At 73.3% G+C, this 56,318-nt stretch carries 53 protein-coding genes and 1 pseudogene (1 of these 54 running past the window's edge); 27 read left to right on the plus strand and 27 right to left on the minus strand.

All coding sequences use genetic code 11. From position 1 onward, the window contains the following. The 7 genes and pseudogenes from ACFUC1_RS03400 to ACFUC1_RS03430 all read left to right on the plus strand — a co-directional run. Positions 1-297 (plus strand): annotated as a pseudogene (locus tag ACFUC1_RS03400) (DNA topoisomerase IV); the annotation flags it as partial. After that, positions 294-1,280: a sucrase ferredoxin gene (locus ACFUC1_RS03405; RefSeq protein ID WP_379116629.1), complete on the plus strand. Its 987-nt coding sequence runs from the start codon at positions 294-296 to the stop codon at positions 1,278-1,280. The pseudogene ACFUC1_RS03400 and the gene ACFUC1_RS03405, both read left to right, overlap by 4 nt. A 206-nt stretch (positions 1,281-1,486) precedes the next feature. Further along, positions 1,487-2,758, plus strand: a complete 1,272-nt coding sequence (locus tag ACFUC1_RS03410) for an ABC transporter substrate-binding protein (RefSeq protein ID WP_379116739.1) — start codon at positions 1,487-1,489, stop codon at positions 2,756-2,758. Between the two features lie 217 nt (positions 2,759-2,975). Beyond that, positions 2,976-4,040 (plus strand): carbohydrate ABC transporter permease, encoded by a 1,065-nt coding sequence (locus ACFUC1_RS03415; RefSeq protein WP_379116631.1) that lies wholly within the window; start codon positions 2,976-2,978, stop codon positions 4,038-4,040. A 1-nt stretch (position 4,041) separates the two neighbouring features. Beyond that, positions 4,042-4,950: a carbohydrate ABC transporter permease gene (locus tag ACFUC1_RS03420; protein ID WP_379116633.1), complete on the plus strand. Its 909-nt coding sequence runs from the start codon at positions 4,042-4,044 to the stop codon at positions 4,948-4,950. Between the two features lie 21 nt (positions 4,951-4,971). Next, positions 4,972-5,196, plus strand: a complete 225-nt coding sequence (locus ACFUC1_RS03425; protein WP_316008457.1) for a hypothetical protein — start codon at positions 4,972-4,974, stop codon at positions 5,194-5,196. 20 nt (positions 5,197-5,216) lie between these two features. After that, on the plus strand, positions 5,217-6,263 hold the full coding sequence (locus ACFUC1_RS03430) for a LacI family DNA-binding transcriptional regulator (RefSeq protein ID WP_379116635.1): 1,047 nt from the start codon (positions 5,217-5,219) through the stop codon (positions 6,261-6,263). Between the two features lie 13 nt (positions 6,264-6,276). Here ACFUC1_RS03430 and ACFUC1_RS03435 read toward each other — a convergent pair whose 3' ends face one another. Next, complete coding sequence (locus ACFUC1_RS03435; protein WP_379116637.1) at positions 6,277-8,433, minus strand: type IIA DNA topoisomerase subunit B; 2,157 nt, start codon at positions 8,431-8,433, stop codon at positions 6,277-6,279. 372 nt (positions 8,434-8,805) lie between these two features. Here ACFUC1_RS03435 and ACFUC1_RS03440 point away from each other — a divergent pair, with 372 nt between their 5' ends. Further along, positions 8,806-9,027: a hypothetical protein gene (locus ACFUC1_RS03440; RefSeq protein WP_379116639.1), complete on the plus strand. Its 222-nt coding sequence runs from the start codon at positions 8,806-8,808 to the stop codon at positions 9,025-9,027. Positions 9,028-9,046: 19 nt separating this feature from the next. Further along, positions 9,047-9,532: a DUF456 domain-containing protein gene (locus ACFUC1_RS03445; RefSeq protein WP_379116641.1), complete on the plus strand. Its 486-nt coding sequence runs from the start codon at positions 9,047-9,049 to the stop codon at positions 9,530-9,532. 136 nt (positions 9,533-9,668) lie between these two features. Here ACFUC1_RS03445 and ACFUC1_RS03450 read toward each other — a convergent pair whose 3' ends face one another. From ACFUC1_RS03450 to ACFUC1_RS03460, 3 genes are all read right to left on the minus strand, one after another. Further along, the gene (locus tag ACFUC1_RS03450) at positions 9,669-10,070 is read right to left on the minus strand and encodes a DUF3040 domain-containing protein (RefSeq protein ID WP_379116643.1); all 402 of its coding nucleotides are present in this window, start codon (positions 10,068-10,070) and stop codon (positions 9,669-9,671) included. 103 nt (positions 10,071-10,173) lie between these two features. After that, positions 10,174-11,436 carry a DNA polymerase IV gene (gene dinB, locus ACFUC1_RS03455; protein ID WP_379116645.1) on the minus strand — a complete coding sequence of 421 codons (1,263 nt, stop codon included), beginning with the start codon at positions 11,434-11,436 and terminating at the stop codon, positions 10,174-10,176. Positions 11,437-11,565: 129 nt separating this feature from the next. Then, positions 11,566-12,339 (minus strand): methyltransferase domain-containing protein, encoded by a 774-nt coding sequence (locus ACFUC1_RS03460; protein WP_379116647.1) that lies wholly within the window; start codon positions 12,337-12,339, stop codon positions 11,566-11,568. A gap of 255 nt (positions 12,340-12,594) precedes the next feature. On the opposite strand from ACFUC1_RS03460, the gene ACFUC1_RS03465 reads away from it, so the two are divergent. Next, complete coding sequence (locus ACFUC1_RS03465) at positions 12,595-13,773, plus strand: HNH endonuclease family protein (protein ID WP_379116649.1); 1,179 nt, start codon at positions 12,595-12,597, stop codon at positions 13,771-13,773. Between the two features lie 25 nt (positions 13,774-13,798). On the opposite strand, the gene ACFUC1_RS03470 is transcribed toward ACFUC1_RS03465, so the two are convergent. Genes ACFUC1_RS03470 through ACFUC1_RS03480 form a run of 3 tightly spaced genes read right to left on the minus strand, consistent with a single transcriptional unit; the run spans position 13,799 to position 18,621 of the window. Beyond that, positions 13,799-17,824, minus strand: coding sequence for a DNA polymerase III subunit alpha (locus ACFUC1_RS03470; RefSeq protein ID WP_379116651.1), 4,026 nt, complete (start codon positions 17,822-17,824; stop codon positions 13,799-13,801). Next, positions 17,821-18,294 (minus strand): SAV_6107 family HEPN domain-containing protein, encoded by a 474-nt coding sequence (locus tag ACFUC1_RS03475; RefSeq protein WP_379116653.1) that lies wholly within the window; start codon positions 18,292-18,294, stop codon positions 17,821-17,823. The genes ACFUC1_RS03470 and ACFUC1_RS03475 overlap by 4 nt, the downstream gene beginning before the upstream one ends. Positions 18,295-18,306: 12 nt before the next feature. Then, positions 18,307-18,621 carry a DUF6504 family protein gene (locus tag ACFUC1_RS03480; RefSeq protein ID WP_379116654.1) on the minus strand — a complete coding sequence of 105 codons (315 nt, stop codon included), beginning with the start codon at positions 18,619-18,621 and terminating at the stop codon, positions 18,307-18,309. Between the two features lie 311 nt (positions 18,622-18,932). Here ACFUC1_RS03480 and ACFUC1_RS03485 point away from each other — a divergent pair, with 311 nt between their 5' ends. From ACFUC1_RS03485 to ACFUC1_RS03495, 3 genes are all read left to right on the plus strand, one after another. Beyond that, positions 18,933-19,493 carry a YbaK/EbsC family protein gene (locus ACFUC1_RS03485; protein ID WP_379116656.1) on the plus strand — a complete coding sequence of 187 codons (561 nt, stop codon included), beginning with the start codon at positions 18,933-18,935 and terminating at the stop codon, positions 19,491-19,493. Between the two features lie 184 nt (positions 19,494-19,677). Beyond that, a complete protein-coding gene (locus ACFUC1_RS03490; protein ID WP_379116658.1) occupies positions 19,678-20,292 on the plus strand; it encodes a hypothetical protein in 615 nt (204 codons plus the stop codon). Positions 20,293-20,521: 229 nt separating this feature from the next. Further along, positions 20,522-21,316: a DUF6994 family protein gene (locus ACFUC1_RS03495; protein WP_379116660.1), complete on the plus strand. Its 795-nt coding sequence runs from the start codon at positions 20,522-20,524 to the stop codon at positions 21,314-21,316. A gap of 168 nt (positions 21,317-21,484) precedes the next feature. On the opposite strand, the gene ACFUC1_RS03500 is transcribed toward ACFUC1_RS03495, so the two are convergent. From ACFUC1_RS03500 to ACFUC1_RS03510, 3 genes are all read right to left on the minus strand, one after another. Further along, positions 21,485-22,369, minus strand: a complete 885-nt coding sequence (locus ACFUC1_RS03500) for a nuclease-related domain-containing protein (protein WP_379116663.1) — start codon at positions 22,367-22,369, stop codon at positions 21,485-21,487. Between the two features lie 371 nt (positions 22,370-22,740). Further along, positions 22,741-23,388: an endonuclease/exonuclease/phosphatase family protein gene (locus tag ACFUC1_RS03505; protein ID WP_379116666.1), complete on the minus strand. Its 648-nt coding sequence runs from the start codon at positions 23,386-23,388 to the stop codon at positions 22,741-22,743. Positions 23,389-23,720: 332 nt separating this feature from the next. Then, entirely contained in the window at positions 23,721-24,110 is a 390-nt protein-coding gene (locus ACFUC1_RS03510) for a VOC family protein (protein ID WP_379116668.1), read from the minus strand. 118 nt (positions 24,111-24,228) lie between these two features. On the opposite strand from ACFUC1_RS03510, the gene ACFUC1_RS03515 reads away from it, so the two are divergent. Continuing rightward, positions 24,229-25,041, plus strand: coding sequence for an HAD-IIA family hydrolase (locus tag ACFUC1_RS03515; RefSeq protein ID WP_379116670.1), 813 nt, complete (start codon positions 24,229-24,231; stop codon positions 25,039-25,041). Between the two features lie 91 nt (positions 25,042-25,132). On the opposite strand, the gene ACFUC1_RS03520 is transcribed toward ACFUC1_RS03515, so the two are convergent. After that, positions 25,133-25,471 (minus strand): ArsR/SmtB family transcription factor, encoded by a 339-nt coding sequence (locus ACFUC1_RS03520; RefSeq protein WP_379116672.1) that lies wholly within the window; start codon positions 25,469-25,471, stop codon positions 25,133-25,135. A 143-nt stretch (positions 25,472-25,614) separates the two neighbouring features. Between ACFUC1_RS03520 and ACFUC1_RS03525 the strand changes: the two genes are divergently transcribed. Next, positions 25,615-26,847 carry an MFS transporter gene (locus tag ACFUC1_RS03525; RefSeq protein ID WP_379116674.1) on the plus strand — a complete coding sequence of 411 codons (1,233 nt, stop codon included), beginning with the start codon at positions 25,615-25,617 and terminating at the stop codon, positions 26,845-26,847. Between the two features lie 80 nt (positions 26,848-26,927). On the opposite strand, the gene metF is transcribed toward ACFUC1_RS03525, so the two are convergent. Further along, the gene (gene metF / locus ACFUC1_RS03530) at positions 26,928-27,839 is read right to left on the minus strand and encodes a methylenetetrahydrofolate reductase [NAD(P)H] (protein ID WP_379116676.1); all 912 of its coding nucleotides are present in this window, start codon (positions 27,837-27,839) and stop codon (positions 26,928-26,930) included. Between the two features lie 89 nt (positions 27,840-27,928). On the opposite strand from metF, the gene ACFUC1_RS03535 reads away from it, so the two are divergent. Continuing rightward, complete coding sequence (locus tag ACFUC1_RS03535) at positions 27,929-29,017, plus strand: polyprenyl synthetase family protein (RefSeq protein ID WP_379116678.1); 1,089 nt, start codon at positions 27,929-27,931, stop codon at positions 29,015-29,017. A gap of 185 nt (positions 29,018-29,202) precedes the next feature. Here the strand turns inward: ACFUC1_RS03535 and ACFUC1_RS03540 are convergent, their stop codons facing one another. Next, entirely contained in the window at positions 29,203-29,607 is a 405-nt protein-coding gene (locus tag ACFUC1_RS03540) for an Rv2175c family DNA-binding protein (RefSeq protein ID WP_379116681.1), read from the minus strand. A gap of 167 nt (positions 29,608-29,774) precedes the next feature. On the opposite strand from ACFUC1_RS03540, the gene ACFUC1_RS03545 reads away from it, so the two are divergent. The 3 genes from ACFUC1_RS03545 to ACFUC1_RS03555 all read left to right on the plus strand — a co-directional run bounded on the left by ACFUC1_RS03545 (position 29,775) and on the right by ACFUC1_RS03555 (position 34,275). Next, on the plus strand, positions 29,775-31,109 hold the full coding sequence (locus tag ACFUC1_RS03545) for a LysM peptidoglycan-binding domain-containing protein (protein ID WP_379116683.1): 1,335 nt from the start codon (positions 29,775-29,777) through the stop codon (positions 31,107-31,109). A gap of 168 nt (positions 31,110-31,277) precedes the next feature. Continuing rightward, a complete protein-coding gene (gene pknB, locus ACFUC1_RS03550; protein WP_379116685.1) occupies positions 31,278-33,278 on the plus strand; it encodes a Stk1 family PASTA domain-containing Ser/Thr kinase in 2,001 nt (666 codons plus the stop codon). Positions 33,279-33,396: 118 nt separating this feature from the next. Further along, entirely contained in the window at positions 33,397-34,275 is an 879-nt protein-coding gene (locus ACFUC1_RS03555; protein ID WP_379116741.1) for a DMT family transporter, read from the plus strand. A 91-nt stretch (positions 34,276-34,366) separates the two neighbouring features. Here the strand turns inward: ACFUC1_RS03555 and ACFUC1_RS03560 are convergent, their stop codons facing one another. The 5 genes from ACFUC1_RS03560 to ACFUC1_RS03580 form a co-directional block, all read right to left on the minus strand. After that, positions 34,367-35,428 (minus strand): threonine aldolase family protein, encoded by a 1,062-nt coding sequence (locus ACFUC1_RS03560; RefSeq protein ID WP_379116687.1) that lies wholly within the window; start codon positions 35,426-35,428, stop codon positions 34,367-34,369. A gap of 43 nt (positions 35,429-35,471) precedes the next feature. Then, positions 35,472-36,821, minus strand: a complete 1,350-nt coding sequence (locus tag ACFUC1_RS03565; RefSeq protein ID WP_379116689.1) for a class II 3-deoxy-7-phosphoheptulonate synthase — start codon at positions 36,819-36,821, stop codon at positions 35,472-35,474. Positions 36,822-36,905: 84 nt separating this feature from the next. Further along, positions 36,906-37,583, minus strand: coding sequence for a response regulator (locus tag ACFUC1_RS03570; RefSeq protein ID WP_379116691.1), 678 nt, complete (start codon positions 37,581-37,583; stop codon positions 36,906-36,908). After that, positions 37,580-38,755 carry a MacS family sensor histidine kinase gene (macS, locus tag ACFUC1_RS03575; protein ID WP_379116693.1) on the minus strand — a complete coding sequence of 392 codons (1,176 nt, stop codon included), beginning with the start codon at positions 38,753-38,755 and terminating at the stop codon, positions 37,580-37,582. The genes ACFUC1_RS03570 and macS overlap by 4 nt, the downstream gene beginning before the upstream one ends. 14 nt (positions 38,756-38,769) lie before the next feature. Continuing rightward, complete coding sequence (locus ACFUC1_RS03580; protein ID WP_379116695.1) at positions 38,770-39,711, minus strand: lysophospholipid acyltransferase family protein; 942 nt, start codon at positions 39,709-39,711, stop codon at positions 38,770-38,772. Positions 39,712-39,906: 195 nt separating this feature from the next. Between ACFUC1_RS03580 and ACFUC1_RS03585 the strand changes: the two genes are divergently transcribed. After that, positions 39,907-40,494: a hypothetical protein gene (locus ACFUC1_RS03585; protein ID WP_379116698.1), complete on the plus strand. Its 588-nt coding sequence runs from the start codon at positions 39,907-39,909 to the stop codon at positions 40,492-40,494. A gap of 125 nt (positions 40,495-40,619) precedes the next feature. Next, positions 40,620-41,432, plus strand: a complete 813-nt coding sequence (locus tag ACFUC1_RS03590; protein ID WP_379116700.1) for a hypothetical protein — start codon at positions 40,620-40,622, stop codon at positions 41,430-41,432. Positions 41,433-41,453: 21 nt separating this feature from the next. Here ACFUC1_RS03590 and ACFUC1_RS03595 read toward each other — a convergent pair whose 3' ends face one another. Genes ACFUC1_RS03595 through ACFUC1_RS03620 form a run of 6 tightly spaced genes read right to left on the minus strand, consistent with a single transcriptional unit; the run spans position 41,454 to position 45,679 of the window. After that, positions 41,454-42,140, minus strand: a complete 687-nt coding sequence (locus tag ACFUC1_RS03595; protein ID WP_379116743.1) for an endonuclease/exonuclease/phosphatase family protein — start codon at positions 42,138-42,140, stop codon at positions 41,454-41,456. A 5-nt stretch (positions 42,141-42,145) separates the two neighbouring features. Further along, the gene (locus ACFUC1_RS03600) at positions 42,146-43,117 is read right to left on the minus strand and encodes an ROK family glucokinase (RefSeq protein ID WP_379116701.1); all 972 of its coding nucleotides are present in this window, start codon (positions 43,115-43,117) and stop codon (positions 42,146-42,148) included. Further along, positions 43,114-43,647 (minus strand): hypothetical protein, encoded by a 534-nt coding sequence (locus tag ACFUC1_RS03605; RefSeq protein ID WP_379116704.1) that lies wholly within the window; start codon positions 43,645-43,647, stop codon positions 43,114-43,116. Before ACFUC1_RS03605 ends, ACFUC1_RS03600 begins: the two co-directional genes overlap by 4 nt. Then, positions 43,640-44,854, minus strand: coding sequence for an ArsA family ATPase (locus ACFUC1_RS03610; RefSeq protein WP_379116706.1), 1,215 nt, complete (start codon positions 44,852-44,854; stop codon positions 43,640-43,642). Before ACFUC1_RS03610 ends, ACFUC1_RS03605 begins: the two co-directional genes overlap by 8 nt. 17 nt (positions 44,855-44,871) lie before the next feature. Further along, positions 44,872-45,318 carry an SRPBCC family protein gene (locus ACFUC1_RS03615; RefSeq protein WP_316008423.1) on the minus strand — a complete coding sequence of 149 codons (447 nt, stop codon included), beginning with the start codon at positions 45,316-45,318 and terminating at the stop codon, positions 44,872-44,874. A 10-nt stretch (positions 45,319-45,328) separates the two neighbouring features. Further along, positions 45,329-45,679, minus strand: coding sequence for a hypothetical protein (locus tag ACFUC1_RS03620; protein ID WP_379116708.1), 351 nt, complete (start codon positions 45,677-45,679; stop codon positions 45,329-45,331). 155 nt (positions 45,680-45,834) lie between these two features. Between ACFUC1_RS03620 and ACFUC1_RS03625 the strand changes: the two genes are divergently transcribed. Together ACFUC1_RS03625 and ACFUC1_RS03630 are read left to right on the plus strand one after the other, a co-directional pair. Further along, complete coding sequence (locus ACFUC1_RS03625) at positions 45,835-47,637, plus strand: AMP-dependent synthetase/ligase (RefSeq protein WP_379116710.1); 1,803 nt, start codon at positions 45,835-45,837, stop codon at positions 47,635-47,637. Between the two features lie 27 nt (positions 47,638-47,664). Then, entirely contained in the window at positions 47,665-49,131 is a 1,467-nt protein-coding gene (locus ACFUC1_RS03630) for a hypothetical protein (protein ID WP_379116712.1), read from the plus strand. On the opposite strand, the gene ACFUC1_RS03635 is transcribed toward ACFUC1_RS03630, so the two are convergent. Genes ACFUC1_RS03635 through ACFUC1_RS03645 form a run of 3 tightly spaced genes read right to left on the minus strand, consistent with a single transcriptional unit; the run spans position 49,017 to position 51,192 of the window. After that, the gene (locus ACFUC1_RS03635; protein ID WP_379116714.1) at positions 49,017-49,517 is read right to left on the minus strand and encodes an NUDIX hydrolase; all 501 of its coding nucleotides are present in this window, start codon (positions 49,515-49,517) and stop codon (positions 49,017-49,019) included. The two genes, ACFUC1_RS03630 and ACFUC1_RS03635, sit on opposite strands and share 115 nt — an antisense overlap. Further along, entirely contained in the window at positions 49,514-50,827 is a 1,314-nt protein-coding gene (locus tag ACFUC1_RS03640) for a hypothetical protein (RefSeq protein WP_379116716.1), read from the minus strand. Before ACFUC1_RS03640 ends, ACFUC1_RS03635 begins: the two co-directional genes overlap by 4 nt. A gap of 38 nt (positions 50,828-50,865) precedes the next feature. Continuing rightward, on the minus strand, positions 50,866-51,192 hold the full coding sequence (locus ACFUC1_RS03645) for a hypothetical protein (RefSeq protein ID WP_379116718.1): 327 nt from the start codon (positions 51,190-51,192) through the stop codon (positions 50,866-50,868). A 118-nt stretch (positions 51,193-51,310) separates the two neighbouring features. Here ACFUC1_RS03645 and ACFUC1_RS03650 point away from each other — a divergent pair, with 118 nt between their 5' ends. The 4 genes from ACFUC1_RS03650 to ACFUC1_RS03665 all read left to right on the plus strand — a co-directional run. Continuing rightward, the gene (locus ACFUC1_RS03650) at positions 51,311-53,029 is read left to right on the plus strand and encodes a DEDD exonuclease domain-containing protein (RefSeq protein WP_379116720.1); all 1,719 of its coding nucleotides are present in this window, start codon (positions 51,311-51,313) and stop codon (positions 53,027-53,029) included. Between the two features lie 34 nt (positions 53,030-53,063). Next, a complete protein-coding gene (locus ACFUC1_RS03655) occupies positions 53,064-53,348 on the plus strand; it encodes an Lrp/AsnC ligand binding domain-containing protein (protein ID WP_310156095.1) in 285 nt (94 codons plus the stop codon). A gap of 111 nt (positions 53,349-53,459) precedes the next feature. Further along, positions 53,460-55,910, plus strand: a complete 2,451-nt coding sequence (locus tag ACFUC1_RS03660) for an SCO7613 C-terminal domain-containing membrane protein (RefSeq protein WP_379116722.1) — start codon at positions 53,460-53,462, stop codon at positions 55,908-55,910. Between the two features lie 91 nt (positions 55,911-56,001). Further along, positions 56,002-56,318, plus strand: the start of a protein-coding gene (locus tag ACFUC1_RS03665; RefSeq protein ID WP_379116724.1) for a pyridoxal phosphate-dependent decarboxylase family protein. It continues 1,060 nt past the right edge of the window; the window shows 317 of its 1,377 coding nt (coding positions 1-317); the start codon lies at positions 56,002-56,004; its stop codon lies beyond the right edge, outside the window.

Raw genomic sequence — 56,318 nt, forward strand, 5'->3', positions numbered from 1 at the left:
GTCGTCGTCACCTCCTCCGGGTCCTCGGGCGCGCTGCCCGGCACCGAGCCCGGCTCGCTCAAGGTGACCCCGTATGCCGAGTACCCGCCCAAGGGCCGCGCCACCGGCGGGGTGCGCTGCCACCGGTTCCTCAAGGGCGAGGACACCCTCGTCCTCGCGTGGGCGGGCGAGACCCCGGCCCGGGCCGCCGCCGCCAACGGCGTCGCCATCGAGCTCCCCGAGGCCACCGGCCGCCGCGACGGCTCCGGCACCCCCGCCGCGAGCCCGATCGCGCGGATCGCGAGCCCGCCCCGGTGAGCGACTCCCCTGCCGAGCCCGGCGTGGCTGCCGGAGCCGCACGGCCCGCCGGCCACGGCCACTCCGCGCCCGACGCGTGCTCGGTGGGGTTCGACCGGGCCGACGTCGCCGCCTACGGCACGGCGGCACGGGCTGCCTTCTTCGTCGCCCTCGAGCAGCCCGGCCCGTGGGGCCGTGACGCCGCGACGCAGTCGCACCTGCCGGCCGAGCTCGGCGCGCGGCTGTCGTCCGCCTGCAGCGACCGTGGCGGCCGGCTCTCGCTGCTGCGCCGCCCCGGGCGGCACGCCGACGAGCACCACGGCGGGGGGCACGCGGCATACCTCGCGTGGAGCGGACCGGACGCCTGGCTGCTGCACGCCGTGGTCGAGGACCCGGCCACCCTGCTCTCCGTCGACCTCGACGCGCTGGCCCGTGGGGACCGCGACGCCGTCGTGGCGTCGCTGCCGGGGGTGGCCCCGGCCGACCCCGTGCTGCTCGTGTGCACCAACGGGCGCCGGGACGTCTGCTGCGCGGTGCGCGGCCGCCCGGTCGCCGTCGAGGCCGCCGCCGCACGCCCGGGGCGCGTCTGGGAGGCGTCGCACACCGGCGGCCACCGCTTCGCTCCCACCGGCGTCCTGCTGCCGCACGGCGCGACCCTCGCCCGGCTGGACACCGCCCTGGCCACGGCCGTCCTCGACGAGGCGGACCACGGCCGGCTCCCGGCCACCGCCCTCGGGCCGCGGCACGACCGTGGCCGCAGCGGCCTCGACCCCGACGCCCAGGCAGCCGAGTCCCACGTCCGCGCCGAGCACGGCGTCACCGACCTCGGTGCACTCGTCACCGAGCCGGTCGCGGGCGGGCCGGCGGGCCGGTATGCCGTGCGGCACCGGGACGGGCGCGCGTGGGTCGTCGAGGTGGAGCGGCGGGAGGCCGGGACCCTGCCGGAGTCCTGCGCCAAGCTGCCGGTCGCCGTCGTGCAGCGGCTGCCCCGCACCGTCGGCTGAGCCACCGCGCACCGCCGGGCCGGATGTGACACGCGTCACCTCTGGCGGTGACGGCCGAGTTACGCAATCGTTACCGGAACGTGCGCGCCGAACGATTGCGGGCCGCGGGCGTAAACGTTTACATGGGGTCGGTTCACCTCAGCGCTGAGGGGGCGTGTCCGCCTCAGCACGACGCGAGAAATGGAGGCGGGCACATGGCCCTCCGAATGCACACACGGCGCACCCTCACGGTGCTGGCCGGAGCCGCGTCCGTGGCGCTCGTCGCCGCGGCGTGTGGTGGTGGGAGCAGTGGCGGCAACAGCGCTGCGTCCTCGGGCGCGGACAGCCGCGGTCCCATCACCTATGTCCAGGGCAAGGACAACAGCAACTTGCTCGGCCCGATGGCCGAGAAGTGGAACTCCACGCACCCGAACGAGAAGGTGACGGTCAAGGAGCAGTCCGACCAGGCCGACCAGCAGCACGACGACCTCGTGCAGCACTTCCAGGCCAAGGACCCCGGCTACGACGTCGTCTCGGTCGACGTCGTCTGGACCGCGGAGTTCGCCGCCAAGGGCTGGCTGACGCCGCTCAAGGACAAGTTCGCCCTGCCGACTGACGGCTTCCTCGCGCCGACCGTCAAGGCCGCGACCTACAACAACACGCTGTACGCCGCCCCGACGTCCTCCGACGGCGCGATGCTGTACTACCGCAGCGACCTCGTCCCCACCCCGCCGAAGACCATCGACGAGATGTGGTCGATGTGCTCGATCGCCAAGAAGAACGGCATCGACTGCTTCGCCGGCCAGTTCGCCAAGTACGAGGGCCTGACCTGCAACGCCACCGAGTGGATGAACGCCTACGGTGCCAAGGTTGTCGACTCCGCCGGCAAGCCGACGGTCGACTCCCCCGAGGCGGCCAAGGGCCTGCAGGTGCTCGCCGACCACTACAAGAACGGTGACATCCCCAAGCAGGCGATCACCTACCAGGAGGAGCAGAGCCGGCAGTCCTTCGAGGACGGCAAGCTGCTGTTCCTGCGCAACTGGCCGTACGTCTACAACCTGGCCAGCACCGACGCCTCGTCCAAGGTCAAGGGCAAGTTCAAGGTCGCCCCGCTCCCGGGCGTCAGCGGCCCCGGCACCTCGACGCTCGGTGGCCACATGGCGGCCATCAGCGCCTTCTCGAAGCACAAGGCCACCGCGCTGGACTTCCTGAAGTTCCTCACCTCGCCGGAGCAGCAGAAGACGAACATGGAGAAGGGGTCCCTCGCCCCGGTCATCGAGTCCATCTACACGGACCCGGCGCTCGTCTCCAAGTACCCGTACCTGCCGGTGCTGAAGGAGTCCATCTCCAACGCCGTGTCCCGCCCGGTGACGCCGTTCTACCCCGCCGTCACGCAGGCCATCCAGGAGAACAGCTTCGCCGCGATCCAGGGCCAGAAGACGCCGCAGCAGGCGGTCAAGGACATGCAGGACGCCATGAAGGCCGCGTCCGGCGGCTGACCTGACGGTCCCAGCATTCCCAGTGGTGTGGGGGTGGTCCCCACCGGGGCCACCCCCACACCCGTTCGGCGGCACGACCGCCACGCACGACTGGCGGGACCACCGCCACCCACCGCCGGCGGCAGCACCGCCAGGCAGCACCACCTGAACACTCGAGCATGACGTCCGCCACCCGCCCTCCCCCGAGGGCGCGGCGCCGCCGGGGCAAGGAGCAGGCATGAGCGCAGTCGCAGAGTCGACGAAGAAGTCGACCCCCACGAGGGACAGGGCGCCCAAGGAGAAGGGGCTCCACGCGGGCCAGGGTCGTCAGGGGCTGCTGCTCGTGACCCCCACCCTCATCTTCCTGGCCGTCATCATCATCTACCCGCTGCTGCGGGCAGTGCAGCTGTCGTTCCAGAAGGACGCCGGCCTCGATCCCGCCACCGGCCTGTTCGTCGAGGGCGGCAGCGCCGGGATCTCCAACTACACCCACTGGCTGCTGCAGCAGTGCGGCAACGTCGACTGCCCCCCGGGAACCCTCGGCGCGCAGTTCTACGGCGCCTTCTGGGTGACGATGTTCTTCACCGTGACCAGCGTCGTCATCGAGGTCATCCTCGGCATGTGGTTCGCGATGATCATGAACCGCGAGTTCCGCGGCCGCGGCCTGGTCCGCGCCGCGATCCTCGTCCCGTGGGCGATCCCCACGGCGGTCACCGCCAAGCTCTGGTTCTTCATCTTCGCCTACGAGGGCATCGCCAACAAGCTGCTGGGGTTCGTCGGGATCTCGCCCCAGCTGTGGACCAGCGACCCGTTGGCCGCGAAGTTCGCGATCGTCATCGCCGACGTCTGGAAGACCACGCCCTTCATGGCGCTGCTCATCCTCGCCGGCCTGCAGCTCATCCCGGGTGACGTCTACGAGGCCGCCGAGATCGACGGCGCCACCAAGTGGCAGACGTTCCTGCGCATCACGCTGCCCCTGGTCAAGACGCCGCTCATGGTCGCCGTGCTGTTCCGCACCCTCGACGTGCTGCGCATCTACGACCTCCCAGCCATCCTCACGCAGGGCGCCGGCGGGACGACCTCGTTGTCGATGCTCGTCATCAGGCAGATCCGCTCCGGGTTCCACAGCGCGTCCGCCCTGTCGACCATCGTCTTCCTCCTCGTCGCGTTCGTCGCCTTCCTCTTCATCAAGTTCGGTGGCGCCGACGTGATCCAGCGCCCGCCGCAGGCGAAGAAGCCGAAGAAGGAAGAACCCCAGACCGGCAACCCCGTCGCCGCCAACGCCACCTCCACGGGAGCCTGACATGACTGCCACCACCGCCACCACGGCTCCTCCGGCCACCGGCTCCAGCCAGTCGCAGGAGATCCACTTCCGCAGTGACCGCGGCGCCAAGATCCGCATGTACATCGGGCTGGTCGTCCTGGTGATCTGGGGCCTGGCCCCGTTCTACTGGATGGTCGTCACGGCCTTCCGCGACGTCGGCTACACCTTCGACAGCTCACCGTGGCCGACGCACGTCACCCTCGACAACTTCAAGACGGCCTTCTCGACCGCCCGTGGCAACCACTTCGGCGCCGCGCTCGTCCACTCGATCATCATCGGCATCGTGACCACCGCGGTCGCCATGCTCGTCGGGGTCTTCGCCTCGTACGCCCTGGCGCGGCTCAACTTCCCCGGCAAGTACGTCGTGCTCGGCATCATCCTGGGGTCGTCCATGTTCCCCGGCGTCGCACTGGTCTCGCCGCTCTTCCAGCTGTTCTCCAGCCTCGGCTGGCTGAGCGGCGTCAACTACCAGGCGCTGATCATCCCGAACATCTCCTTCGCGCTACCGCTGACGATCTACACGTTGACAGCGTTCTTGTCGGAGATGCCGTGGGAGCTCGAGGAGTCGGCGCGGATCGACGGCTGCACGCCGGGCCAGGCGTTCCGCAAGATCATGCTGCCCCTCGCCGCTCCCGGCCTCTTCACGACCGCGATCCTGGCGTTCATCGCGAGCTGGAACGAGTACCTGCTGGCCCAGCAGTTCTCCACCCCGTCCACGCAGACCGTGACCGTCGCCATCGCCCAGTTCACCGGCGCGCAGCCGCACCAGGAGCCGTACACCGCGGTCATGGCCGCTGGAACCATCGTCACCGTGCCGCTCATCATCATGGTGCTGGTGTTCCAGCGGGCAATCGTCTCCGGCCTCACGGCGGGAGGTGTCAAGGGCTAGGCGCAGCCTGGCCCGGACGGCATGGGACTGTTCAACCCGGGCAGCGGCACCGGGGACGCACGCGCGAAGGCGCAGCGCCTCGACACCCTGCTCGGAATCCTGGGTTTCTTCACGTTCATGGCGGCGGTGCAGACCGTCGTGCTCGAGGTCCGCGGGGAGGCGGCGGGTGGTTCCGCCGCCCTCCTCGCGGTGCTCCTGCTGGCCTGCTGGCTCGTCTGGCGAGCCCGCCGCAACACGGGAGCCTGAACCACAGCGGGGAGGGGTGGATGAGCACCATCGGGGACGTGGCCCGCGCCGCCGGCGTGTCGGTGGCGACCGTCTCGCGCGCCCTGCGGGGCCTGGACCGGGTGAGCCCGCAGACGCGGGACCGCGTGCTGAAGGCGGCGGCCGAGCTCAACTACATGGCCTCCCCCGCGGCGACGAGCCTGGTGTCCGGGCGGACGCGGGGCATCGCGGTCGTCACGCCGTACTTCGACCGCTGGTTCTTCGCCACGGTCGTCAGCGGCATCGAGAAGGAGCTGCGGGACAAGGGCTACCACGTCCTGCTCTGCGACCTCGAGGGCCACACGTTCGACACCCGCCTGCCCATCACCCAGAGCATGTTCTGGAAGCGGGCGGACGGCATCATCCTGCTCAACGTGCCCCCCGACGCCAGCGAGCTGGCGCTGATCGACCGGCTCGGCCTGCCGGTGGTCACCGTGGGCAACCGGCAGCCGGGGTGGCCTTCGGTGCGGATCGACGACCGGGCGGCGATGGCCCTCGCGACGCGGCACGTCATCGGCCTGGGTCACCGCGACATCGCGTATGCCGGGACCGTGCCGGGGTCGATCACGCACCTCCAGACGCCCTACGACCGGCGGGAGGCGTTCACCGCGGTCATGCGTGAGCACGGGCTGACCTGCCCGCCCGACTGGGTGCTGGAGTGCGACTGGACGGCCGCCGGTGCGATGGAGCACGCCGACCGGCTCTTCGCCAGCGGCCACCTGCCCACGGCTGTCGTGGCGGCGTCGGACGAGATGGCCTTCGGGGTGATGGCCTCCGCCCGCCGGCACGGGCTCGACGTGCCCGGTGACGTGTCGGTCATCGGCATCGACGACCACGTGTACTCCGACATCATGGGGCTCACCACGGTCCGCCAGGACGTGCTCGCCCAGGGGCGCCGGGCCGGGCGCATCATGCTCGACGCGCTCCACGGGCACGTCGACCCCGACCTCGACGAGGTCCTCGGCATCACCCTGGTCGACCGTGGCTCGACGGCGCCGGTCGGATCCCGAGTGGCGAAACGCCTGACGACGGCCGGGACGAGGTCCTGACCGCACGCTGCTCTCAGGCGTCGATGCGCTCGCGACCGAGGTCTGCGGCGGACTCCACGATGAAGTCCTTGCGCGGCGCCACGTCGTTGCCCATGAGCAGCTCGAACACGCGCTCGGCCGCCTCGGCGTCCTCGAGCCGGACGCGGCGCAGGGTGCGGTGGCGCGGGTCCATGGTGGTCTCCGCGAGCTGGTCGGCGTCCATCTCGCCGAGACCCTTGTACCGCTGGAGCGGCTGCTTGATCGTCCGGCCCCGCTTGTTGAGGTTCGCGACCGTCGCGCGCATCTCGCCCTCGGAGTAGGTGTAGATGAGCTCGTTCTTCTTCGAGCCCGGGTTGACGACCTCGATCCGGTGCAGCGGCGGCACCGCGGCATACACCCGGCCGGCCTCCACCAGCGGTCGCATGTAGCGGAAGAAGAGGGTGAGCAGCAGGGTCCTGATGTGGGCGCCGTCGACGTCGGCGTCGGTCATGATGATGACCTTGCCGTAGCGGGCCGCGTCGAGGTCGAAGCTGCGACCCGAGCCGGCACCGATGACCTGGATGATGGCGGCGCACTCGGCGTTCTTGAGCATGTCCGAGACGGACGCCTTCTGGACGTTCAGGATCTTGCCGCGGATGGGCAGCAGGGCCTGGTAGTCGCTGGAGCGGGCGAGCTTGGCCGTGCCGAGGGCGCTGTCGCCCTCGACGATGAACAGCTCGGACTTCTCCACGTCGGTGGAGCGGCAGTCGGCCAGCTTGGCCGGCAGGCTGCTCGTCTCGAGGGCGTTCTTGCGGCGCTGGGTCTCCTTGTGCAGCCGCGCGCTGATGCGCGACTTCATCTCCGAGACGACCTTCTCCAGCAGCAGCGAGGCCTGGGCCTTGTCACCGCGCTTGGGCGAGGTGAGCCGGGCCGTGAGCTCCTGCTCGACGACCTTGGCGACGATGGCCCGGACGGCGTTGGTGCCCAGCACCTCCTTGGTCTGGCCCTCGAACTGCGGCTCGGCGAGGCGCACCGTGACGACCGCGGTGAGGCCGGCGAGGACGTCGTCCTTCTCCGGCTTGTCGTTGCCGACCTTGAGCCGGCGGCTGTTGACCTCGAGCTGCTTGCGGAAGACCTTGAGCAGCGCCTGCTCGAAGCCGGCCATGTGCGTGCCGCCCTTGGGCGTCGCGATGATGTTGACGAAGGACGAGACCTTCGAGTCGTAGCCGGTGCCCCAGCGCACCGCGATGTCGACGCCGCACTCGCGCTCGACCTCGGTGGGGGTCATGTGGCCCTTGGAGTCGAGCACGGGCACGGTCTCGGTGAAGGTGCCGGTGCCCTGCAGCCGCCACACGTCGGTGACCGCGGTGTCGGGGGCGAGGAACTCGGCGAACTCGGAGATGCCCCCGTCGTGCAGGAACACCTCCTCGTGCGGGCCGTTCTCCCCCGGGGTCCCGGGCACGCGGCGCTCGTCGCGGATGACGATCGCCAGGCCGGGCACGAGGAAGGACGTCTGGCGCGCCCGGGCCACGAGCTGGTCGTAGTCGAAGGCCGCGTCCTTGAGGAAGATCTGCCGGTCGGCCCAGTAGCGGACGCGGGTGCCGGTGACGCCTCGCTTCGCCTTGCCGACCACCGCGAGCTCGGAGGACCGCTCGTAGGGCGTGAACTCGTGGTCGGGGCTCTTGTCGTCGCTCGCGACGTCCGGGAAGTAGCCGGGCTCGCCGCGCCGGAAGCTCATGGCGTAGGTCTTGCCGCCGCGGTCGACCTCCACGTCGAGGCGCGAGGACAGCGCGTTGACGACGGAGGCGCCGACGCCGTGCAGGCCGCCGGACGCCGTGTAGGAGCCGCCGCCGAACTTGCCACCGGCGTGCAGCTTGGTGAAGACCACCTCGACGCCGGTCAGCCCGGTGCGGGGCTCGATGTCGACGGGGATGCCGCGGGCGTTGTCGCGCACCTCGACCGACCCGTCGCGGTGCAGCACGACCTCGATCCGCTCGCCGTAGCCGGCCAAGGCCTCGTCGACGGCGTTGTCGATGATCTCCCAGAGGCAGTGCATGAGGCCGCGGCCGTCGGTCGAGCCGATGTACATGCCCGGCCGCTTGCGGACGGCCTCGAGGCCCTCGAGGACCTGCAGGTGGTGGGCGCTGTAGTCGCTCGACGACTTGGTCGTCGCGGCCTTCTTGGCGGTGGTCTCGGTGGTGGCGGTGGCCACGGTCTGTGCTGCTCCTGTGCTGGGTCGGCCCCGGTGGGAGGTGCCCCGTCGTGCGGGTGCCCGGGTGGGGCACCACGCTATCCCGGCGCACCGACGAGGCCGCGCAGGCACGCGGCATACGACATCGGGCGTAGCCCCCGCGAGCCCCTCGCGCCCCACCCGGGCCGGTTCCTCCCATCCACCGGACGCCCGAGCACCGAATCCACTGATGTGACATGCATGACGTGCATCACGACCCAATGCGGGCCGGGAAGAACAGCGCATGCTTGACTGTTGCTACCGGCGCCGGACCGGGACGGCCTCCGCGGAGGTCGAACCCCGGACCGGAGTAGGACGTCTCATCGGAGACACGACTTATGGAGGAAGGCTGACGTGACCACTGCACTGGCACCCACTCTGAGTGCGGCCGACCGCTGCGACCGCTGCGGAGCCCAGGCCTACGTGCGCGCTCGCCTTCACGCTGGCGGTGAGCTGCTGTTCTGCGCCCACCACGGACGCGAGCACCTGCCCAAGCTGCGCGAGTACGCCGACATCGTCGACGAGACGGACCGCCTCAACGAGACCCCCGCCATCGCGCCGGACGACGAGCGGTAGCCGCCTCTAGGCTTCCGGGATGGAAGCCTCCACCTGGGTCCCCGCCCTCCTGATCCTGATCGGGATGGTGGGGATCGTCATTCCCGTGCTTCCCGGGCTGTTCCTGTGCCTGGCCGCGGTGTTCCTCTGGGCGCTCGACGCCCGGTCCGAGCTGGGCTGGACGGTCTTCGGGGTGTGCGCGGTGCTGTGGGGGGCCGGGGTGGGGCTGCAGTACGCCGTGCCCGGCCGGCGGATGAGGGCCGCCGGCGTGCGCAGCTCGACCCTCGTGCTGGCCGTGCTCGTCGCTGTGGTGGGGTTCTTCGTCATCCCGGTCGTGGGCGCGTTCGTCGGATTCGTGCTCGGGATCTACCTCGTCGAGCTGAGCCACTCGCGGGACCGGGCCCTGGCCTGGGTGTCGACGAAGGCGGCGCTGCGCGCGGTGTTCCTGTCGATGGGGATCGAGCTGCTCGCGGCGGTGGCGATCGCCGTGACCTGGGTCGTGGGGGTGCTGCTCGCCCGCGCCTGACCCCGCTCGTCTGTGCACACACGCGCGTGTTACTGCGCGCTGATCCGCTCCGTGCGCAGGCACACGCTGGTCTGTGCGCAGACCTCCGGGCGCGCCACGTACGTGGCGTAGCTGGAGGTTTCGGGTCGGGTGGGCGTCAGTAGTCGTCGCGCCGGCGGTCCCAGCGCTGCTCCATCCGCTCCATGAACGACCCGCCGCGCGGCGACCGGGTGCGCGGCGCGGGGGTGGCGCGGCGGATGGTGCCGTCGGACTGCACGCTGCCGAGGCGGGCGCGACGGCGCTGCGGCGTGAGGGCGAAGGCGGCCGAGGCGACCATCACCGCGAAGCCGACGGCGCCGAGGACCCAGAGCTGGGTGTTGACCCCGACGAGCACGACCCCGAGACCGATGACGACACCGACGACACCGACCGCGATCCGGCGCCGCTGGGCGGCGCGGGCCCCGGCGCCCTGCATCTGCGAGGCGAACTTGGGGTCCTCGGCGTACAGCGCTTGCTCCATCTGCTCGAGAAGCTGCTGCTCGTGCTCTGACAGGGGCACCGTGACCTCCTACGTTCGGTGTTCACCACCGCCAACGCACAGCCCCACCGGATGGTTCACCGAGGGCGAATCGGCGCCGGTCAGGGCTGCTGTGCTGACGTCTTCAGGATAAGTCCCCACGGGGGGATGCACTACCTGATCGGTGACCTCCGTCACGGATGAGGCTGGCGGGACGGACGCTGCCGGCGCCGAACCGCGCGCTGGCCCGGTCGACCGCCCGATCGGCCTCGCGCCAGCCCGCGTCCGGCTCGTCGAGCAGGCCCTGGATCGGGGCGCCCTCGGTGTCGACGAGGCCCTCCATCCGCACCCCGACGAGGCGGATCCGGGCGCGCTGCAGCCCGAGCCCGTCGAAGAGGGAGCGGGCGGTCGCGTAGATGTCACGGCTGACGTCGGTGGGGTCGCGCAGGGTGCGGCTGCGGGTGATGGTCGTGAAGTCGGCGAAGCGCACCTTGATGCTCACCGTCCGCCCCATCATCCCGGCGGAGCGCACGCGCGCCGCGGTGCGGTCGCTGAGCTTGAGCAGCTCGCGGTGGATGTATGCCGGGTCGTCGACGTCGTGCTCGAACGTCTCGTCCGAGCCGATGGACTTCTCCCGCCGGACCGGCTCCACGTGGCGCGGGTCGCGGCCCCACGACAGGTCGTGCAGGTGCGGGCCGAGGCCGTCGCCCAGGGCGCGGCGGAGGGTCTCCAGCGGCGTGTGGGCGATGTCGGCGACGGTGTGCAGGCCGAGCCGGACCAGTGCCTCCTCCGTCTTGTCCCCCACGCCCCAGAGGGCGCCGACGGGCAGCTGCTGGACGAACCCGACGACCTCGTCCCGGGGCACGACGACCATGCCGTCGGGCTTGGCCAGCCCCGAGGCCAGCTTCGCGACGAACTTGGTCGGGGCGACCCCGACCGAGCAGGTGATGCCCTGCTCGTCGTGGACGGTGTCGCGGATGAGCTGGCCGATCCGGGCGGGGTTGCCCAGCCGTCGCACCGACCCGGACACGTCGAGGAACGCCTCGTCGAGAGACAGCGGCTCGACGACCGGGGTGATGGTGTCGAAGGTCGCCATGACCGCCGCCGAGATCCGGGAGTAGAGGGCGTGGTCGGGGGCGATGACGGTCGCCTGCGGACACAGGCGCCGGGCGCGCGACATCGGCATGGCCGAGGCCACCCCGAACCGGCGGGCCTCGTAGGTCGCCGATAGCACCACGCCGCGGTTGCCGCCGCCGATGATGACCGGGGTGCCGACGAGCTCGGGCCGGCTCAGCAGGGACGCCGAGGCGTAGAAGGCGTCCATGTCGACGTGCAGGACCGTGCAGCCGGTGTCGTCCGGCGGCCCGGCAGCCCCGCGCTGCGGCAGGGCGTACTGCCGCCGGCTCACGGGCGGGCCCCTGCGCTGACCGGCCTTCCGGCGGTGACCGTCCCCCCTGCGGTGACCGGCCCGCCGGCGGGGGCGGGGGCTGCGGGGTGCGACGCGGGCGCCGGCGGATGCGCTGGCACGGACAGACCGCTAGCGGTGGGCGAGGACGTGCACGGCTGAGCCGAGCTGTCCGAGGAAGGCGAACTGCGGGGAGTCGGTGACGGCCTGCTCGAGGCGCAGCAGCGCCACCCGGTCGGCGTCGGTGTCGACCAGCGCCGAGGGGACGAGGTCGCTGAACGTGCGCACGCCGTGCACCGCGTCGACGACCAGCCCTGCCTGCTCGACCATGGCCCGCAGCGCATCGGCATCGAAGCGCCGGGGCAGGGGGTCCTGGCTTCCCCAGCGCCCGTCCGCGCTGGTGAGGGCCTGCTCGGCCTGGGCGAACTGCCCCGCGAGGGCGCGCGCGAGCACGACGGCGAGCCGCTGGGCGGCGACGAGGCTGAGCGAGCCGCCGGGCGCGAGGACGGCAGCGAGGGCGGCGAGGGTGGCCTGCGGGTCGTCGACGACCTCGAGGGTGCCGTGGCAGCAGACGAGGTCGACCGGGTCGGAGCCCACGACGGCGGTGAGGCTGTCGGCGTCGCCCTGGACCGCGTGCACCCGCGCCGCGACCCCGCGCTCGCCGCTGCGGCGCGAGAGGGACGCCAGGGCGTCCGGGCTCGGGTCCACCACCGTGACGTCGTGGCCCAGCTCGGCGATGGGGACCGCGAGGCCGCCGGTGCCGCCGCCGAGGTCGAGCACCCGCAGGGGCCGGCCGACCTCCGCGGCGCGGCGCTCGACGACGTCGTGGACCGCGGCCCAGACCGCCGAGGTGCGCAGCGAGGTCTCGACGCCACCACGGCGGGTGCGCCACTGCTCGTCGGCCACGCGGTCCTCCTCCACAGACATCGGGACGGGGCAGTGCGGCGGCCTGGGGCGCCACGGGTCTGCCTCGACGGCCAGCCTAGTCGGCGGGGCTGACGGCGGTCGGCACGTCCGGGCCGGCGGCCCTCCTCGACGAACGTCCGTTGCCGGGCATCGTCCGTCCGGTCCGTGTCGTCCGGAACCTCCCACTCCGGGCGCGTCCGCGCGGTTAGCGTGCACGCGCTCCCGCCGTCCGATCCCCCGAGGACCCGCCACACCGTGCCACCGCTCCCCCGCCACCCCAGCGACTCCGGCCTCCCGGCCGGCGAGCCGACTCCGAACCGCCGCACCCGTCCGGGCCCCCGCCGTCCGGGCCGCCGTCCGGGCCCTGCCGCCCTCCGCGTCCGGGGCGCCCTCGCCGTGGCGGCCGCGGTTGCCGCGCTCGTCGCCGGCTGCGGGCCGGCGGCGACCTCGACGGCTCCCTCGGTCCCGGCGGGGTCGACGGGCAGCTCGACGGCGACCGGGTCCGGCGGGGTTGCGGGCAACGCGGCGAGCGCCACGAGCCTCGCGCCGGCGCCGGCCATGGCCCCGTCCACCAGCTCGCCGAGCAGCGCCGGACCGCCGGCACGCTCCGGGACGGCGCTGGCGCTGCTGGGCACGCTGGTCGTCAAGGGACGCGGGCCGATGACCGGGTACTCGCGGGACCAGTTCGGCGCCGCGTGGACCGACACCGACCGCAACGGGTGCGACCAGCGCAACGACGTGCTGCGGCGCGACCTGCGCGGGATCCGGCTCGAGGCCGGCACGCACGGCTGCGTCGTCCTGTCCGGGACGCTGCTCGACCCGTACACCGGGCGCACGATCGCGTTCACCCGCGGCTCCGGCACGTCGGCGGCGGTGCAGATCGACCACGTCGTCCCCCTCGCCGACGCCTGGGTCAAGGGAGCTGTGCGCTGGGACGTCGGCACCCGGACCGCCTTCGCCAACGACCCCCTCAACCTGCTCGCCGTGAGCGGCCCGGTCAACGACGCCAAGGGCGCCGGGGACGCCGCGACCTGGCTGCCGCCGGCCAAGGGGTACCGGTGCGCGTACGCCGCGCGGCAGGTCGCCGTGAAGGCGAGGTATGCCGTCACCGTCACCGCAGCCGAGCGTGACGCGCTGGCGCGCGTCCTCGGCACCTGCCCCGCGACCCCGGTGCCCACAGCGGCACCCGTCCCCCTCGGGGGCTGGCCGGTCGCCACGGCCGGCTCGTCCCCGGCACCGAGTCCGACCTCGTCGACCAGCACCAGCTCGTCCGCCACCACGCCGTCGGGCACGTCCACCTCGGCGGTGGTGCAGGGGGTGCACGCGGGTGCCTTCTGCTCCCCCGAGGGCGCCCTCGGTCGCACGAGCGCGGGGACGCTCATGCGGTGCAGCACGACGGCGACCGACCCCCGCGCCCGCTGGCGCAGGGCCTGACCTCTCCCGCCGTCGTGCGCCGGCGTCAGTGGCCGGAGCTGCCCGGGCTGGAGTGCCACAGCTTGCGCGGCGGGTCGAGCCGGTCGGCACCCGGGCCGCCGGGGACCGCGGTACCGCGCGCGAGCCGGTGCGAGCCCCGGACGTCCTCGCCCGGCGGCTTGGTGTCGGCGTAAGGAGACTGCCGGAACCCCGAGGCGTGGACGAGCACCCGCCGCCCGCCCCGCAACGCCTCCTGGTGGGCGGCCTCCTCCGCCTGCGCCTGCTCGGCGGCCGCGCGCTCGGACTCCTCCATCGCGGCATACACCGCCTCCACCCCGCCACGCTGCCATGCCTCCCACAGCGGCGGGAGCTCCCACGCGCCGGTCGCCCGCAGCGAGATGCCCCGCGGACCGGTGCGTCGCACCACGCCGCGCACGAGCAGCATCCACGAGTGGAAGACCGTTGCGGCGTAAGGGCCCTGGACGTCCTCGAAGAACGTCGCGTCGACCGGCCCGGTCGAGTCGTCGAGGGTGAGGAAGACGACGCGCCGGCCCGAGCGGATCGGTGGGGTCTGGGTGGCGACCTTGACCCCGCAGGCCCAGACCGTCGACCGGCTGCGGGCGGAGAGCAGGTCGCGGCTGCGGGTGACGCCGAGCGCGTCGAGCATCGGCGCGTAGAACTCGACGACGTGCGCGCTCGCGTCGAGGCCGAGGATGTCGAGCTCGGCCCGGACCCGCTCGGGTCCGCTCAGCTCGGGCAGCCCGGTGCCGGTGGTGAGCTCGGGGCGGTCGCCGAGGTCGAGGACGAGCTGGGTGGGCTGGAGGTCGGCCGCGGTCACCGGTGCGGCCGCCTGCGACTGCGCCGCGGCACGGCCCCGCACCTGGTCCCCTGCGAGCACGTCGGGCAGCGTCGACGCCTCACCGCGCGACCGGCCGCGGGGTGCGACCCGGCGGCTCGAGCGGCCGACGGCACGGGTCCAGCGGTCGAGCTCGGCGAGGTGGAGCAGCAGGTCGCGCCGGGTGGTGCGGCCGCGCCGCCCCAGGCCCGCCGTCGTCGGGCCGGACGTCAGGCCCGGCACCCCGCCGGAGACCGCACCGATGCCGTAGAGCCGGTCGAACGCACCCGCGAGGACGAGCCGCTCGGCGACCGGCCGCGACACCCGTGCGCGGTGCCAGAAGTCGGACAGCCCGGCATACGGCTGGCCGGCGACGATGCGCGCCACCTCGGCGTCGCTGATCCCGCGGACGTCGGCGAGCGAGAGGCGGATGCCGTAGTCGCTGGCGTCGGGCAGGTCACCGGTGAACACGTCGGCCGCGGTCCTGTCACCGGGGCCGCCGGGGAGCACCGGGCGCCCGCCGAGGGGGTCGAGCCGCTCGACCCGCTCGACCCGGTAGGTGCCGGTGGAGGCGTTGACGTCCAGGCCCAGCACGGTGATGCCGAGCGAGCGGGCGTCGTCGAGGATGAGCCGCTTGGGGTACATGCCCGGGTCGTGGGTGAGCACCCCCGCGAGGAAGGCCGCCGGGTGGTGGGTCTTGAGCCACGCCGAGTGGTAGGTCGGCAGGGCGAACGCGGCGGCGTGGGCCTTGCAGAAGCCGAACGACGCGAACGCCTTGAGCACCTCCCAGATGCGGTCGGTGTCCTCGCGGGTGTACCCACGGGCCAGCGCCGCGGGACGCCACCACGCCTCGATCTCGACCTGGCCGCCGGGGGTGCCGAGCGCGCGCCGGACCTCGTCGGCCTGCGCCAGTGAGACGCCGGTCGTCTCGGCGACGATCATGAGCACCTGCTCGTGGAAGACCACGACGCCCTCGGTCTCCTCCAGCGCCGCGATGAGGGTGGGGTGCAGGTACGAGGCGGCCTTCCAGCCGTGCCGGGCCTCGAGGAACGGCGTGATCATGTCGGACTTCACCGGTCCGGGGCGGAACAGCGAGATGTCGATGACGAGGTCCTCGAACCGCTGCGGCCCGAACTTGCCGATGAGCTCGCGCTGCCCCGGGCTCTCGATCTGGAAGCAGCCGAGGGTGTGGCTGGTGCGGATCAGCCGGAAGGTCGCCTCGTCGTCGAGCGGCACCTGCGACTGGTCGTCGAGGTCGACCGTGACGCCGTCGACCCGCTCCACCTCGGCCACGGCGTGCGCCATCGCGGACTGCATCCGGATGCCGAGCACGTCGAGCTTGAGCAGCCCCATCGTCTCGACGTCGTCCTTGTCGTACTGGCTCATCGGGAACCCCAGCCAGCTCGCCTCGACCGGCGTGCGGTCGAGCAGGCTGCCGTCGGACAGCACGACGCCGCACGGGTGCAGTGCGATGTGGCGCGGCAGCCCGTCGAGCCGCTCGACGAGGTCGAACAGCGCGCGCAGGCGGGGGCTGTCGAGCCCGCGGGAACGCAGCTCGGGCAGCTCGGCGATGGCGTTGCGGACGTCGCGGGCGCGGATGTGCGGGAACGCCTTGGCGATCTCGTCGACCTCCACCGGGGCCATGCCGAGCGCCGCGCCGACGTCGCGGATCGCGTGCCGGACCTTGTAGGTGTCCATCATCGACACGCAGGTCACCCGGTCGCCGCCGAACCGCTCGAGGACCTTCTCGTAGACCTCGGTGCGCCGGGCCGACTCGACGTCGATGTCGATGTCGGGCAGCTCGGCGCGCAGCGGGCTGCAGAACCGCTCCATGATGAGGCCGTAGCGGATCGGGTCGACCCCGCTGATCCCGAGCAGGTAGTTGACCAGCGACCCCGCCCCCGACCCGCGCGCCGCGACCCGGACCCCCATGTCTCGGATGAGGTCGACCACCTCGGCGACGGTGAGGAAGTACGAGGCGTACCCGAGCTCGGCGATGACCTTGAGCTCGTCGACGAGCCGGGTCTCGACGGCGGACAGCTCGCGCTCGCCCAGCCCGGGGTACCGCCAGGCGAGCTTGTCGCGGCAGCGCTGCTCGAGCCGGACCTGCGGGCTCTCCCCCGCCTCGATGCCCAGGACCTCCGGCTCGGGCAGGTGGACCGACCCGATGCCCAGGTCGTGCCGGGCGCTCTGGGCGCACGCCAGCCCCAGGGCGAGGGTGCGCTCGAGCAGCGCGTCGGCCCGGGTCCGGTCGCCGCCGGTGACCGCGAGCGCCACCTCGCGCATGGTGTCGGTGCTCGCGAGGTGGGCGGCGTCGGTGACCCGGTCGAGGTGGCGGGTGTCGAGGGCGACGAGCCGGCGGGCCGCGTCGAGGACGTCGACGACCGCGGACTCGGCCGGGTCGACGTGGCGGACCGCCGCGGTGAGGACCGCGGGCAGCCCCGCCTCGTCGGCGAGCCCGAGCATCCGCGCGGCGTGGACGCGCGAGGCCGGGGTGCCGGACGGGCCGCCGTGACAGACCACTTCGACCACGAGCGCGCCGGGCGGCAGCCGGTGCTGCCACCGGGCGAGCAGCGCCCGGGCCCGGTCGGGCCGCCCGGCGAGGACCGCCCGGCCCACGTCGGAGTCCGGGCCGAGCAGGACGACGAGCGGGCTCGGGTGGCCGTCCGGGGCGGCGCACCGCGCGGCGACGGTGTCGAGCGAGGTCACCGGCCTCCCCCGCTCGCCGCGCAGGTGGGTGTCGGTGACGAGCCGGCACAGCGCGGCATACCCCACGCCCCCGGGCAGCCCGCTCCCCCGCCCGCGGGCGAGCACGGTGACGCGCGGGTGGCGCGGGTCGACGACGGCGCCGCCGCGCACCGGGGTGCGTGGCCGGGCCGCCGGCGGCAGGTATGCCGCGTGCCCGCCACCGCCGGCGGCGTCGGCGAGGACGCGGTCGGCGAGGGTCCGGTCGACGGGTCGGGGTCCACCCCGGGCCGGGTCGTCGGGACCGCCGGCGCGCGCGCCGGGACGGTCCGGGTCGGGACCGACCGCGAGGTCGACCCCGAGCACCGGGGAGATGCCGGCGGCGGTGGCCGCCCGGACGAACCGGACCGCGCCGTAGAGCCCGTCGCGGTCGGTGAGCGCGAGCACCGGCTGGCGGTGCTGGGCGGCCCGCTCGACGATCGCCTCGGGCGTGGCGGTGCCGTAGCGCATCGAGAACCCCGAGGCGACGTGGAGGTGGACGAAGTCGGTCACGGCGACCCCCCGCCCCGGACCGGCGCCGCGGAAGCACCGGGCGCCGCGGACACTGCGGACGCCGCGACGGTGGGCACGAGCACGTCGCGGTCGACGGCGGTGACCGGCAGGCCGAGGGTGCGGCACACGAGCTCGAGGAACGTCTCGGACTGGCGCAGCAGGTCGTCGGCCTCGCGGGCGGTGTGCGGGCCGGGCCGGGCCGCGACCAGCTCGAAGAAGCCGGCCCACTCGGCGAGCTCGGGCGCGACCGACGGCACCAGCTCCCAGAGGCTGCGCGGACCGGCCGGGCCCCCGGGACGGGTGCGGGCGGCGACCACGGCGGCGGCGCGCAGGGCTGCGAGCTGGGCCTGGCGGTGGCGCTGGACGATGTCGCGGGTGTGGCAGGCCTCGAGCAGCGAGTGCCGGGAGCGGTCGAGCAGGTCGAGGGCGCTCGCCGCCGCGCTCGGGACCGGGGTCGGTGTGGGAGTCATCGGCAGCCGTCCTCAGTCCGCAACCCGCAGCAGGCGCCAGCCGGGGCCGGCCGGGTCGTCACCGAGGTCGTAGACGCCGGTCCCGGCGGAGCGACCCGCGCTCGCCTCGACCCGCCACACCCGGCGCTCGCGGGCGTCGGTGAGCACGTCGGCGCCCTCCCGGGCGTCGCGCCACCACGGCCGGCGCTCCTGCCAGGAGTCCAGGACGGTGCGCACGACGTAGAGCCGGCCGCGCCACACGAACGCGTCCGGGTGCGTGGCCACCGTGGTGCCACCCCCGTCGGTGCTCTCGCGGACCTCGATCGGCTCTTCGTACCGGCGCACCACGGCATGGCTCCTTCGCTGAGGGCAGGATGGGATGAGGTGGGGCCCTGGCCCCGACCGGCGGGGTCGAGGCGCCGGCCACGGGGCCAGGGCCGGCCGTGGCCCGGTGGCGACGGGCGGCTCGGCACGGGGCCGAGGAACCGCGGGTCGCCGGTCGTCCGGACCCGGCATTCGAACATCTGTTCGATATCCAGAACGGTACACCTGGCCTCGGACAAGCCGTCAAGGGGAACGCCGGAGCCCGTCCCGGCCCCGCGGTGAGACAGGCGTCGGCAAGGCTGGTGGCCCGCTCCCCCCGGCCCTACTCTTCGAGCATGCCGCCCGACGCGCCCCTGTCCCCGGCGCCCAGCCCGACCGCCAGCCGGGCCACCGGCGCGGCCCCGGACCTGAGCGGCCACCCCGGCGTGCAGCGCGTGCTGGCGGCGCTCGCGGTGCACCACGTGGTCCCCGAGGTCGTCACCCTCCCGGACGCCGTCCGCACCGCGGCCGCGGCCGCGAGCGCCCTCGGGATCACCCCGGCCGAGATCGCCAACTCGCTGGTGTTCCGGGCGACGTGCGCCTCGGGCAGGACCTCCCCCGTCCTCGTGCTCACGTCGGGGGCGCACCGTGTCGACCTGGTGAAGGTCGCCGACCTCGTCGACGACGTCGAGCACCTCGAGCGTGCCGACGCCGACTTCGTCCGGGAGAGCACCGGCTTCGCGATCGGCGGGGTCGCCCCGGTGGGCCACCTCCAGCCCGTCCCGACGTACGTCGACGTCTCGCTGAGCCGGTACCGGCACGTCTGGGCCGCGGCCGGCCACAGCCACACCGTCTTCCGCACCACCTACGAGGAGCTGCTCCGCGTCACCGCCGGACGCGCCATCGAGGTCGCCTGACGTTAGTGCCAAACCCACGGCACACCGCCGCGAGCGATTCGGCCAGGGCCTTCGGACTGGGCGCTACGGCCGCTCACTAGGCCGGGCCGTGCCCACCAACATTCTGAGCCACTCCAGCATGTCATCGTGAGGGAACTCGCATAGCGCTCGGCGCTACAGGGCGCCGGAGACGAACGGAGGAACCGTGGACCTCACCCAGACGCGCACGAGCCTGCACGCGGTGGCAGAGCTCTTGCTCGCCGGCCCGCAGTACGACGCCTGCGGGGACATCAGGCTGCGCGTCGTCCCGGGCGGCATTGCGACCGTGGCCGAGCCTGACCTGCGGCTGGTCGGCTCCGAGCTGCGCGGCCCGAGTGGTCGGCACCCCTTGACGGGCACGTATGCCGCGGCCGCGGCGGCTATCGGGGTAGCGCCGCGGTCGCTGAGTGACGTCTACTCCGACACTGTCGACGTGGTGGCCGGTGATGCCATGGTGACCGACGATGACCACGTTGCCCTGCTCCTCGACGCGTTCGCCCGGGGCGACGCGGCCCTGCGCGCGTTCGCCGCCTCGGAGGAGCCGGTGCTCTGGCCGGAGCACTTCGACATCGCCATCTCGTGGGAGGAGGTCAACTACGGGGTCTCACCCGGCGACACGGTCATCCCGGAGCCCTACGCATACGTCGGCCCGTGGACCCGTCGGCAAGGAAACTTCTGGAACCACTCATTCGGTGCGGCCCGGGCGATGGCTGAGCTCGATGACGTGGCGGCCTTCTTCACCGAGGGAGCTGAGCGGGCCGCCGCAGACCTCCCGGCATAGGCCGCGGTGCCCGTCGCGATCCGATCGAGCGCTGCGCCGAGAAGTGCTGCGGCCCCCACGTTCGGGCGGCAAGACGCACTCATCCGCCAATGAGAGCGATGGTGCGTCATACCGCCGCGATTTGGCGCCGAAGCCGCCCTTCCCGTGTACTACGGATCGCCCCTCAGCCACATCACGCGCCTTCCGCTTCGCGCGACCTCAATCCCGGGAGACGTCTACCGTCTGCTGCATGACCAGGGACGGAGCCCACCACGCGATCGACATCACCTTCAATTTCGAGCTAGACGCAAGGGGCGGTGACCCCGATCAAACCAGTCCCACGCTGCGCCGTTACCACCAACTTCTGTGGAGCAAGCCCCTGCCGGACGGGAGCGAGTTCACCCTCGACGCGACGACGCGGCACTCATACCTGCATCATGCATCGGCGCTGGGCGAGTTCTTCCTGTCCAGCGACTCGATCGTCCACTCGTATCGCGGCGCGTACGGGAACCGCGTTGGTGCACTCATGGCACAGGTCCCACCGGGGCACGCGGCCCAACTCCACGACCAGGGCTCGACCATCGGCGGGTACATCTTGTTCCCGGGAGACGTTCGGGACCGTAAGCCAACGATTAACGGCGCCCGCGGTATGAACGCCAAGATCTGCGACCGGATCGACCTCACCCTGGAGTGCATCCGGCGCCACTACGCGGGAGGGGACAGCCCCCTAGCGGAGACGTTGGGCAGATACCAAGACTTCTTCGCCCTGTTCGGCGACTTCCACCACTACGTCGCCTTCTTTCTGCTCGAAGATCTGCTCGAAACGAACAGCGATGAGATTCGTTGGTATCTGCCCTTCGACGACTTCAAGAGGTCCCCCCTCCCGCTGACCCTTCGTGAGTACGAGTCCTACCGCCAGGCCGCACTCCGTTTCGTTCGCGGCCCCAACCGGCGGATCGATGAATGGGCAACAGCCAACCTCAGCAGCCCTGTGCCTGATCGGGCGTTGCCGACGCCGATGGGATCGACTCGCACCCAGGCGTGAACGGGGACTGCTCAGACCCTTCCGCAAGCTGAACGCCAGTCCGGAATCCGGAGGACTGTCGTGGGTCGTCTTCAGCAACCGGACGCACGCCCCCAGCCGGAAGGCGCCCGCTTGCTGGGCCTCGCCTCGGCCTCGTGGGTGAGTCCTTCCGCCGCGACCAGGCATACCTCAGGCGGTAGGCAGGGCGTTGGCCAGGCGTCGGTGGATGTCGGCGATGGCTTCAGCGGATAGTGGCCCTTCCGCCTGGAGTTGGGGATACAGCTTCTTGGGCCAAAGGGCATGCACGTCGCGCGTGGTGAAGCTGCCTCCGATCAATGGCCAGTCCGCTTCGACGAAACAGAGCACGCCGCGGATTGGGACGTCCTCGGCGAGCGCTGTTCGGACCACATCGACCTGTTTCAGCACGCCGTCTACTAGCTTGGTGCAGTCGCGTGATCCGACGAGCAACCGTTCGACGCGGGGGCGCAGGATGCCACCTTCGACCTTGGGGTGAGGTCGGCCCCGGTACTTCTTGGCGTCGATGACGTAGACGCCGTTGGCCGCTACGGCGATGTGGTCGATGTTCGCCTTGGACCTCGGAATCCGTCGGTCGTGCAGCAGCTTGATGGTGTTGCAGGCCAATCGGTCCAGGCCTTTGCCGAGGCGTTCTTCACCGAGGGCGCCGGTGTCCCAGGCAGTGGTGGACTGTCGCTCCTCGGAGATAGCCAGGAGGAAGCCGCCGATGCGTGGATGCTGGGTTCGGATGCGTTGCTCACGCTGTGCCTTGCGGCGCTCGAACTCGCGCCGCGCTGATGCTCCGGCGGTGCCAGGCTCGACCGCGTCGAGGGCGACGGGTCCTGCGTCCTTCCCGGCTGCGAGAGTGACTGGCCCCGCGTCCAGAGCGGGAGCGGGGTTCGATGGACATGGCGTGGTCATGTCATGGTCCAGGCAACGAACCGTCTTGGTCTGCCGCTCGTAGACGGCCTGAGTCTTCGCTGCGATCCCCGCACCACAAACCCGACAGGTGCCGGCGTACCGCAGCCGCATGACCTTCTCGTCCAGTCCCCCATCCACGCCGGAAACCGTACGTTCTCCAAGAACCGCGGACGCGTGCTTTGCCGGATTCCCGGGTCGAGTGGTGCTGAACGCCGCAGCCAATCCTCGGGTCTACTGTCGGGGCGTCCGGGGGCCTGGCCGCGAGGGCGGCGCCGGGGTCTGGGCCTGAGTGCTGTCGCCGCAAGAGGTGACGCCATGTCCGATACGACGGTCCTGCTTCCGTTCCAGCCCGCTTCGATGTCGACCGCCCAGCTCGCCGCGGTCTCCTTCCTAGCCCGTTATGCCGGGCACACCCACGCTCTGTACGCCTACCAGCTCAGGGAGTGGTTCACCTGGTGCGAGGTGCACGGATTCGACCCGCTGGTCTGCAAAGAGGTGGGCGTCCGACCTCAGTCCTGGAGGGTGAGGACGTACGCGTCGTGGTCGGAAAGGCGCCTTTCGTCGGTGGCAGCACTCACGCGCTCTGCCGCCAGCACGTGCACTCTCGTTGGCACCGCGATGTGGTCGATGGAAAGCAGTCCGTCGATTCTGTGCGGAAGACGTTCGGTCGGGACCTGAAGCTCGAGCTGGTCGACCGCGTTCTCGATGTGGCGTCGCCCCGCGCGGCTCCCTGCGTACTCCGGGCCGTGCAGAGCGTGGTTCCAGTCGCCGCCCCAGACCACGGGCCCCTGGAGTGACTTCACGACAGAGCCGACGGCGGCTTGGGTCTTCTCCTCGTGGCGACTCCCGATCCAGGGGTGCCGTGCTCCACATGAGCGCCATGGCAGCACAGAACTGACGAACGTCGTGTTGCCGCTCTGCACCGATGCGCTCGCGGGATGCGGGTCCTCCAACGGCTCGAAACGGTGGTGGCTCACGATGGCCGCCCAATGGCGTCGTGCGGCCATGTGCTCCCGCCCAAAGTGATGTTGCATGCCAGGCAGCTCTACGCGGTCGCTGACTTCGGTGAGCAACCACAGATCGCACGCTTGCGCAGTCATGAGCCGTTCGTGGTCAAGCGACCATCGGCCTGCCAGATTCCATGTCCCGATCCGCACGACGGAAGTGTGGCAGTCCGCTACCGACCCCACCGCCGATTCCGTCATCACGTCGGGCCGCGGCCCATCTTCCTGCTGCGAGCGCACGTTTCGCCTTGGCACCTTGTCCCTTGGAACAAACCTGCGCAGTGGCATCGGCGACGGGGGCGGTTGGCATCCCTTCTCAGATACGGGCTCTGTGCGCACGCCACGGCGCTCGAACTTGCGCGCAATCCCGGCGGGCACGCCGCGACGCCCTCGATCCGGCACACAAGCTCTTGTGACGGGTTGCGTCCCCCCAAAGGGCGGCAAGCCATCGAAGACCACACGAGGCACCCCCGAAGCTCCCCGGGTCAGGCCGGGGGCGCGCCCTCGTGCACGCACAGGACGTTACCGTCGGGGTCGCGGAACCACGCCGCCCTCTCCGAGCCCGTCACCGCGATGTGGTCCACCGTCGTGAGGCCGGGGAGGTCGTAGTCGTCGAACACGACCCCGCGCGCCTCGAGGTCGCGCACCTCCGCGGCGACGTCGGGCACCTCCCAGCTGAGCGCCGTGCTCGGGTTCTGCGTCCCCGCCTGGCGGGGCAGCAGCATGAGCACCATGCCGCCCGCGAGCCCGTAGAGCAGGCTGCCCTCGTCGTTCGTCCCCTGGAACGGCAGGCCGAGACGGTCGTAGAACTCCCGGGCGCGACCGGTGTCCGTGACGGGCAACATCGTCGCGATCGAGCTCGTGGCCAAGGACATGACGAGACCTCCTCGTGCGGCTGCGGCCCCGGTGGTCGCAGGCCACCTTCCAGCATGCGCCGCGCCCGGTCCGTGGCGCTCCGCCACAAGGGTGAGACGGGCTGGGCACAATGAGCGCATGACCTCACCCCGGCCGGTCGACTGCTGGCTCACCGACATGGACGGCGTCCTCGTGCACGAGGAGAACGCCATCCCCGGAGCCGCCGAGTTCATCGGGGCGCTCGTCGACAGCGGCCGGCGCTTCCTCGTGCTCACGAACAACTCGATCTACACGCCCCGGGACCTGCGGGCCCGGCTGCGGGCCAGCGGGATCGACGTGCCGGAGAAGGCCATCTGGACCTCCGCGCTCGCGACCGCCCAGTTCCTCGACGACCAGCGACCGCACGGCAGCGCGTTCGTCGTGGGCGAGGCCGGGCTCACGACCGCGCTGTACGAGGTCGGCTACACGATGACCGAGCGCGACCCCGACTACGTCGTGCTCGGCGAGACCCGCACCTACTCCTTCGAGGCCATCACCAAGGCGATCCGGCTGGTCGAGGGTGGCGCGCGCTTCATCGCGACGAACCCCGACGTCAGCGGTCCCAGCCAGCAGGGCACCCTCCCCGCGACCGGGTCGGTCGCGGCCCTCATCAGCGCCGCGACCGGTCGCCAGCCCTACTACATCGGCAAGCCCAACCCGCTCATGATGCGCAGCGCCCTCAACCGCATCGACGCCCACAGCGAGTCGACCGTCATGGTGGGCGACCGGATGGACACCGACGTCATCAGCGGCCTCGAGGCCGGCCTGCGGACCGTCCTGGTGCTCACCGGGTCGACCTCCCGCGACCAGATCGACACCTTCCCCTACCAGCCGACCCGGGTGGTCGACTCGATCGCCGACCTCGTGCCGCTCGTGGGCGAGCTGCAACCGCTCGCCGGTCCTGCCGCCTAGCGCAGCGTGCGGTATGCCGCCCGGCACCGCGGGCGGTGTGCCGCCTGGCACCGTGGCTGGGTATGCCGCCCGGGCGTGGCGCGCCGGCCGCCTAGGGTCGCGGGCGGTCCCGTGCGGGGTCGGCCCCGAGCACGCTGTCGAGCAGTCCCGGGAACGCCTCGTCCAGCTCTTCCCGGCGCAGCGACACCAGCCGCTGCCTGCCGTGCGGCTCGTTGCGCACCACTCCGGCCTCGCGCAGCACCTTCATGAGGTGGGACTTGGTCGACTTCGGCAGGGCCGGGTCGGTCGCGCCGCACTGCGCCATCTCCAGCGGCCCGTCCGCGAGGTCGCGGACGATCCTCAGGCGTGAGGGGTCGCTGAGGGCGAAGAGGACATCGGTGAGCGCCACGTCCCGCAGGTCGGGATGGGACAGCTCGGTGCTCCCTGGCATGGTTCGATTCTATTCGAACCGTGCTGGCCGCGACGACCGCGGCCCGAGAAAGGTGCAAGGCGCTCCAAGCACGGGAATGCCGGGCGGTCGCCGACTGTTCGATAAGTTTCGAACCGTCGTTTTCGGCCCGGAAGGCATCCCCCATGAGCGCGACCAGCACGACGAACTGCCCCTCGGCCCCCGCGGCGGGCGCCCTCGACACCGCCCGGGCGCGCCGCTCGGCCGGCTTCCCCCTGGCCCTGGCGGCGGTCGTGGCCCTCATGGTCGGCGCCAGCGCGCCGTCTCCGTTCTACCCGGTGCTGCAGGTCCGGATCGGCTTCTCGGCCGGCACGATGACGACGATCTTCGGCGTCTACGCCCTCACCCTGCTCGCGACGCTCCTGGTCACCGGCTCGCTGTCCGACCACGTCGGCCGCCGCCCGGTCCTCGCCGCCGGCTTCCTCGTCCTGGCCGTGAGCATGGTCGGCTTCTGGCACGCCACGGACGTCCCGACGCTGATGGCCTCCCGCGCCGTCCAGGGCGTGGCCGCGGGGCTGCTCATGTCGACCCTGTCCGCAGCCGTCGTGGACCTCGAGCCCGAGCACAGGGCCGGCCTGGCGGCGACCCTCAACAGCGTCACCCCACTCGCCGGCCTGGCCGGCGGCGCGCTCGTCGCCGGCGCCCTGCTCGACCGGGCCCACCACGCGCTGCCGCTGGTCTTCGGCACGCTCACCGCGGCATACGTCCTGCTCGCCCTCGCCGTCCTGGCGCTGCCGGAGACCTCGCCCCGGCACGCCGGCTGGGCGCGCTCGCTGCGCCCCCGCGTCGGCATCCCCGCACCCGCACGGGCGGCGTTCACGCGCAGCGCCCCGGCGGTCTTCGCGGGCTGGGCCACCGGCGGCCTGTACCTCTCGCTCGGCGCCCCCCTCGTGGCGCTGCTCGGCGGCCGGGAGCACCTCGCCCAGGGCGCGGTCGTCGCGATCCTCACCGGGGTGGGCGCGCTGAGCTCCATGCTCGGCGGTCGGGCGGGGGCGCGCCGCACGACGCTCTACGGCACGACCATGCTGGCTGTCGGCACCGTGCTGACACTCGTGGCGCTGCACGCCGGTTCACTCGTCGGCTTCCTGCTCGCCGCGGTGGTGGCCGGGTCGGGCTTCGGGACGTCGTTCCTCGGCATCATGCGGTCCATCACCCCCACCGTCGGGCCGGACCAGCGTGGCGAGCTGTTCTCGTCGGTCTTCGTGGTCAGCTACCTCGCGTTCGGGCTGCCGGCGGTTGCCGCCGGGTTCGCCGTCCCGCACCTCGGCCTGCTGACCACGGCCACGGTGTACGGCGTCGTGGTCGCCGCGCTCTCGGCCGTCGCCGCGCTCACGCGCCGGTTCGGCACCCGCGACTGACGGCCGCACACGACCAGCTCGTACCGCGACCTCCGGGGCGGCCGCGCGCCGTCGGCACGTGGCCCGCGCCCCGCGCCGCGTCAGAGGCCGAGGTTGCGGTGGACCTCGAGGGTCGCGGTCGAGCGGTTCATCGTGATGAAGTGCAGCCCCGGCGCGCCCTCGTCGAGCATGCGCCGGCCGAGCTCGGTGGCGATCTGCACGCCCACCTCGCGCGTGGCGACCGGGTCGTCGGCGACCCGCTCGAGCCGCTCGACGACCGGCGCGGGCAGCGGCGTCCCCATGAGCTGGGACATCCGGGCCACCTGCTTGAAGTTCGTCACCGGCATCAGGCCCGGCGTGATCGGCAGGTCCCGGCGCTCGGCGACCCGGTCGCGCAGCCGCAGGTAGGTGTCGGCGTCGAAGACCATCTGGGTGATCGCGAACGACGCGCCGGCGTCGGCCTTGCGCACCAGCACCTCGACGTCGTGGTCGAGGTCGGGGGAGCTCGGGTGCACGTCGGGGAAGGCCGCGACCCCGATCGTGAAGTCACCCAGCGAGCGGACGAGCTCGACGAGGTCGGTGGCGTGGTTGAGCCCCTCGGGGTGCGGCGTCCACTCCCCTCCCGGGTTGCCCGGCGGGTCGCCGCGCAGGGCGAGGATGTTGCGGACGCCGCTCGCGGCATACATCCCGATGACCTGGCGCAGGGCGGCGACGGACGCGCCCACACAGGTGAGGTGCGCCAGCGGCGTCAGGGTCGTCTCGAGGGCGATGCGGCCGGTGACGCGCACGGTGCGGTCCTGGCTGGTGCCGCCCGCGCCGTAGGTGACCGAGACGAAGTGCGGCCGCACCGACTCCAGCCGGCGGATGGCGTCCCAGAGGACCTCCTCGCCCGCGTCGTCCTTGGGCGGGAAGAACTCGAAGCTGATCGAGGGCTCGGTGCGCGCGAGCATGCCGGGGATCGACCGGGTCTGCGACTCCGGCCGGGCCAGCCGCGACGGTTGCCCGAGTGCCATGGCGGTGAGACTAGTCGAGCGCCCACGCCGTAGGCTCAGGTGCAGCACCGGGTGAGACGCCCTGTGCCGCCGACGATCTGGAGGAGCACGTGGTCGCCAGCCCGCTCGATGCCGCCGCACTGCGCGAACGTGTGCAGCGCTGCGTCGACGTCGTGCTCGCGCGCCAGGACGGCGTCCTCGCCGAGGTCGGCCCCGACGCCCAGGAGCTGCTCGCGGCAGTGGCCCGGCTGCTCACCGGCGGCAAGCGGCTGCGCGCCGCCTTCCTCTACTGGGGCTACCGCGGCACGGGCCAGCCCGACTCCGAGGCGATCGTGCAGGTCGCGACCGCGATGGAGTTCTTCCAGGCGGCGGCCCTGATCCACGACGACGTCATGGACGACAGCGACACGCGTCGCGGTATGCCGGCGGCGCACCGCTCGCTCGCGGCCCGCCACGAGCGCGAGGAGTGGGCCGGCGACGCCGGCCGGTTCGGGGTCGCCGGGGCGATCCTGGCGGGGAACCTGTGCCTCAACTGGACCGAGGAGCTGTACGCCACCTCCGGGCTGGCTCCCGAGCACCTGGCCCGCGGCCGGGAGGTCTTCGACCGGATGCGCACCCAGCTCATGGGTGGGCAGTTCCTCGACGTGGTCGAGTCGGCGCGGTCGTGGGAGGGCGTGCCGACACCGGAGCGGATCGAGCGGGCCGAGCGGGTCATCCGCTACAAGTCCGCCAAGTACACCGTCGAGCACCCGCTGCTCATCGGCGCCACCGCCGGCGGCGCGAGTGCAGACGACCTGGCGACGCTGTCGCGCTACGGCCTCGACCTCGGCCACGCCTTCCAGCTGCGCGACGACCTCCTCGGCGTGTTCGGCGACCCCGCCACCACGGGCAAGCCCGCCGGCGACGACCTGCGCGAGGGCAAGCGCACGGTGCTGGTCGCGCACGCCCTCGAGGGCACCGACGACGCCGGGCGCGCGGTGGTCGGCCGCCTCCTGGGCGACCCCGCCCTGGGCGACGCCGAGGTCGAGGAGCTGCGCAGCGTCATCAGCGACAGCGGCGCCGTCGACGCGGTCGAGGCCGACATCACCCGGCTGGCCGGGTCGGCCCGCTCGGCGCTGAAGTCGACGACCGGCCTCACCGACGAGGCCGTGGACGTGCTCGACGCGCTGATCGACAGCGCGACCAGCCGCCAGTACTGAGCCCGGCCCGCCTGGCCGGCGAGCCGACGGTCACGCATCGTGGGCACTGCTCAGCAGACAGTCAAGTGCTCAGCGGAGGTTCGACCCTGCGCTGGGTGCACGAACCTCTGCTAGCAGAGGTTCGTGCATGGCGAGGGTTTCGGCGAGCACTGGAGGCAGGGAGCGCCCGACCCGGGGAGTGCGTGCTAGAAGGCGGTCTCCATGGCACGGCGGCGCACCTCGGTCTTGAAGCCGTCGCGCAGGGCATCGACGGGGGTGCCACCGCGGCCGAGGGTGTCGTCGGCGGTGAACAGCCAGCGCACGACCTCCTCGTCGTCCATCCCACCGTCCGCGAGGACGGTGATCGTCCCGCGCAGGTGGTGCAGCACGGTCTCGTCGAGGAACGCCTCGGGGACCTGCAGGATCCGCCGCTCCCCCACCCGCAGCCCGAGCACCTCGCGGTCCTCGAGCATCCGGCGGACCTGCGACAGCGGCACGCCCAGACGCTCCGCGACGTCCGGGACGGGCAGCCAGGACCCGACCAGGGCCTCGATCGACGTCGCTGCGCCGTCCTGCGTGTCCGCGCCCGGACCGGGGTTCTGCTCGCTCACGGGGCCAGCCTGCCAGCCACTGCGGACAATGCAAATTACATCGATGTAAGTCGATATCTCGGTCGCGGTTTCGTGTACTGTCACACGGGCCACAGTCGTCACATCGACACCACTCGCACCCGCCGTACCTCCCGCCCCGCGGGAGCCGCCCGAAAGGCACCCCCTCCATGCCACCTGTGATCGCACCGGCTGCCGTCCCGCCCGCCGCCGTCTCGGCCCCACCGGCGGTCGTGCAGAAGGCCAAGCCCGCGCCCTACGGCTGGACGACCTACACCGTGCGCAGCGGTGACAACCTGTCCACCATCGCCGCCCGGACGGGCTCGACGGCAGGCATCCTGGCTGCGCAGAACCACCTGCCCGACGGTGGCGGCCACCTGTCCATCGGCCAGCGGCTCAGCGTGCCGAAGACCGCCGCCCAGGCGCGCGCCGAGGCGGCTGCCGCCCGAGCGGCAGCGGCGGCCCGCGCCGAGGCCGTCAGGCGAGCGACCTACGTGGTGCGCGAGGGCGACACCCTGTCCGGCATCGCGGCCGAGCGCGGCGTCACCCTCGCCGCCCTGCTCAAGGCGAACCGCCTCTCCCCGACCTCGGTGCTGCACATCGGCCAGAAGGTGATGGTCCCCGGCTCCGCCCCGGCGAGCGCCTCCCGTCCCGCAGCCGCCCCGGAGCCCACCCCGGGCGGGGGCACCTACGTCGTCCGATCGGGCGACACCCTCAGTGCGATCGCCGCTCGCACCGGCACTCCCCTCGGCACGGTCTACTCGCTCAACCGGCTCTCCGCCCGCAGCATCATCCACCCCGGCCAGAAGCTGCGCGTCAACGGAACGGCCCCCGCGCCGACAGCGGCCCCCAAGCCCAGCAGCACCGCATACACGGTGGTCGCCGGTGACACGATGTCCGGCATCGCCGCGCGCAAGGGTGTCCCGCTCGCGGCCCTGCTCAAGGCCAACCGCCTCGCGGCCACCGCCGTCATCCTCGTCGGGCAGAAGCTGCAGGTCCCGGCGACCGCGGCTCCCGTGACCTCGACGAACGACACCTTCGCCGGACGCACCTACCCGAGGTCCACGGTGGACGCGGCCAACCGCAACCGGGCGACCCTCGCAGCCGCTGCCGTCCCGAGCCGCAGCCAGACCCAGGCCATGGTCGTCGCCACGGCCCGCCGCCAGGGCGTCGACCCCGCGCTCGCCCTGGCAGTCGGCTGGCAGGAGTCCGGCTGGAACCAGCGGCAGGTCTCGGTCGCCAACGCGATCGGCGTCATGCAGGTCATCCCGTCGTCCGGCGAGTGGGCCTCGCAGATGGTCGGGCGCCGGCTCGACCTGCTCAACACCCAGGACAACATCACCGCCGGGGTCGCGATCCTGCGCGCCCTGACCCGGTCCGCAGCCAACACCGACCAGGCCATCGCCGGCTACTACCAGGGGTTGGCCTCGGTCCAGCAGAACGGGATGTACGCGGACACCAAGGCCTACGTGGCCGCGGTCCTGTCCCACCGCGGACGGATGTGACCTCGGGGCGGGGCTGTCGCTCCGCGCGACCGCCCCGCCCCCGGGTCTGCCCGGACCGCGCGCCCCTGGGTCTGCCCGGACCGCCCGCCCCCGGGTCTGCCCGGACCGGTACGTCCACGACGGACCTGCCTGCACGGGATGACCCGTCCGGTCTCCTACACTTTGCGGGTGTCTTCCGGTGTGACCGAGTCCCTCCTCGGCCGTGTGCTCGACGGGCGCTACCGCGTCCAGTCGCACATCGCCGACGGTGGGATGGCCTCGGTCTACCTCGCCCTCGACACCCGCCTGGACCGCGACGTCGCGCTCAAGGTGCTGCGCAAGGACCTCGCCCAGGACGAGGCGTTCGTCACCCGCTTCCGGCGCGAGGCCCGCTCGGCGGCCCGGCTGTCGCACCCCAACGTCGTGGCCGTCTTCGACCAGGGCGAGGACGACGGTCACATGTTCCTGGCGATGGAGTACGTCCCCGGCCAGACGCTGCGCGAGGTGATGCGCGCCGAGGGGCCGCTGACCCCGCGGGCCGCCCTCGACATCCTCGCGCCCGTGCTGCAGGCCCTCGGGGCCGCGCACCGGGCCGGCATCATCCACCGCGACGTCAAGCCCGAGAACGTCATCCTGCGCGAGGACGACGGCACCGTGAAGGTCGCGGACTTCGGCCTCGCCCGGGCGGTCTCGGCCCACACCGTAACCTCGCAGACGGGCGTGCTCCTCGGGACCGTCGCCTACCTCTCCCCCGAGCAGGTCGAGCGCGGCATCGCCGACGCCCGCAGCGACGTCTACGCGGCCGGGCTGATCCTGTTCGAGATGCTGACCGGCACCAAGGCGTTCACCGGCGACACCCCGATCCACATCGCCTACCAGCACGTCCACGGCTCGGTCCCGGCCCCGTCCTCCCGGGTCCCCTCGGTGCCGCAGGAGCTCGACTCCCTCGTGGCGCTGGCGACCTCGCGCGACCCCGACCAGCGCCCCTCGGACGCCGCCGACTTCCTCACCCAGGTGCGCGCGTCACGCGCGATGCTCACCCCGGCCGAGCTCGACCGCCGGCCCGAGGGCCCCGCGTCGCTCGCCGGAGGCGCCAGCACGGTGGCCGTCGAGCGCACGAGCGCGCTGCCGGTCGGGCCCGAGGACTCCGAGCCGGGCGCGCAGGACCAGGCGGCCCCTGCGCGGCGCCGGGTACCCCCGGTGGCCCTGCCGATCGACCACACGCCCACCGCGCCGCCGGGAGCCGTGCTGGCCTCGCGCCGTGGTGGCGCGCTCGAGGGCCGCGTCCTGGGCGACGACGCCCGTGGCGGCCTGCCGTGGCGCTGGATCGCGGTCGCCCTCGCCGTGCTCCTGGTGGCCGGCCTCAGCATCTGGTGGTTCGTCGCCGGTCCAGGCTCCCCCACCGTCGTGCCGCGCACCACCAACCTCGCCTACGCCCAGGCCGCCTCCGCCCTCGAGCGTGCGCACCTCACGCCGAAGCGGCAGGACCAGTTCGACGAGAGCGTGCCCAAGGGCGTCGTCATGTCGACCGACCCCGGCGCCGGCAAGCAGGTCTCGCGCGGCACGGACGTCACCGTGACCGTCTCCCGGGGCCCCGAGCGGTATGCCGTGCCCGACGTCACGGGCAAGTCCAAGGCCGAGGCGACGGACCAGCTCACCGCTGCCAAGCTCGTGGTCGGCACCGTCACGCAGGCCTACAGCGAGTCCGTTGACCCGGGCCTGGTCATCAGCACCAATCCCCCGGCCGGCACCGAGCTCAAGCGCGGCGCCGCCGTCGCCCTCGTCGTGAGCCAGGGCAGGCAGCCGATCGCCGTGACCGACTGGACCGGCAAGCCCGCGGACCAGGCCGTCAACGACCTCACCGGCAAGGGCCTGCAGGTCGACGCGACCCAGCAGGACTTCAGCACGACCGTGCCCAAGGGCAGCGTCATCTCCCAGTCGCCGGCCGGCGGCACGCTCTACCGGGGTGACACCGTCAAGCTCGTCGTCTCCAAGGGTCCCGAGATGGTGCCCGTGCCGGACGTGCAGGGCAAGCAGGAGGCGGAGGCCGAGAAGATCCTCACCGACGCCGGGTTCAAGGTGCAGAAGGACCGGTTCATGGGCGGCGTCTTCGGCACCGTCCGCAGCCAGAGCCCCGCAGGTGGCGGCCAGGCCCCCAAGGGCAGCGTCGTCACCCTCGTCATCGTCTGACCGTTCTGCCGCCCGGCGCCCCCACCCCGAGAGTCCTGCCCTGTCCACCAGCACACCCCCCGCCGGCCCGTCGGCCGCCTCGCGCCCGAGGCTGCCGGCGACCCGTCTGGCGACCCTGCTGCTCGTCTCCGTGACGGCCGTCTGGGGCTCGACGTTCTTCCTCATCCGCGACCTGGTCGTCCACGTGCCGTCGGCGGACTTCCTCGCCGTGCGGTTCGCGATCGCGGCGGCCGTCATGGCCGTCGTGTTCCGGCGGCAGGTGCTGGCGCTCAGCCTTCGTGAGCTCCGGGTCGGGCTGGGGCTGGGCGTGCTGTACGGCCTGGCCCAGCTGCTCCAGACGGTCGGCCTGGAGCACACGGACGCCTCGGTGTCCGGCTTCGTCACCGGCACCTACGTCGTGCTCACCCCGGTGCTGGGGGCGGTGCTGCTGCGCGACCGCCTGCCGGGCAGCACCTGGCTCGCCGTCCTGCTGGCGACGACCGGGCTGGCCGTGCTGTCGCTGCGCGGCCTGTCGGTCGGGTACGGCGAGGCCCTCACCCTCGGCTCCGCGGTCCTGTACGCCCTGCACATCCTGGGCCTCGGCCGGTACTCGACGGCCGCCGCCGCGACCGGCCTGGCCACCGTGCAGGCGTTCGTCATCGCGGTCGTGGCGTTCGTCGCCGCGCTCCCCGGCGGGATCACCCTGCCGTCGACCGGCGGCCAGTGGACCTCGTTGCTCTACATGGCGCTGGTCGCCGGGGCCGTCGCCCTGTGGGCGCAGACGTGGGCCCAGTCGCACCTGCCCGCCGCCCGCGCCGCCATCGTCATGACGATGGAACCGGTCTTCGCCGCGTTCTTCGCCGTGCTGTTCGGCGGCGAGTCGCTCACGGTGCGGATGCTCCTCGGTGGCGGGTTGGTGCTGACCGCGATGTACGTCGTCGAGCTGCTCGGGCGACGCTCGCCCGGCGCGACCGCCGAGCAGGACCCGCCGGCCGAGCTGCTGCACCACGAGGTCTGAGCGCGCCCTCCCTGCCCACCCGAGGTCTTTGAGCGATCCCGGCGGTGGTGACCGCCGAGATCGCTCAAAGGCCGCGGAGGGCGGGAAGGGGTCAGGCGGACGGCGCCCCCTGCTCGAGCAGCGGGGCGAGCGCGTCGACGGCGAGCGCGGTGCCGGCGTCGTCGACGTCGAGGTGCCACACGAGGCGGACCGCCGTGGGGCTCACGGGGTAGATCCGCACCCCGCGCCCGGCCGCAGCCTCGACGAACCCGGCCGCGGTCCAGCCTGCGCCGGACACGTCGAGCACCACGATGTTGGTCTGCACCCGGGCCGGGTCGACCGAGCCGGGGCGAGCCTGCGCAGCGACCTCAGCGAAGCGGCGGGCCCGGCCGTGGTCGTCGGCCAGCCGCTCCACGTGGTGGTCGAGCGCGTGCAGGCCAGCGGCCGCGAGGATGCCGACCTGCCGCATGCCGCCGCCGAAGCGCTTGCGCCAGATGCGGGCCTCCTGCATGTGCGCCGCAGAACCGACCAGCACCGACCCGACCGGCGCGCCGAGGCCCTTGGACAGGCACACGCTCACGGTGTCGAACAGCCCGCCCCAGGTGTCCAGCGGCGTCCCGGTCGCGACGTGCGCGTTCCAGAGCCGGGCGCCGTCGAGGTGCATCGCGACCCCGCGCTCCTGGGTGCCCGCCCGCAGCGCCTGCACCTGGTCCAGCGGCTGGACCGTGCCGCCGCCGAAGTTGTGCGTGTTCTCCACGACGACCAGCCGGGTGTTGACCTGGTACGCCCCGCCGTCGGGGATCATCAGCGCCAGCGGCTGGGCGGCGTCGAGCTCCCCGTGCTGCGCGACCCACGACCGGGCGGAGATGCCCGACAGCACCGCGGCCGCGCCCATCTCGGCCCGCAGGACGTGCGCGAGCGAGTCCGCGACCAGCTCCTGGCCGGGCGCGACGTGCAGCCGGATGCCGAGCTGGTTGGCCATCGACCCCGACGGGGTGAACAGCCCGTCCTCGTGGCCGAGCATCCCTGCCACCCGCTGCTCGAGCTCGCGGACGGTGGGGTCCTCGCCGAATACGTCGTCACCGACGGGCGCGGCGGCCATCGCGGCGCGCATCGCGTCGGTGGGCTTGGTGAGGGTGTCGGACAGCAGGTCGACCTGGGGGGCGTCGGGCATGCGAGCAGCCTAGGAGGCCGTCAGCGGCGGTCGCCTCTCCGGGTCAGCTCTTGCTGAGCATCTCCGCGGTGAGGAAGGCCAGCTCCAGGCTCTGCTGGTGGTTCAGCCGCGGGTCGCACACGGTCTCGTAGCGCTGGGACAGGTCGGCGTCGAGGATCTTCTCCGCCCCGCCGAGGCACTCGGTGACGTCGTTGCCCGTGAGCTCGACGTGGATGCCGCCGGGCACCGTCCCCAGCGCCTGGTGCACCTCGAAGAAGCCGCGCACCTCCTCGACGACGTCGTCGAAGTCGCGCGTCTTGTAGCCGCTGGAGGACTCGAAGGTGTTGCCGTGCATGGGGTCGCAGATCCAGGTGACCTGCGCGCCACTGGCGGTGATCTTCTCGACGAGCGTCGGCAGCGCCTCGCGGACCGTCCGCGCGCCCATCCGGGTGATGAAGGTCAGGCGCCCCGGCTCGCGGTCGGGGTCGACCTTGTCGATGAGCCGCAGGACGTCGTCGACCTCGGCCTTGGCCGAGAGCTTCACGCCGATCGGGTTGAGCACCTTGGAGACGAAGTCGACGTGCGCGCCGTCGAGGTCGCGGGTGCGCTCGCCGACCCAGATGAAGTGGCCGCTGGTGTCGTAGAGCTCCCCGGTACGGCTGTCGACGCGCGTCAGCGGGCGCTCGTAGTCGAGGAGCAGCGCCTCGTGCGCGGAGAAGAACTCGGTCGTGCGCATGGCGTCGAAGTCCGCGCCACAGGCCGACATGAACTTCATCGCCTTGTCGATGTCGTGGGCGAGCCGCTCGTACCGGCTGTTGGCGGCGTTGGCGACGAAGCCGCGGTTCCAGTCGTGGACGTGGCGCAGGTCGGCGAAACCGCCCTGGGTGAAGGCGCGCACGAGGTTCAGCGTGGCCGAGCTCGCGTGGTAGGCGCGGACCAGCCGCTGCGGGTCCGGGATGCGGGCGTCCTGCGTGAACTCGAAGTCGTTCACCATGTCGCCGCGGTATGCCGGGAGCGTGACGCCGTCGCGCGTCTCGCTGCCGCTGCTGCGGGGCTTGGCGTACTGGCCGGCCATGCGGCCGACCTTGACCACGGGGACGCTGGCGCCGTAGGTGAGGACCGCGGCCATCTGCAGGATCGTCTTGACCCGGTCGCGGATGTTGTCCGCCGTCGCCGCCGCGAAGGTCTCGGCGCAGTCGCCGCCCTGGAGCACGAACGCCTCGCCGCGGGCGGCGGCGGCCATCCGGCTCTTCAGCACGTCGCACTCCCCCGCGAACACGAGGGGCGGATAGGACGCCAGGGTCGCGACCGCGTCGGCGAGGGCCAACGGGTCGGGCCACTCGGGCTGCTGCGCCGCCGGGAGGGCGGCGCCGGCCGCGAGGCTGGCGAGGGCGTCGTGCTGGGCGGTGCTCACGCATCAAGGATAGGTGCGCCGTGGACCGGCCCGTCCCGCAGCCCGCATCGCGGTCACCCGCCCTCGCTGCGAGGCCGTCAGCGCCTAGGCCTCCGGGGTGTCGAGCCCCTTGGCGATCGCGAACCGCGCGAGCTCGACCCGGTTGTGCAGCTGCAGCTTGCCGAGGGTGTTCTGCACGTGGTTCTGCACGGTGCGGTGGCTGATGAACAGCTCGGCAGCGATCTCCTTGGAGGACATGCCCGTGGCGACCAGCCGCAGCACCTCGGTCTCGCGCTCGGTCAGCTCCGGGATGGGCCGGGACGGGTCCACGGCCGGCTGCGTCGACATCCTGCGGAACTCCCCCAGCACCAGCCCCGCGAGACCCGGCGTGAAGACGGCCTCCCCGCGGGCGGTCGCACCCACGGCGGCGACGATCTGCTCGCGGGTGGCCGACTTCACGAGGTAGCCGGTGGCACCCGCCTTGACCGCCTCGAGCACGTCCTGCTGCTCGCCGCTGGCGGACAGCACCAGCACGCGCGTCTCCAGCGCGCCCAGCGCCTGGCAGACCTCGTGCCCGCGCAGTCCCGGCAGGTTGAGGTCGAGGACGAGCACGCGCGGCCGCGTCGCCCTCGTCCGGTTGACCGCCGACGGCCCGTCGTCCGCGGTGGCGACCACCGAGTACCCGGCGTCCGACAGGTCGGCCGCCACGGCATCACGCCACAGCGGGTGGTCGTCCGCCACGACCACCGTCACCGGTGCCGCTGCGGTGTCCTGCTCACTCATCGATCTCCCTCCGGCGCGCCGCCCCTCGGCGCGCGCATCTCGACCGTGACCCCGGAGCCCTCACGGCCCGAGTACCTCGCTTCCCCCCCGAGGTCCGCCAGCCTGCCGCGGATGCTCGAGGCCGCGCCCAGCCGCCCGGCTGCCGCGGCCTGCTCGAGCCGGCCGGGCGGCATACCCACGCCGTTGTCGCGCACGGTGATGACCACGTCGTCGCCGGCGTCCTCGAGCAGCACCCACGCCTGGGCGTCCTCGCCCGCGTGCCGGCGCACGTTGTCGAGCGCGGCACCGACGGCCGCCGCCAGCTCGCCGGCGACGCGCGGCGGCACGGGGACGGGGTCGGCCGGTGCGACGAGCTGGACGCGACCACCGGCGTACCGGGCGAGCGACTGGCGCAGGTCGGTGTCGCCGCTCACGGCCGCCTCGGTGTCCTCGGGGCTGGTGCCGCTCACCAGCGCGCGCAGGATGCGCTCCTGCTCGGCGGCCATGGCGCCGAGCACGGCCGGCTGTCCACCCAGCTCGCCACCGCGTCGGTTGATGAACGCCAGCGTCTGCAGGACACCGTCGTGGACGGTGCGGGCGAGCCGCTCCCGCTCGCGCACGCGCGCCTCGAGGACGAGCGCCTCGCGCAGCTTGGCGTGGCCCTCGCGGGCCAGGTCGCAGGCGTACCCGATCAGCGCCCCGATGAGCAGCAGCAGCACGATGTTGTTGACCGTGTTGGGCGTGGCCTGCCGCACCTCGACGACGTCGACGACGCCGATGAACACCGCAGCCGGTATGCCGCCGCGGCGCCCGAGCAGGACGGCGGCGGAGACGACGCCGGCCGCCGGCCAGAACGTCGGGAGCGTGCGCGCCCCCGCGGCGATCGCGGCGTCGGTGTCGACCAGGCGGGTGGCCAGGATCGCCGCCGCGCCGAGCCCGAGCTCGACCAGCACGAGCCACAGTCGGCGCCGGCGGTACAGGACCAGGAAGACGGTCCACGCCCCCAGCACGGCGAGGACGGACCACGCGAGGGCGGGGCGGGTCAGGTCGGAGGGCCGGTCCCAGAGCGAGTACGCGGCGTAGAGCAGCGCGATCGGGCGGAAGACGTCGATGCCCTTCCAGAACGCCGACACCACCTCCGGCTGGGAGGACGGGTCGAGCAGCGCCGACCGGCGTGCCGGCACCGAGAGCACGCCGGGGGCTCGCGTCAGGACGCGGCGCGGTCGACGGAGCCGCTGCCGGCCTCGCCCCCCGGGCGCTCGTCGTCGCTGCCCGCGTCGTGGCCCTGCGCGTCGCCGGGGCCGCCCTCGCGCCCGGTGCGCTCGTCGATGTCGGCGGCCGCGTCGTCCACGGCCCGGCTCGCCGCCCTGGACGAGGACTCCTCGCCGGCGGCGAGGGCCTCCTCGAGCTCCTTGGCCGCGGCCCCCGGCAGGGCGGCCTCCTGGATCTCGCGGGCCTTGGTCTTGGCGGCGGCGAGGATCCGGTCCTTCATCGACGTGGCGTACATGTCGACGTACTCCTGGCCGGACAGCAGCATGAGCTCGTACATGATCTCGTCGGTGACCGAGCGCAGGACGAACCGGTCGTCCTCCATGCCCTCGTACCGCGAGAAGTCGAGCGGCTTGCCGATCTTGATGCCGATCCGCATCAGCTTGGGCACCTTCTTGCCCGTGGGCTGGGCCTTGTCCGTGCCGATCATCGCGACCGGGAGGACCGGCACGCCGGCCTCGAGCGCCATGCGGGCCACCCCGGTGCGGCCGCGGTAGAGCCGGCCGTCGGGGCTGCGGGTGCCCTCGGGGTAGATGCCGAGCAGCTCGCCGCGCCGCAGCACCTTCAGGCCCTGGCGCAGCGCCGCCTCACCGGCGCGGCCGCCGGAGCGGTCGATCGGCAGCTGGCCGACACCCTTGAAGAACGCCGCGGTCAGCCGGCCCTTGATGCCGCGGCCGGTGAAGTAGTCCGACTTCGCGAGGAACGTCATCCGCCGGGGAACCATGAGCGGCAGGAAGATCGAGTCCGAGAAGGAGAGGTGGTTGCTCGCGAAGATCGCCGCCCCCTCGTCGGGGATGTTCTCCTCGCCCTCGACCCACGGACGGAAGAGCAGCTTCAGCAGCGGCCCCAGCACGACCGTCTTGAGAACCCAGTAGAACACCCCATACCTCCTGTGACGCGAGGAACTCTACGACACCAGTGGTGTGGACCGCTGCCCGTCGCGATGCGTGGGAAGCCGCCGGATTCGCCGGGCGGGCGGCCCTCGCCTCCGGGCCGGGCGCCACGTATCGTTGTCGCGTCGGTGGGAACGGTCGCAGTGCGCACGGTCCCCGGTCGGTCGGAAACAGAGGGGCCCATGGGCGACAAGGACGTGGACGCGCAGTTCGCGGACATCATCGCGCACTGGGACGACGTCGCCGTGGTGCCGGACCGCCCGTCGCCCGAGCGCCCCTCGTCCGAGCGCCCCTCGTCCGAGCGCCCCTCGTCCGAGCGCCCCTCGTCCGAGCGCCCGCCGTCCGAGCGCCCCTCGTCCGAGCGCCCGTCGCACGGGTCGGCGGTGAACCCGCCCCTGCACCCCGAGGGCAACCCGACCAACCCCCCGCCGATCCGCCCGTTCGTCGTGTGGCGTGGCGTCGAGCCCACCGGGGCCGACGACCAGGACCCCGAGGAGCTCACCGCCCTCGAGGCGGAGGACGACGAGCACTTCGAGCCCGGCCCCGTCGCGCCGCTGCCCCCGCAGGAGGACCTGCAGTTCTGGGGCATCATCGTCGGCCTGGTGGCCGGCCCGCTGCTGCTGCTGTGGATCGTCCTGTTCGACCGCGGCATGGGCCTGTGGTGGACCCTCGGCGCGCTGGGCCTCATGGTCGGCGGGTTCGTCCTGCTGGTGCTGCGCCAGCCGCACTCGCGCGACGAGGGCGACCCGGACAACGGCGCCCGCGTCTGACCCAGTCGGCTGGGTGGAGCCGCGGCAGGCTCACCCGTTCGTACCGTCATGTCCCGTTCGTCCCCGGCCCTGCCGGCTGCGCCGATACGTTGCCGCCGACCAGCGACGCCAGCACGGGAGGACGTATGCCGCGGTTCACCATCACCTCCGACCAGACCGGGGTCGGCGCTGCCCCCGCCGAGGCCACGGCGGGCGACCCCGCGGCCTACGTTCTCGAGCTGCCTCGGGCAAGTGCCGCCTTCGGGGTCGCGGTCCCGACGCTCGGGGCCGCCTTCGCCGGCGTCCTCGCGGTCGTCGCCCTCGTGCACCTGTCGCTCGTCGGTTTCGCCATCGGCGGCCTGATCGCGGTCGTCGCAGGTGTCGCTGCCCGGCAGGGCCTGCGCGCGGCGTCGGTCCCGCAGCTCGCTGCCGGACCCGGAGGCCTGTACCTGAGTGGCCTGGGCATGGCACCCGGGAACCGGAGGGCCCAGGTGGTCCCCTGGCCGCAGCTGCGCAGGCTCGTGGTCTGCACGGCGATCGAACCCTCGGCGCAGGTGGGCCGGGCCCCCTGGAGGATGCCGGCCTTGGCCGTGGAGGCGGTCGACCCGGCACCCGGCGCGGCTCCCCTCGGAGCCTCGGACCTGCCACAGGTCGCGGGGATGGTCCCGTTCGTCCCCGGCGCCGTGGACCTGTCGGGCGTCGACCCCGCCACCCTCGCGGAGTTCCGCCGTGAGCACCCCGACGCCGCAGCTGTGCTCGAGGGCCGCGCAGGGGGCTCCTCGTCACCGGCCCCGACCCGGCAGCTTCCCTACCAGGCGTTGGCCCAGCCGCTGCAGGGAGTCGACCGTGAGCGCCTCGTGGCAGCTCTGGCGCGGTACGCCCCGCAGGTCCAGCTCGTCGACGGACCCGACATCGACACCCGGCTCCAGACCGTGTGGGTGGGTCGCCGCCCCAGCTGAGCCCGGCCCCCGCGGCACCGGTCAGGCCGAGCCGGCAGGCACCGGGTCGAGGTCCAGGTCGACCCACACCGGGCGGTGGTCGCTCGCGGCCACCAGGTCCGCCTCGGGCAGTGCCACGTCCCGGTGCGCAAGCACCGTCAGCCCGGGTGACGCGAACACGACGTCGAGCAGCCGGCGCGGCGCCGGCGCCGGATAGGTCGGCGCCGTGGGCGACACCAGCCGGAGCCCGGCTGCGAACCGCTGCCACGCCGCGCCGGACTCCCCCTCGTTGAGGTCACCGGCGAGTAGCACCCCGCCACCACCCCCGGCGACCGCCTGCAGGATCTGCGCCGCGTGCCGCTCGCGCTCCGCGGCGTCCAGCGACAGGTGCACCGAGGCCACCACCAGCGGCTGGGAACCGGCGGGCGCGACCCGCGCCACGGCATACCCGCGGGTGCGCTGCAGCGCCGCCACCTGCAGGCGGTGGTGGCGCGACTCGGCCACCTGCACCCGCAGCGAGGTGAAGATCGTCGTCCCGCCGCTGCCGCGGTGCCGGCCCGACCAGTACATCCCGCACTCGGCGGCGAACGCCGACACCCGCCACGACGAGAAGAGGCGGCGCGGCACCTCCTGGAGGCACAGGACGTCCGGGTCGATCGCCCGGACGACGCGCGCCGCCGCGTGCCGGTCGAGGGTGAGGTCCTTGAGGTTGTAGGACGCGACGCGCATCCCGCTCACGCCGCGGCCCCGGCGCCGTCCCGCGCCAGGTCGGCCGCGCCGATGAGGCCGGCCTCGTTGCCCAGCTCCGCCAGCACGATCCGCGCCTGCGGGCGGTAGCCACGCCCCGTGAGGCTGCGCCGGAACATCGTCGTCGCGGGCTCGAGCAGCAGGTCGCCGGCCGCGCTCACACCGCCGCCGATGACGAACATGCCGGGGTCGAAGGCGGCGGCGAGGTTGGCGATGCCGACCCCGAGCCAGTGGCCGATCTCGGTGAGCAGCTCGGTGGCAGTGGGGTCGCCGTCCCTGGCCGCCTCGGTGATCATCGGGCCGGTCAGTGCCATCGGGTCGCCGCCGGCCCGCGCGAGCAGGTCGGTGGCCAGGGGGCTGTTCGCGGTCATCAGCGAGCGGGCCTCGCGGACGAGGGCGTTGCCGGACGCGTACTGCTCCCAGCAGCCCTTGTTGCCGCACTCGCACCGCTGCCCGCCGGGGACCACCTGCATGTGCCCGAACTCGCCCGCGATCCCGAACTGGCCCCGCAGCACGCGCCCGTCGAGAAGGAGCGCACCCCCGATCCCGGTGCCGAGGTTGACCATGACGACGTTCGACTCGCCCCGGGCCGCGCCGAAGCGCCACTCGGCCCAGACCGCGGCGTTGGCGTCGTTGTCGACGCTGATCGGCACCGGCACCCGGCGCTGGAGGTTGGCCTGCAGCGGCTCGTCCCGCCACGACAGGTGGGGCGCGAAGACGACGGTCGCCCGGTCGGCCGCGACGAAGCCCGCGGCGCCGATACCGACGCCCACGACCTCCTCGTCGGCCGCCTCCAGCAGCTCGTCGACCACCTCGACGATGGTGTCCTCGACGACGGCCGGGCTCTTCGAGCGGTGCGGGGTGTCGCGGCGGGCGCGGCCGACCACCGCGCCCTCGGCCGTGACGAGGCCGCCGGCGACCTTGGTGCCGCCGATGTCGATGCCGATCGCCAGGCTCACGGAGTCGCCGTCGTCTCGTCCTCGACCGCGATGTCCTGGACCCGCGACCGCGTGTGCCGGGCGCCTGCGTCGCCGGGCGTCGTCCCGGAGGGCGCCGCCGCCCCCGCCGACTCCGCGCCGGCGCGGCGGTGGTCGGCGAGGTCGCGCAGGGTGTCCGCGATCGCCCCGGCGAGGTCGGCGAGGCGGTCAACGGTCTCCGGGCGAACCGAGCGGAGCAGCCCGATCCCCTGGCAGACCGGGCAGAGCCGGCAGACGACCGCCCGGCCCGCGCCCGTCTCGGCGCCGCAGTGCTCGCAGTGGGCCCCGTCGTCGGGCGTCGCCCCGGTCGTCGGGTGCCCGCCGTCCTCCGCGGCCGGGCCCGGAGAGCCGTGGGTGTCGACGTGGGGCGGGTGGCCCTCGTCCTCGGCGCTCCCCCGCGACGAGGCGCCGGCGGCATACCCGCTGCTCGCGGCCCAGCCGCCGAGGGCGTCGAGCAGGCGCGCAGCCTCCTCGGCCACGGAGCCCACGGGCGCTCGCTCCTGGTCAGCCACGCGGCCACACCTCCTCGTCGGGGACGAACCGCACCGCCAGCCTGCCCTCGCGGACGGCGGCGCGCTCGACCACGCATCGTTGCAGAGCGGCGGGCAGGGTGAGCACGCGCCGGTGCTCGCCCAGCGTCACGAGCAGCTCGTCGCCGCGCCGCTGCAGGACGAGGTCGGCCGCGTGGGCCCCGGGCAGGGGCAGGGTGAGCAGGAAGCCGTCGCCGTCGCGGTCGACGGCCATGCCGCGGTGCGCGACGGGGGCGAGGAGGTCCTCGGGGCCGCCGTCCTGCTCGGCGGCGAGCTGGGCGAGGGCGTCGGGGCCGATGGGCTCGGCGGGCAGGTACGGCGTCACCTGCACCGCGAGCCCGGCGAAGGAGTCACGCACCTCCTCCAGCCCCTGCTGCTGAGTGGTGTTCCACCCCGCTCGCCACGGGTCGGGGGTCCGCCGGCCCGCGTCGGCCACCGCGTCGGGGAAGACCCGGTTGACCACGACCGCGTCCACGACGAACCCGTACAGCGACAACGACGTCCACGTCCGGCGGGACTCGGCGATGACCACGCGCTCGGGCGTCAGGACCAGCCGCACCGACGTCTGGTCACCGGTGAGCAGCCGGTGGACCTGGCGCATCTGCCGGTGCCACCCCGTCACGGCGTCGACGACGGCGGGGTCCGGCAGCGGGACGCCCGCGGCGGCTGCAGCGGCCGGCCGCAGCGTGCGGATGAGGCCGCGCTGGGCCGGGAGCAGCCGCTCGAGGTGCCAGGCGAGCGCCTCCGGCAGCGCCAGCAGCCGCAGCGTCTCGGCCGTGGGGGCGCAGTCGACCACGACGAGGTCCCACGGCCCGGACTCCACCTGCGCGCGCAGCTCGAGCAGCGCGGCGACCTCCTCGGCGCCGGGCAGGCGGGTCAGCTCCTCCGCCACCACGGGGTCCACCCCGACGGTGCCGAGGACGCTGAGCAGGTAGTCCTGGACCACCCGCCACGACGCCCCGAGCAGGTGCGGCGGGCTGACCTGCAGCGCGAACAGCCCCGGCTCGACCTCGACCGGCTCCCCCGGCCGGCCGGCCAGGTCGACGTCGAGCGCGTCACCGAGCGAGTGCGCCGCGTCGGTCGACATGACGAGCGTCTTGACCCCGGACCGGGCCGCGCGGACGGCGGTGGCCGCAGCCGTCGTGGTCTTTCCGACACCGCCCTTGCCGGTGAAGAGGAGTACGCGCATCGTGTCGCGACCGGGCCTCAGCCCTCGACGCGCTTCTTGAGCTCCTTGAGCGCGGTGTCGATGATGACCTTCTCGGCCTTGCGCTTGAGCATCCCCAGCATGGGGATCTTGACGTCGACCGCGAGCCGGTAGGTCACCGTCGTGCCGGCGGACCCCTTGGCGGCCAGGGTGTACGAGCCGTTCATGGCCTTGAGGACCGAGGCCTCGACCAGTCCCCAGGAGACCACGCCGGTGCCGTTGCGGGTGACGTCCCACTCGTAGTCCAGGACGTAGGTGTCCTTGATCGCCCCCGCGTCGAGGGTGAAGCGGACCTGGTCGGCCCAGCCGTCGCCCTCCTCGGTGAGGACCTCGACCTTCTTCACCTCGGTGGCCCACTGCGGGTAGCTCTCGAAGTCCGCGATGACGTCGAGGACCTCGCCGGGCTTGGCGGCGATGTCGATGCTGGACTCCGTGCGGTCGGCCATGCGCGGAAGGCTACCCCGAAGTCCCTTCGAGCGAGTCCTTGAGCGCGTGCACCGCGCGCTTCCACCGCAGGGTGTGCCGGGTGGCCAGGTCCCGCGGTGCGCGGGGGCCCGTCGTGCCGCGCAGGTAGTGGTGCACGACGGCGCCGTCCCACCACGGCTCGATCCAGACCTCCATCTCGCCGACCACCTGTCCGGAGACCGTCCACCGCAGGCCCTTGACCCCCCGGTCGCGCTGCAGCGTCCTGGTGAGGTGCGGCCACACCCGGTCGCACCAGCCCGCGTCGTCCAGGCAGGTGCGGACCCGCTCCGGCGCAGCCCGGATGTACGTGTCGTCGACGACGTCGACGCGACGCTCGCGCATGGGACCAGTGTTCCGCACGTCACTCCCCCGGTACGGACGCACCTCCCCGCTGGGCCCTACCGGTCGGTAGTCTGACGGCACGAGGACCGGTGCCGCGCCGCCACCACCGTGGGTGCCCCGGCGATCCCACCGGTCGAGCCGTCAAAGGAGACTCCGTGCAGGAACACGTCGCGCCCCCGCTCGTCCCCCCGACGACGGAGGGCAGCCTCGCCGACCTTCCCGCGCGCAACGCCGCGTCCAACCCCTTCGCCGTGGCGTTCGCCCGCAAGGAGGACGGCCGCTGGGTCGACGTCACCGCACGGCAGTTCAACGAGGACGTGCGCGCGCTGGCCAAGGGCCTGGTCGCGGCCGGCATCCGTCCCGGCGACCGGGTCGCCATCATGAGCAAGACCCGGTACGAGTGGACGCTGACCGACTTCGCGATCTGGACCGCGGGTGCGGTCACCGTGCCGATCTACGAGACCTCCTCGGCCGAGCAGGTGGCGTGGATCCTGTCCGACTCCGGGGCGAAGGCGATCATGCTCGAGACGCCCGCGCACGAGACGGCGCTGGCCGAGGTGCGCGACCAGCTCGGTGGCGTCGAGCACGTCTGGCAGATCGACGCGGGGGCGATCGCTGAGCTCGAGGCCGCGGGCGCCTCCGTCAGCGACGAGGACCTGGCCGGTGCCACGGCCGGCGTCGACCGCTCCAGCGTCGCGACGATCATCTACACCTCCGGCACGACGGGCCGCCCCAAGGGCGTCCAGCTCACCCACGACAACTTCCTGGCGCTGGCCGACAACGCGATCACCAAGCTGCGCGCCGTGGTCCAGGCCGACGGGGCGTCCACGCTCCTCTTCCTGCCGCTGGCGCACGTGTTCGCGCGGTTCATCCAGGTCCTGTGCGTGGCCGGCGAGGCCAAGATGGGCCACAGCGCCGACATCAAGAACCTGCTCGACGACTTCGCCGCGTTCAAGCCGACCTTCATCCTGTCCGTGCCGCGCGTCTTCGAGAAGATCTACAACTCGGCCGAGGCCAAGGCCACCTCCGAGGGCAAGGGCAAGATCTTCTCGACCGCGGCCGACACGGCCATCGCCTGGTCGACCGCGCAGGACGCCGGGGGCGCCGGGATCGGCTTGCGGGTGCGCCACGCGTTGTTCGACCGGCTCGTGTACTCCAAGCTCCGTGCGGCGATGGGTGGGCAGGTCATGTATGCCGTGTCCGGCGGCGCGCCGCTCGGCACCCGCCTCGGCCACTTCTTCCGCGGCATCGGCGTCACCGTGCTCGAGGGCTACGGCCTCACCGAGACGACCGCGCCGGCCACCGTCAACGTGCCCGACCGCGTCAAGATCGGCACCGTCGGCGCACCGCTGCCCGGTGTCGGCATCCGCATCGCCGACGACGGCGAGATCCTGATCCGCGGCAACAACGTCTTCGCCGGCTACCACAACAACGACGACGCGACCTCGGACGCGGTGCGCGACGGCTGGTTCCACACCGGCGACATCGGCGAGCTCGACGAGGACGGCTACCTCAAGATCACCGGCCGCAAGAAGGAGCTGCTCGTCACCGCCGGCGGCAAGAACGTCGCGCCCGCCGGCCTCGAGGACCGCTTGCGCGCGCACCCGCTGGTGTCGCAGTGCATCGTCGTCGGCGACCAGAAGCCGTTCATCGCGGCGCTGATCACGCTCGACGAGGAGATGTACCCGAGCTGGGCGAAGAACAACGGCATCGACGACGTCCCGTTCTCCCAGGCGAGCACCAACGAGGTCGTCCTCGCCGAGCTGCAGAAGGCCGTCGACGACGCCAACAAGTCGGTCTCCAAGGCCGAGTCGATCCGCAAGTTCGCCGTCCTCGACGGCGACTTCACCGAGGAGAACGGCTACCTCACGCCGAGCCTGAAGCTCAAGCGGAACATCGTGATGCGCGACTTCCAGGACCAGGTCGAGGAGCTGTACGCGGGGGCACCGGCGAAGTGACCGGCGGACCCCCGTAGGGTCCTGCCCATGCCCGAGCGCCACCGGCCCGTCGTCCGTGCCCGGTGGCGCTCGCGCGTGACACGGGCGGCCGGCGCCGTCCTCGCGGTCGCGTGGCTCGCGTACTTCACCGCCCTCCAGTGGAGCGTCGTGCGCTACCGCATCCCCATCGTGGCCGTCCTCACCCTGGCCGCCGTGGGCCTGGCCCTGTGGCAGTGGCGCGGCTGGCGGGTCACCCCGAGCCGGGGCGGCGTCGTGCTCATGCTCGCCGGCTCGGCCCTCGCCACCGCCGCGGTCCCGCTCTTCAGCTACCTGGCCCCGACAGGCCTGGCGGTGGCCACCAGCGCGCTCGTCGCCGCGCCGCTCGCCGGCGCGGTCGGCCTGTGGTCGGGCCGCGGACGCGCCGCGGCGGCCGCGCTCGCCGCCGCCGTCCTCGGGTATGCCGTGGCCGCCGCGACCGCCGTCGTGTCCTCGCCGCGTCCGCGGATCGACGTGTGGGTCACCCTCCAGCAGGCGTCCGACGGCTTCGCCCACCTCGAGAACTTCTACGCGATGACGTGGACGGGCTCCCCCGGCATCCAGGACGCCTTCACCTACCTGCCCTGGACCGTCGTCCTGCTGGCGCCGGGCCGGTGGCTCGCCGGCGACGTCCGCTGGGCCCTGGCCGTGTGGACCCTGGTCGCCGCGGTGGCCGCGGTCGCCCTGACCCGCGGTCCGGCTGGCGGGGACGACGCCGGGCACGACGACGCCGGGCAGGACGTCGCCGGGCAGGACGTCGCCGGGCAGGACGTCGCCGGGCAGGACGTCGCCGGGCAGGACGAGCCCGGCTGGCGGTGGACCGCGGCCGTCGTCGTGTCGCTCCTGCTCCTGGCGCCGGGAACCCTCACCCAGCTCGACCAGGCCTGGACCGAGCCGCTGCTGCTGGCCGGGATCGCCTGGTGGGCCGTCCTCGTGCGTCGCGGCCACGCCTGGTGGGCCGTGGTCCCGCTGGCGATGGCCTGCGCGAGCAAGCAGCACCTCGCGCTGCTGCTGCCGGTGCTGCTGCTGTGGCGACCGTTCGGCTGGAAGCGGACCGTGGCGACCGGTGCGCTGACCGCGGTGCTCATCGCACCGTGGGTCCTCGCCAGCCCTGCCGACTTCGTGCACGACACGGTGAGCCTGCTCGTGACGTTCCACCCGATCAAGTTCGCGAACACGCTGTACCTGTTGGCGTACAACACCTTCGGCGTCACGCTGCCGTTCGCGGTGACCGGTCTCGTGGTCCTCGGCACGCTGGGCGCCGTCTGCCTCACCGTGTGGCGACGACAGCCCGATCTCGCGTCCCTGCTGCGGTGGCTCGCCCTCGTCCTGCTCGTCGCGAACCTCGTCAACAAGCAGGCCTTCTACAACCAGTTCTGGCTCGTGGGGGCGCTGGTCGTGCTCTCGCTCGCGGTGGCGCAGGCCCGGGCGAGCAGCTCCACGAGCCTCTCGGGGTACACCGTCTCGCCCCGCCGCTGACGCTCCTGCGGGTCCACCCAGCCCACCTCGAGGGTCGAGCGGACCTCGGTCTCCTCGAACGCCACCGGCCGGGCGGCGTACCAGGGCACCTCGAGGAGGTAGTAGACCTGTTGCTGGACCACGGTCCGCCCCTCGAAGGGGAACACCACCTCGTCGGCGTGCACCGGCCCGACCAGCCGGGCGGGGTCGACGCGCAGGCCGGTCTCCTCCCACACCTCGCGCACGGCGGCCTCGAGGTCGGCCTCCCCCTCGTCGACGCCGCCGCCGATCGTGTACCAGTAGGTCGTCGCGGGGTCGTGTGGGTCGAACCCGTGGATCATCAGGACGGTCCCACCCGGCTCGACCACGAGCACGCGCACCGCCCGGCGCCGCAGGACGTCGCTCATCCGGCGGAGGCCGCCGCGCGGATCGAGGCCAGCCACTGCCGGGTGAACGCCGCCACGGTCGTGTGCAGGACGTCCTGGAACGCCCGGGCGGTGGCGGCGTCGACCTCGGAGGCGCTCGCGTCGGCCGACGGCGCCGACGCCGCGGCGCGGTAGAAGCGCACGAGGGTGGCCGTGCCGTACCTCTCGGCGACCTGGCGCACGGCCAGCCACGCCGCGTTGTAGGTGGGGCCGATCGTCGTGTGGGCCGGGTCGAACTCCTCCGCCCGGGGCAGTGCCGTGGGTCCACGACCCGCCCGGACCTCGGCGAAGAGGGCTGCCGCCACCTGCTGCTCGGTGGCGTCGACGTCGCGGTACCCCACGTAGTCGGCCATGCCCTCGGACAGCCACAGCGGGACCGGCCGGGTCGTCGTGGCACGGATGGCCACGTGCGTCGCCTCGTGGGTCACCACGACCTGTTGCCCCCGGCGCTGCAGCCCCGCGAAGGCGGTGGGGTTGACCACGACCCGGTCCGCGCCGGCGCGCCCGGTGGCGTCAAACGGCCCGTCGGTGACGGCGGCGACCTGCGCCACGGAGCCGGCCTGCTGGCCGACGAGGTCGGCCATCTCCGCCGCGGTCCTCGGGACGACGAGCACGAGCCGGCCGTTCCACGTCGAGCCGGTCCAGACGTCGCGCACCTGGGCGACGGCGTGCTCACCGAGCGCGAGGTAGGGCCGCAACCGGCTCGCGGGCCCGCTGCCCAGCACGAGGGCCCCGTCGCCCTCGACGACGGTGAAGTCCGGCAGGTCCCACAGCTGGGCCTGGGTCCCGCCGTCGGTGTCGTCGGCAAGCAGCCAGCGGCCGTCGCGGCGCACCACGGTGAAGTAGGACTCGAAGCCTCGGGTCGCGGTGTCGTAGCCCTTGAGGCTGTAGCGGCCCTCGACCCGGGCCACCCACGCGTCGGGTCCCAGCTGGGCGAGCCGGTCGGGGCCGAGGGCGGGCGCGGCCTCGGGCGTGCCGTACTCGAACCGGCCGATCGGGAGCTGGTCGAGGGCGTCGAGCTGGGCGAGCTGCCGCAGCCCGAACCCGGACGTGGTGCTGGCCAGGGTCGCGGCGAACGCCGTGCGGTCCCGGTCGCGGACCGCGGCCGCGCGCCGGGCGAGCAGCGCACTGAGCGCCTCCTCGCGGGCGACGGACGGCTGGGCCGAGTCCTGCTGGGTCGTGGTGGCCGGCCGGGTCGAGGCGGGCGGGTGCGGAGCCGGGCGGCTGCCGGAGCAGCCGGAGAGGGCGAGGCACGCGGCCGCCAGGGCCGCCCCCACCCGATTGCCTCGCATGCGGTCATCGTAGGTCGCGACCGCCGGGTCCCCGCAGGTCAGCCGACTGCGCGGGCGTGGGCCCCCCACGGCTCACGGCGCGCCTGCACCGACGAGGCCTCGGGCACGGACACGAGGCCGGCCTCGACGAACCGCGTCACGGCGGCCCGCTCGGCCGCGTCGAGCGGGAGCTGGGCGTCCTGGAAGGCCAGCAGGGCGGGCACCATGCAGTCGGCGCAGTGCAGGTCCCGCACGGGGCAGGTCTGGCAGTCGATGATCACGGCGATCACCTCTCTCGTGGTCGGGTCCTGCGGTCGGGTCGTGGTGGTCGGGTCGTGGTGGCCGGTACCCGGGACGCCCGCCGGGGCGGTCGTCCACCTGCCCACGACGCTAGGTGCCACCACCGACAACGGTTCCCGCACGGCATACCCGCACCCACGTCGTGGGGGTCCCGGGTGGCGCGCCTGCACGGGGCTGTCACCCCGCCGCCCTACCGTCAGGTCCATGCAGATGGTCCAGGGCACCTTCGACGACTTGGGCACGGCTCTGGCCGCTGTCACGTTCGTCGTCGTCGACCTCGAGACCACCGGCGGCAACCCCAACGACAGCGCCATCACCGAGATCGGGGCGGTCAAGGTGCGCGGCGGGCAGGTGCTGGGCGAGTTCCAGACCCTGGTCAACCCGCACCTGCCGATCCCCCCGTTCATCCAGGCGCTGACCGGCATCACGACCGCGATGGTCGCCGACGCCCCCCGCATCGAGTCCGCGCTGCCGGCGTTCCTCGAGTTCGCGCGCGGGTCGGTCCTCGTGGCCCACAACGCCGGCTTCGACGTCGGCTTCCTCAAGGCGGCCGCCCGCCAGCAGGGCATCGAGTGGCCGCGCCACGCGGTCGTCGACACCGTGCACCTCGCCCGCCAGCTCGTCACCCGCGACGAGGCCCGCAACCACAAGCTGTCCTCGCTCGCCGCGTTGTTCGGCGCCAGCACGGTGCCCGACCACCGCGCGCTGCACGACGCCCGCGCGACCGTCGACGTGCTGCACGGCCTCATCGAGCGCGTCGGCAACCTCGGGGTGCGCACCCTCGAGGAGCTGTCGTCCTACACCTCGCGGGTGAGCCCGGCCCAGCGCCGCAAGCGCTGGCTCGCCGACGGCCTGCCCGACGCCCCGGGCGTCTACCAGTTCAAGGACGGCCAGGGCCGGGTCCTCTACGTCGGCACCTCGGTCAACATCCGCACCCGGGTGCGCAGCTACTTCACCGGCTCCGAGCAGCGCACCCGCATGTCCGAGATGGTGCGCATCGCCGAGAGCGTCACGCCCATCGTCTGCGCCACCACCCTCGAGGCCGAGGTGCGCGAGCTGCGCCTGATCGCCGAGCACAAGCCCCGCTACAACCGCCGCTCCAAGTCCCCCGAGCGCGCGACCTGGGTCAAGCTCACGGTCGAGGCGTTCCCCCGGCTGTCGATCGTGCGCGAGGTGCGCGGCGACGGCGCCAAGTACATCGGCCCCTTCGGCAGTCGCGCGTCCGCCGAGGCCGCGGTGGCCGCCGTGCACGAGGTCATCCCCCTGCGGCAGTGCGTCCAGCGCCTCTCCCCCACCCGCCGGGTCGGCTCGTGCGCGCTGGCCGACATGGGGCGCTGCGGCGCACCGTGCACCGGCGCCCAGAGCGTCGAGGAGTATGCCGTCGTCGTGCGCGACGCGGTCCACGCCCTCGTCGGCGACTCGCGCCAGGTCGTGACCGCCCTGCGCTCGCGCATGGGCACCCTGGCCGAGCAGGAGCGCTACGAGGACGCCGGCGAGGTCAGGGACCGGCTCCTCGCCCTCGTGCGCGGCATCGCCCGCGCCCAGCGCATCGCGCCCCTGGCCGCCAGCCCCGAGATCGTCGCCGCCCGGCCTGCGCCGGCCGGCGGCTGGGAGGTCGTCGTCGTCCGCCACGGGCGGCTCGCGGCGAGCACCGTCGCGCCGCGTGGCGCCGACCCCATGCCCTACATCGACGCCGCCCGCGCCAGCGCGGAGATGGTGCTGCCCGCCCCCTGGCCCGCGCCGGCCGCCCTCCCCGAGGAGACGGAGAAGATCCTGCGCTGGCTGGAGACGCCCGGCGTCCGCCTCGTCGACCTCGACGGCGAGTGGACCTGCCCGGTCGGGGGCGCCGGCGGCGCCCGCGCAGCCCTCGAGCCGGACGCCGTGGCACGCCGCGCGGTCCCCGGGTTCGTCGCGGCGTCCTAGCCAGCAGCCCGCACGGCGCCGATACAGTGGGCGCGTGATCACCGCCATCGTTCTCGTCAACGCCGACGTCGACCGCATCCCCGAGGTGGCCCAGGCCATCGCCGAGCTCGACGGGGTGTCGGAGGTCTACTCCGTGGCCGGCGACGCCGACCTGATCGCCATGGTGCGGGTGCGCGAGCACGAGGAGCTCAACGACGTGATCGCGGGCCGGCTCAACAAGGTGCAGGGCGTCATCGGCACCAACACCCACATCGCCTTCCGCACGTACTCGCGGCACGACCTCGAGGCGGCCTTCAGCCTCGGCCTCGACGGTGACTAGTCCGCCGAACGGCTCATCTGGGTACTAGGCCCCATCCGCCCGGGGCGCGCCGCGGGCACACTCGCTCCCGAGGGCGCGCCGTCCGGTGCGCCACCGGCTCGAGAAGGACCGATGGCCTCGATCCCCTGCCCCTCCTGCGGCACCGAGCTGCCGCCCAGTCCCCAGCAGTGCCCCCGCTGCGGCGTCCGGCTCACCGGCCCCGACGCCGTCCGGCTGTGGGAGGTCGACCAGGCGCTGGCCCGGCTCTCGAGCGAGCGCCGGGCGCTCCTCGCCGCGCTGTCGGCACCCGCGCCCGGCGCCACCGCCACGACGCCGGGAGTCGTCTTTGCCGGTGCGCCGCAGGGGGCTGAACCCCTCCCGCCGGCCGAGGCACCCCGGCCGCCACACCGCTCGTGGACGACGCAGCAGACGCTGCTCGCGGTGGGTGTCCTGCTGGTCCTCGTCGCCGGGTCGATCGCCCTGGCCGTCGCCTGGTTCGTCATCGGTCGCTACGGCCAGGTGCTCGTGATGGCCGGCCTCACGGCACTCGCCTGCCAGGCCTCGCTGGTGCTGTCACGGCGCCACCTGCCCAGCAGCGCGGAGGCCCTCGCGGTGGTCGCGGGTGGCCTGCTCCTGCTCGACGCGTCCGCCGCGCGCCGGTTCGGGCTCGCCGGCCTCGACGGCGTCGACGTCCACGCCTACACCGCCGTGTCCGGCCTCCTCGTGGCGCTCGTCCTCGCCGCCCTGCACCGGCGGGACCGCCGCGTCGCGGCCTTCGGCGTCCTCTCGCTCACGGCCGCCTCCGTCGCGTGGGGGGCGGTCGTCACGGTCCCCGCCCAGGCGCTGCCCACCGCGGTGCTGGCCCTGCTCGGTGCCCCACTGTTCGCCCTGCTGCACCTCGCCCTGCCGCCGACGCTCGGCGTCGTGCGCCGGGCTGCCACCGGGCCCGCCGCGGGCTGGCTCGTCGTCGGGGCCGCACTGGCCACCGCGATCGCGGCCGACGTGGAGCCCGGGGACCTGCGGACCAACGCCCTGCTGGCCGACGCGCTGCTGCTGGCCGTCGCGGCGCTCGGCGCCCTGGTCGTCGCCCGTGTGGTGCGCGAGCGTTCCGCGGGGCTCGGCTCACGAGCGGCCGTCCGCGCCGACTGGGCGCAACGCTGGCTCACCGGCGACTGGCGGGCCGTCGGCGTCCTCGCCGCCGTCGCCAGCGGGACCGCCCCGGTCGCGGTCCTGAGCCTGTCCGTGCAGCTGGCGCCGGTCGCGGCCGCGGCGCTCGGCGTCCTGCTCGCCGCTGTCGTCGTGGCCGTGGTGGCGGTGCGTCCCCTGCGCAGCCGGGTCGGGCAGCTCTGGCTGGAGGCCGAGGTGACCGCAGTACTGGTCGCGGCCTTCCTGGCGACCGTCGTCCACGCCTCGCAGCCCGCGCAGGCCTGCGTCCTCGCGGCGGCTGCCGTCGCCGCGACCGCCGTCGCCGTCGTGCGTCACCCCTGGCGGGCGCTGGCGTCCGGTGTCGCGGCGGCCTGCGCGGTCGGCGCCACGTGGCTCACCGCCGACCTCGTCGACGAGGCCACGGCCGTCGTGGCGGTCGCGGCGGTCGGACTGGGCCTCGTCGCCGCAGCACTCGTGCGGCCCCGCCGGGCCGAGGAGGTCCCGCTGGGGACGGTCGGCGCCATCGCCCTCGTGGCCGCCCTGGCCGACGCCGTCACACAGGGGCTCGACCGACCCGTGGTCGTCGCCGTCCTCGCGTGCGCGACGGTCGCAGGGGTCGGCACCGCGGTGCTGCGACCGACCCTGCGGCCCGCCGCCACCGCCGTCGCGGTGGTCACCGGCACGGGACTGGCCCGCGAGGTGGGCCTGCTCGTCTCCTCGTACGCCGAGTGGGCGTCGCTGGCGCTCACCGCCCTCGTCCTGGCCGGCCTGACGGCATGGCGGCGCCTGCGGCCGGAAGAGCCCGTGCTCGGCGGCTTCGCGATCGTCGTCGGCGTGCTCGCCCTCGCCCTCGGCCTGGACCGCGACCTGCCGCACTCCACGGCGGCGGCCGCGTTCCTCTACGCCCTCGCCGCCCTGGGCACCTCCGTCCCGGCGAGCCGGCGTCCCGTGGTCCTGGTCGGCGTCGCCGCCGCCACGACGGCCAGCTGGGTCGAGCTGCTGCATGCCGACGTCACCACGCTCGAGGCGTACACCCTCCCGCCGGCTCTGCTCCTGCTGGCGGCCGGCCTCTGGTCCGCGCAGCTCCTCGGGCGCCGGTCGTGGCTGGTCGCCGGTCCCGGCCTGGCCGTCGGGCTCCTCCCCTCGGCCCTGTTCACCGCCGTCGACGACGGACTGCTGCGACCGCTGCTCGCGGTCACCGTCGCCGTGGTCGTGCTCGTCGTGGGCGCGTGGCGACGCTGGCAGGCGCTCGTGGTCCTCGGTGCCGCCGCGGCCGTCGTCGTGGGGATCACCCAGCTCGGGCCGTATGCCGTGCACCTGCCGCGGTTCCTCACCCTCGGCACGCTGGGCGTGGCGCTCCTCGCCATCGGGGCGCGGTACGAGCAGCGCCGTGCGAACGCGCGGCACGCGATCAGCTGGCTGGCCTCGCTGAGCTGACCGCTGCACCCCTGCCGGGCGCGGGCCGCCTCCGTTGGGAGTCGTCCGCCGGGCGGATCCCGGTGGTGGCGCGCGCGCGTAACGTCTGGCCATGGACACGATGCACGCGCTGTTCCACCGGGCCGCCGACGTCGCGGCCGACCACCGGGCCGCGGTCGGCTCGCGCCCCGTGCCCGCCCCGGCGGCGCTGCCCGACCTGCTCGCCGGGCTCGACACGACGCTGCAGGACGAGCCGCGCGACGCCGAACAGGTGCTGGACGAGCTCGTCGCCGGCTTCGCCCCCGGCGTGACGGGCAGCGTCGGCCCCCGCTTCTTCGGGTACGTCATCGGCGGGGCGACCCCGGCCGCGACGGCCGCCGACATGGTGGCTGTCGGCTGGGACCAGTGCGCGTTCAACGCGACCCTGTC

It is taken from the genome of Pedococcus sp. NPDC057267, from assembly GCF_042668795.1.
Taxonomy (GTDB): domain Bacteria; phylum Actinomycetota; class Actinomycetes; order Actinomycetales; family Dermatophilaceae; genus Pedococcus.

Excerpts from the sequence above, each read along its gene's own strand:
- ACFUC1_RS03415 (WP_379116631.1), top strand. The coding sequence starts at position 2,976 with ATGAGCGCAGTCGCAGAGTCGACGAAGAAGTCGACCCCCACGAGGGAC.
- ACFUC1_RS03545 (WP_379116683.1), top strand. The coding sequence starts at position 29,775 with ATGCCACCTGTGATCGCACCGGCTGCCGTCCCGCCCGCCGCCGTCTCG.
- ACFUC1_RS03410 (WP_379116739.1), top strand. The coding sequence starts at position 1,487 with ATGCACACACGGCGCACCCTCACGGTGCTGGCCGGAGCCGCGTCCGTG.
- ACFUC1_RS03510 (WP_379116668.1), bottom strand. The coding sequence starts at position 24,110 with ATGTCCTTGGCCACGAGCTCGATCGCGACGATGTTGCCCGTCACGGAC.
- ACFUC1_RS03515 (WP_379116670.1), top strand. The coding sequence starts at position 24,229 with ATGACCTCACCCCGGCCGGTCGACTGCTGGCTCACCGACATGGACGGC.
- ACFUC1_RS03650 (WP_379116720.1), top strand. The coding sequence starts at position 51,311 with ATGCAGATGGTCCAGGGCACCTTCGACGACTTGGGCACGGCTCTGGCC.
- ACFUC1_RS03475 (WP_379116653.1), bottom strand. The coding sequence starts at position 18,294 with ATGACTCCCACACCGACCCCGGTCCCGAGCGCGGCGGCGAGCGCCCTC.
- ACFUC1_RS03445 (WP_379116641.1), top strand. The coding sequence starts at position 9,047 with ATGGAAGCCTCCACCTGGGTCCCCGCCCTCCTGATCCTGATCGGGATG.
- ACFUC1_RS03485 (WP_379116656.1), top strand. The coding sequence starts at position 18,933 with ATGCCGCCCGACGCGCCCCTGTCCCCGGCGCCCAGCCCGACCGCCAGC.
- ACFUC1_RS03635 (WP_379116714.1), bottom strand. The coding sequence starts at position 49,517 with ATGAGCGACGTCCTGCGGCGCCGGGCGGTGCGCGTGCTCGTGGTCGAG.
- ACFUC1_RS03570 (WP_379116691.1), bottom strand. The coding sequence starts at position 37,583 with ATGAGTGAGCAGGACACCGCAGCGGCACCGGTGACGGTGGTCGTGGCG.
- ACFUC1_RS03585 (WP_379116698.1), top strand. The coding sequence starts at position 39,907 with ATGGGCGACAAGGACGTGGACGCGCAGTTCGCGGACATCATCGCGCAC.
- ACFUC1_RS03560 (WP_379116687.1), bottom strand. The coding sequence starts at position 35,428 with ATGCCCGACGCCCCCCAGGTCGACCTGCTGTCCGACACCCTCACCAAG.
- ACFUC1_RS03640 (WP_379116716.1), bottom strand. The coding sequence starts at position 50,827 with ATGCGAGGCAATCGGGTGGGGGCGGCCCTGGCGGCCGCGTGCCTCGCC.
- ACFUC1_RS03630 (WP_379116712.1), top strand. The coding sequence starts at position 47,665 with ATGCCCGAGCGCCACCGGCCCGTCGTCCGTGCCCGGTGGCGCTCGCGC.
- ACFUC1_RS03425 (WP_316008457.1), top strand. The coding sequence starts at position 4,972 with ATGGGACTGTTCAACCCGGGCAGCGGCACCGGGGACGCACGCGCGAAG.
- ACFUC1_RS03620 (WP_379116708.1), bottom strand. The coding sequence starts at position 45,679 with ATGCGCGAGCGTCGCGTCGACGTCGTCGACGACACGTACATCCGGGCT.
- metF (WP_379116676.1), bottom strand. The coding sequence starts at position 27,839 with ATGGCACTCGGGCAACCGTCGCGGCTGGCCCGGCCGGAGTCGCAGACC.
- ACFUC1_RS03590 (WP_379116700.1), top strand. The coding sequence starts at position 40,620 with ATGCCGCGGTTCACCATCACCTCCGACCAGACCGGGGTCGGCGCTGCC.
- ACFUC1_RS03520 (WP_379116672.1), bottom strand. The coding sequence starts at position 25,471 with ATGCCAGGGAGCACCGAGCTGTCCCATCCCGACCTGCGGGACGTGGCG.
- ACFUC1_RS03595 (WP_379116743.1), bottom strand. The coding sequence starts at position 42,140 with ATGCGCGTCGCGTCCTACAACCTCAAGGACCTCACCCTCGACCGGCAC.
- ACFUC1_RS03430 (WP_379116635.1), top strand. The coding sequence starts at position 5,217 with ATGAGCACCATCGGGGACGTGGCCCGCGCCGCCGGCGTGTCGGTGGCG.
- ACFUC1_RS03420 (WP_379116633.1), top strand. The coding sequence starts at position 4,042 with ATGACTGCCACCACCGCCACCACGGCTCCTCCGGCCACCGGCTCCAGC.
- ACFUC1_RS03525 (WP_379116674.1), top strand. The coding sequence starts at position 25,615 with ATGAGCGCGACCAGCACGACGAACTGCCCCTCGGCCCCCGCGGCGGGC.
- ACFUC1_RS03615 (WP_316008423.1), bottom strand. The coding sequence starts at position 45,318 with ATGGCCGACCGCACGGAGTCCAGCATCGACATCGCCGCCAAGCCCGGC.
- ACFUC1_RS03660 (WP_379116722.1), top strand. The coding sequence starts at position 53,460 with ATGGCCTCGATCCCCTGCCCCTCCTGCGGCACCGAGCTGCCGCCCAGT.
- ACFUC1_RS03610 (WP_379116706.1), bottom strand. The coding sequence starts at position 44,854 with ATGCGCGTACTCCTCTTCACCGGCAAGGGCGGTGTCGGAAAGACCACG.
- ACFUC1_RS03495 (WP_379116660.1), top strand. The coding sequence starts at position 20,522 with ATGACCAGGGACGGAGCCCACCACGCGATCGACATCACCTTCAATTTC.